Source organism: Halomonas sp. ANAO-440, assembly GCF_019915905.1.
In the GTDB taxonomy this organism is placed as follows: domain Bacteria; phylum Pseudomonadota; class Gammaproteobacteria; order Pseudomonadales; family Halomonadaceae; genus Halomonas; species Halomonas chromatireducens.
Genome location: NZ_JAHXBV010000003.1, coordinates 1 through 42,832, shown reverse-complemented (window position 1 = coordinate 42,832; position 42,832 = coordinate 1). Strand labels below are relative to the sequence as shown.

At 62.4% G+C, this 42,832-nt stretch carries 43 protein-coding genes and 2 riboswitches; of the genes, 22 read left to right on the top strand and 21 right to left on the bottom strand.

The genetic code is table 11. From position 1 onward, the window contains the following. On the top strand, nucleotides 1-1,386 hold a 1,386-nt coding region (ltrA, locus tag KZO25_RS03315), incomplete at its 5' end, for a group II intron reverse transcriptase/maturase (protein WP_316935425.1). Between the two features lie 169 nt (nucleotides 1,387-1,555). Here the strand turns inward: ltrA and KZO25_RS03310 are convergent. From KZO25_RS03310 to KZO25_RS03285, 6 genes are all read right to left on the bottom strand, one after another. After that, nucleotides 1,556-2,806, bottom strand: coding sequence for a Card1-like endonuclease domain-containing protein (locus tag KZO25_RS03310; protein ID WP_223135863.1), 1,251 nt, complete (start codon nucleotides 2,804-2,806; stop codon nucleotides 1,556-1,558). Nucleotides 2,807-2,989: 183 nt separating this feature from the next. Further along, the gene (thiC, locus tag KZO25_RS03305; protein ID WP_316935424.1) at nucleotides 2,990-4,879 is read right to left on the bottom strand and encodes a phosphomethylpyrimidine synthase ThiC; all 1,890 of its coding nucleotides are present in this window, start codon (nucleotides 4,877-4,879) and stop codon (nucleotides 2,990-2,992) included. An 84-nt stretch (nucleotides 4,880-4,963) separates the two neighbouring features. Beyond that, nucleotides 4,964-5,086: riboswitch (TPP riboswitch) on the bottom strand. 208 nt (nucleotides 5,087-5,294) lie between these two features. Then, entirely contained in the window at nucleotides 5,295-5,963 is a 669-nt protein-coding gene (gene tenA, locus KZO25_RS03300; RefSeq protein WP_223135862.1) for a thiaminase II, read from the bottom strand. Between the two features lie 89 nt (nucleotides 5,964-6,052). Continuing rightward, nucleotides 6,053-6,201, bottom strand: a riboswitch (TPP riboswitch). A gap of 87 nt (nucleotides 6,202-6,288) precedes the next feature. After that, a complete protein-coding gene (locus KZO25_RS03295) occupies nucleotides 6,289-7,218 on the bottom strand; it encodes a lysophospholipid acyltransferase family protein (RefSeq protein ID WP_223135861.1) in 930 nt (309 codons plus the stop codon). Nucleotides 7,219-7,223: 5 nt separating this feature from the next. Then, nucleotides 7,224-7,613: a DUF4870 family protein gene (locus KZO25_RS03290; RefSeq protein WP_223135860.1), complete on the bottom strand. Its 390-nt coding sequence runs from the start codon at nucleotides 7,611-7,613 to the stop codon at nucleotides 7,224-7,226. A gap of 92 nt (nucleotides 7,614-7,705) precedes the next feature. Further along, nucleotides 7,706-8,098, bottom strand: coding sequence for a VOC family protein (locus KZO25_RS03285; protein WP_043510182.1), 393 nt, complete (start codon nucleotides 8,096-8,098; stop codon nucleotides 7,706-7,708). A gap of 63 nt (nucleotides 8,099-8,161) precedes the next feature. Here KZO25_RS03285 and KZO25_RS03280 point away from each other — a divergent pair, with 63 nt between their 5' ends. From KZO25_RS03280 to KZO25_RS03255, 6 genes are all read left to right on the top strand, one after another. Further along, complete coding sequence (locus KZO25_RS03280; protein WP_223135859.1) at nucleotides 8,162-8,806, top strand: class I SAM-dependent methyltransferase; 645 nt, start codon at nucleotides 8,162-8,164, stop codon at nucleotides 8,804-8,806. A gap of 256 nt (nucleotides 8,807-9,062) precedes the next feature. After that, the gene (locus KZO25_RS03275) at nucleotides 9,063-10,484 is read left to right on the top strand and encodes an MFS transporter (protein WP_066449749.1); all 1,422 of its coding nucleotides are present in this window, start codon (nucleotides 9,063-9,065) and stop codon (nucleotides 10,482-10,484) included. 174 nt (nucleotides 10,485-10,658) lie between these two features. Beyond that, nucleotides 10,659-12,449, top strand: a complete 1,791-nt coding sequence (locus KZO25_RS03270; RefSeq protein WP_223135858.1) for an acyl-CoA dehydrogenase — start codon at nucleotides 10,659-10,661, stop codon at nucleotides 12,447-12,449. Between the two features lie 77 nt (nucleotides 12,450-12,526). Continuing rightward, nucleotides 12,527-14,158, top strand: a complete 1,632-nt coding sequence (locus KZO25_RS03265; protein ID WP_223135857.1) for an acyl-CoA synthetase — start codon at nucleotides 12,527-12,529, stop codon at nucleotides 14,156-14,158. A gap of 21 nt (nucleotides 14,159-14,179) precedes the next feature. Continuing rightward, entirely contained in the window at nucleotides 14,180-15,028 is an 849-nt protein-coding gene (locus KZO25_RS03260; RefSeq protein ID WP_066449739.1) for a 3-hydroxybutyryl-CoA dehydrogenase, read from the top strand. Nucleotides 15,029-15,318: 290 nt separating this feature from the next. Continuing rightward, nucleotides 15,319-16,092: an enoyl-CoA hydratase-related protein gene (locus tag KZO25_RS03255; RefSeq protein ID WP_066449738.1), complete on the top strand. Its 774-nt coding sequence runs from the start codon at nucleotides 15,319-15,321 to the stop codon at nucleotides 16,090-16,092. Between the two features lie 102 nt (nucleotides 16,093-16,194). On the opposite strand, the gene KZO25_RS03250 is transcribed toward KZO25_RS03255, so the two are convergent. The 4 genes from KZO25_RS03250 to KZO25_RS03235 form a co-directional block, all read right to left on the bottom strand. Continuing rightward, nucleotides 16,195-16,824, bottom strand: a complete 630-nt coding sequence (locus tag KZO25_RS03250) for a hypothetical protein (RefSeq protein WP_201025320.1) — start codon at nucleotides 16,822-16,824, stop codon at nucleotides 16,195-16,197. Nucleotides 16,825-17,021: 197 nt separating this feature from the next. After that, entirely contained in the window at nucleotides 17,022-17,903 is an 882-nt protein-coding gene (locus KZO25_RS03245) for a DMT family transporter (protein ID WP_066449728.1), read from the bottom strand. Between the two features lie 124 nt (nucleotides 17,904-18,027). After that, complete coding sequence (locus KZO25_RS03240; protein WP_066449727.1) at nucleotides 18,028-18,408, bottom strand: Rieske (2Fe-2S) protein; 381 nt, start codon at nucleotides 18,406-18,408, stop codon at nucleotides 18,028-18,030. A gap of 56 nt (nucleotides 18,409-18,464) precedes the next feature. Further along, nucleotides 18,465-19,829 carry a sialidase family protein gene (locus KZO25_RS03235; protein WP_223135856.1) on the bottom strand — a complete coding sequence of 455 codons (1,365 nt, stop codon included), beginning with the start codon at nucleotides 19,827-19,829 and terminating at the stop codon, nucleotides 18,465-18,467. Between the two features lie 172 nt (nucleotides 19,830-20,001). Here KZO25_RS03235 and KZO25_RS03230 point away from each other — a divergent pair, with 172 nt between their 5' ends. From KZO25_RS03230 to KZO25_RS03220, 3 genes are all read left to right on the top strand, one after another. Next, complete coding sequence (locus tag KZO25_RS03230) at nucleotides 20,002-20,835, top strand: MOSC domain-containing protein (RefSeq protein ID WP_223135855.1); 834 nt, start codon at nucleotides 20,002-20,004, stop codon at nucleotides 20,833-20,835. Nucleotides 20,836-21,083: 248 nt separating this feature from the next. Then, nucleotides 21,084-21,524 carry a YtoQ family protein gene (locus KZO25_RS03225; protein WP_066449721.1) on the top strand — a complete coding sequence of 147 codons (441 nt, stop codon included), beginning with the start codon at nucleotides 21,084-21,086 and terminating at the stop codon, nucleotides 21,522-21,524. A 258-nt stretch (nucleotides 21,525-21,782) separates the two neighbouring features. Further along, a complete protein-coding gene (locus KZO25_RS03220) occupies nucleotides 21,783-23,537 on the top strand; it encodes a sensor domain-containing phosphodiesterase (protein ID WP_223135854.1) in 1,755 nt (584 codons plus the stop codon). Between the two features lie 49 nt (nucleotides 23,538-23,586). On the opposite strand, the gene KZO25_RS03215 is transcribed toward KZO25_RS03220, so the two are convergent. From KZO25_RS03215 to KZO25_RS03185, 7 genes are all read right to left on the bottom strand, one after another. Continuing rightward, nucleotides 23,587-24,030 carry a DUF411 domain-containing protein gene (locus tag KZO25_RS03215; RefSeq protein ID WP_066450670.1) on the bottom strand — a complete coding sequence of 148 codons (444 nt, stop codon included), beginning with the start codon at nucleotides 24,028-24,030 and terminating at the stop codon, nucleotides 23,587-23,589. Continuing rightward, nucleotides 24,027-24,176, bottom strand: coding sequence for a hypothetical protein (locus tag KZO25_RS03210; RefSeq protein WP_201025328.1), 150 nt, complete (start codon nucleotides 24,174-24,176; stop codon nucleotides 24,027-24,029). Before KZO25_RS03210 ends, KZO25_RS03215 begins: the two co-directional genes overlap by 4 nt. 12 nt (nucleotides 24,177-24,188) lie before the next feature. Further along, on the bottom strand, nucleotides 24,189-25,301 hold the full coding sequence (locus KZO25_RS03205; RefSeq protein ID WP_223135853.1) for a cytochrome D1 domain-containing protein: 1,113 nt from the start codon (nucleotides 25,299-25,301) through the stop codon (nucleotides 24,189-24,191). 78 nt (nucleotides 25,302-25,379) lie between these two features. Beyond that, nucleotides 25,380-25,697, bottom strand: a complete 318-nt coding sequence (locus KZO25_RS03200) for a hypothetical protein (protein ID WP_223135852.1) — start codon at nucleotides 25,695-25,697, stop codon at nucleotides 25,380-25,382. Nucleotides 25,698-25,782: 85 nt separating this feature from the next. Then, the gene (locus KZO25_RS03195; RefSeq protein WP_223135851.1) at nucleotides 25,783-26,073 is read right to left on the bottom strand and encodes a hypothetical protein; all 291 of its coding nucleotides are present in this window, start codon (nucleotides 26,071-26,073) and stop codon (nucleotides 25,783-25,785) included. Continuing rightward, the gene (locus KZO25_RS03190; protein WP_262488822.1) at nucleotides 26,070-28,565 is read right to left on the bottom strand and encodes a heavy metal translocating P-type ATPase; all 2,496 of its coding nucleotides are present in this window, start codon (nucleotides 28,563-28,565) and stop codon (nucleotides 26,070-26,072) included. Before KZO25_RS03190 ends, KZO25_RS03195 begins: the two co-directional genes overlap by 4 nt. 93 nt (nucleotides 28,566-28,658) lie before the next feature. Then, nucleotides 28,659-29,333, bottom strand: a complete 675-nt coding sequence (locus tag KZO25_RS03185; protein ID WP_223135849.1) for a Spy/CpxP family protein refolding chaperone — start codon at nucleotides 29,331-29,333, stop codon at nucleotides 28,659-28,661. 179 nt (nucleotides 29,334-29,512) lie between these two features. Between KZO25_RS03185 and KZO25_RS03180 the strand changes: the two genes are divergently transcribed. From KZO25_RS03180 to KZO25_RS03150, 7 genes are all read left to right on the top strand, one after another. After that, nucleotides 29,513-29,851, top strand: coding sequence for a hypothetical protein (locus KZO25_RS03180; protein WP_223135848.1), 339 nt, complete (start codon nucleotides 29,513-29,515; stop codon nucleotides 29,849-29,851). A 201-nt stretch (nucleotides 29,852-30,052) separates the two neighbouring features. Next, complete coding sequence (locus KZO25_RS03175; protein WP_223135847.1) at nucleotides 30,053-30,385, top strand: hypothetical protein; 333 nt, start codon at nucleotides 30,053-30,055, stop codon at nucleotides 30,383-30,385. A 74-nt stretch (nucleotides 30,386-30,459) separates the two neighbouring features. Further along, a complete protein-coding gene (locus KZO25_RS03170; RefSeq protein WP_223135846.1) occupies nucleotides 30,460-30,621 on the top strand; it encodes a hypothetical protein in 162 nt (53 codons plus the stop codon). A gap of 65 nt (nucleotides 30,622-30,686) precedes the next feature. After that, nucleotides 30,687-31,547, top strand: coding sequence for a WD40/YVTN/BNR-like repeat-containing protein (locus KZO25_RS03165; RefSeq protein WP_223135845.1), 861 nt, complete (start codon nucleotides 30,687-30,689; stop codon nucleotides 31,545-31,547). A 40-nt stretch (nucleotides 31,548-31,587) separates the two neighbouring features. After that, nucleotides 31,588-32,400 carry a prolipoprotein diacylglyceryl transferase gene (gene lgt / locus KZO25_RS03160; RefSeq protein WP_223135844.1) on the top strand — a complete coding sequence of 271 codons (813 nt, stop codon included), beginning with the start codon at nucleotides 31,588-31,590 and terminating at the stop codon, nucleotides 32,398-32,400. 184 nt (nucleotides 32,401-32,584) lie between these two features. Beyond that, nucleotides 32,585-33,982 carry a cardiolipin synthase gene (gene cls / locus KZO25_RS03155; RefSeq protein WP_223135865.1) on the top strand — a complete coding sequence of 466 codons (1,398 nt, stop codon included), beginning with the start codon at nucleotides 32,585-32,587 and terminating at the stop codon, nucleotides 33,980-33,982. 239 nt (nucleotides 33,983-34,221) lie between these two features. Beyond that, a complete protein-coding gene (locus KZO25_RS03150; RefSeq protein WP_223135864.1) occupies nucleotides 34,222-35,205 on the top strand; it encodes a L,D-transpeptidase family protein in 984 nt (327 codons plus the stop codon). A gap of 112 nt (nucleotides 35,206-35,317) precedes the next feature. Here KZO25_RS03150 and KZO25_RS03145 read toward each other — a convergent pair whose 3' ends face one another. From KZO25_RS03145 to KZO25_RS03135, 3 genes are all read right to left on the bottom strand, one after another. After that, on the bottom strand, nucleotides 35,318-36,232 hold the full coding sequence (locus KZO25_RS03145) for a c-type cytochrome (RefSeq protein WP_223135843.1): 915 nt from the start codon (nucleotides 36,230-36,232) through the stop codon (nucleotides 35,318-35,320). A gap of 65 nt (nucleotides 36,233-36,297) precedes the next feature. Continuing rightward, a complete protein-coding gene (locus KZO25_RS03140; protein ID WP_223135842.1) occupies nucleotides 36,298-36,624 on the bottom strand; it encodes a hypothetical protein in 327 nt (108 codons plus the stop codon). Nucleotides 36,625-36,855: 231 nt separating this feature from the next. Beyond that, nucleotides 36,856-37,344 (bottom strand): FixH family protein, encoded by a 489-nt coding sequence (locus KZO25_RS03135; RefSeq protein ID WP_223135841.1) that lies wholly within the window; start codon nucleotides 37,342-37,344, stop codon nucleotides 36,856-36,858. A 775-nt stretch (nucleotides 37,345-38,119) separates the two neighbouring features. Here KZO25_RS03135 and KZO25_RS03130 point away from each other — a divergent pair. From KZO25_RS03130 to KZO25_RS03110, 5 genes are all read left to right on the top strand, one after another. Continuing rightward, nucleotides 38,120-39,715: a multicopper oxidase family protein gene (locus KZO25_RS03130; RefSeq protein ID WP_223135840.1), complete on the top strand. Its 1,596-nt coding sequence runs from the start codon at nucleotides 38,120-38,122 to the stop codon at nucleotides 39,713-39,715. 141 nt (nucleotides 39,716-39,856) lie between these two features. Next, nucleotides 39,857-40,249: a hypothetical protein gene (locus KZO25_RS03125; protein ID WP_223135839.1), complete on the top strand. Its 393-nt coding sequence runs from the start codon at nucleotides 39,857-39,859 to the stop codon at nucleotides 40,247-40,249. Between the two features lie 331 nt (nucleotides 40,250-40,580). Next, nucleotides 40,581-40,946 (top strand): cation transporter, encoded by a 366-nt coding sequence (locus tag KZO25_RS03120; protein WP_223135838.1) that lies wholly within the window; start codon nucleotides 40,581-40,583, stop codon nucleotides 40,944-40,946. 98 nt (nucleotides 40,947-41,044) lie between these two features. Beyond that, nucleotides 41,045-41,494: a hypothetical protein gene (locus tag KZO25_RS03115; protein ID WP_223135837.1), complete on the top strand. Its 450-nt coding sequence runs from the start codon at nucleotides 41,045-41,047 to the stop codon at nucleotides 41,492-41,494. A 125-nt stretch (nucleotides 41,495-41,619) separates the two neighbouring features. Beyond that, entirely contained in the window at nucleotides 41,620-42,417 is a 798-nt protein-coding gene (locus KZO25_RS03110; RefSeq protein ID WP_223135836.1) for a ferric reductase-like transmembrane domain-containing protein, read from the top strand. 8 nt (nucleotides 42,418-42,425) lie between these two features. Here KZO25_RS03110 and KZO25_RS03105 read toward each other — a convergent pair whose 3' ends face one another. Next, nucleotides 42,426-42,779 (bottom strand): AI-2E family transporter, encoded by a 354-nt coding sequence (locus KZO25_RS03105; RefSeq protein WP_262488823.1) that lies wholly within the window; start codon nucleotides 42,777-42,779, stop codon nucleotides 42,426-42,428. Nucleotides 42,780-42,832 lie beyond the last annotated feature (53 nt).

The following is a 42,832-nucleotide window of genomic DNA, read 5'->3' as shown; positions in this document are numbered from 1 at the left end:
AAGACAGCAATGGGCGCTAACACCGTCACCCACCCAAAGGGGCAGGGGCAGTACCCCGCGTCCCGGCCGGTGGGCGTCGAGACGGTCCCGGCGTCGTCATCGTGGACGAAAGCGGAGCCTGCCCCGCTCATGGAGGCCGTGATTGACAAAGCCAACATGGCGCGGGCATACCGTAGGGTGGTCGCCAACAAAGGCGCGCCGGGTGCCGACGGCATGACGGTGCACCAACTGGCGGACCACCTGAAACAGCACTGGCCGACGCTGCGCGAGCGGCTGTTGGCCGGTGAGTACCACCCCAGCCCAATCCGAGGCGTTGAGATCCCCAAGCCCAAGGGTGGGACGCGACAGCTCGGCATCCCCACGGTCACCGACCGGCTGATCCAGCAGGCGCTGCTGCAGGTACTGACGCCGATCTTCGATCCGGGCTTTTCCGAATCGAGTTACGGCTATCGCCCGAAGCGCAACGCCCAGCAGGCCGTCTCGGCCATGAAGACCCATGTTGGCGCCGGCCACCGTTGGGTGGTCGACCTCGACCTGGAAGCCTTCTTCGACCGGGTGAACCACGACCTGCTGATGGCGCGGGTCGCGCGTCGCGTTCGCGACAAGCGGATGTTGCGCTTGATCCGCCGCTACCTGGAAGCGGGGATGTTCCAGCACGGCCTGACCACCCCACGCCGGCAGGGGACGCCCCAGGGCGGGCCGCTAAGCCCGTTGATGGCGAATATCCTGCTGGACGACGTGGACAAGGAACTGGAACGCCGGGGCCACCGCTTCTGCCGCTACGCCGACGACATGCAGATCTACGTACGCAGTCGACGGGCGGGCGAGCGGGTCATGGCCAGCCTGAGTGATTTTCTCGAGAGCTCGCTCAGGCTTAAGGTCAATCGTGCCAAGAGCGCGGTGGACCGGCCCTGGCACCGTGGGTACTTGGGCTACACGCTGACCCGGCACAAGCTGCCACGACTGACGTTGGCCAAGGCCAGTCTGCAACGTCTGCTGCAGCGTGTCTGCGAGATCCTCCGGCGTGGAAGAGGGCGCCACATACGGCGAGTGATCGACGAGCTGACCCCAGTCCTTCGGGGCTGGGCCAGCTATTTCGCCCTCGTCGATGTGAAACGCCCGCTGGAAGCGCTGGATCAGTGGATACGTCGCCGACTGCGCTGTGTGATCTGGCGGCAGTGGAAGCGCCCGAGAACTCGGCGCCGCAAACTCCTGGCGCTGGGTCTGGACGATCGACGTGCCTGGAAATCAGCGGGGAACGGACGAGGTGCCTGGTGGAATGCGGGTGCCTCGCACATGAATCAGGCCCTGCCGCGGAAGTGGTTCGACGGGCTGGGTCTGATCTCGGTACTTGATACGGTAAGAAGGCTTACCCGTTCTTCATGAACCGCCGTGGTACGGAACCGTTTGCCCGGTGGTGTGAGAGGACGGGGGAGGCGACTCCCCCTCCTACTCGATAATGGGCTCCGTGTGTTCCACAAGCTCATGGCTGTTTACAAGCTCATGGCTGTTTACAAGCTCAGGGCTGTCTGCAAGCTCAGGGCTGTTTACAAGCTCAGGGCTGTGGCCAGCGGCCGGTCTCCATCCAGTGTCGAAGATAGTCGGGCAGCAGCTTCAGCTCGCTGCACTCAATGACAGCCACCTCGAGCCCCTGGCTGCGCTGCAGGTCGGTCAGGTGCTGGCGGGCGCGGTCGAATTCGCCGCAGGCCAGCAGTAGGCGGGTGCTGACCAGTCCGGCCGAGTGGTCGAGCATGGCGTGGAGCCGCTTGAGTCCCTGCTCAAGACAGGCATCGGGGCCGGGTCCTGTGGTCAGGCACTCGATGAACAGCAGCTGGTTGTGGTGCGCGGCGAGGCAGTCGGAGACCACGGGCTCGCCGTTGTGCTGCCCGCTGAGATCGAGTATATGGGCCCCACAGCAGGCCTGGTGAAGCCCGACTTCCTGGGTGCAGAGCCAGGTAAATTCGGTTAGCCATCCGCCGCCGAGGTAGAGTGCCCCCGCCAGGGAGGAAAAGCTCACCCGCTGAGGGTCGGCACTCGACCACTCGAGCAAGCCGGCAGCATTCAACTCGCTTAGCGCGTCGGTGCAAGGGAAGTGCGGTGCGCGACTCAGCCGCTGATGGCGGGCGGATGGGTCGAGGCGTAGGCCTTCGCGTGCGTCCGTCGTAACCAGTACGCCCTGGGAACCGTGAACCCGCTCATGGAACTCGCTCAAGAGCCATGCCAGCTTGTCGGCCTGGTGGCCCAGGTAGTGGGTCAAAGCCTTGTGGCGTTCGGCGGCGCTGCGCCAGGCCGGGTTGTCGGACAGCGCCTTGATGCGCTTGCGGCCGTTGGCCTGCAGGAAGGTATCGACATCAAGCACGGACTCGATGGCCACGGCTTCCAGCGTCGAGGGATTCAGTCCCGGCCCCAAGCGATAGAGCGCGCCGGCACGGGTGTCGACATACAGCCAGTCGGCCTTGCAGTGCCTCATGGCCTGCTGGAATAGCAGGGCGGTGAGCTTGTCACTGTCGGCCAGGTCATAGGTGACCGTAAGCCCTGGGGCGTCCTGCTGTTGCTGAGATAGCCATTGGGCCAGGCGAGTGGCGAACTCACTGATGTGTTTCGGATCTCGCTCCGGCATCTCGTCCCACCGATGGAACTCGGTATGGGAGGACAGCTCGTGCTGTAGCAGGATCTGCAGCCGCTCGGCGGTCTGTTGCTGCTGCCGTCCGGCAACCAGCACGACCCGCTGGGGTCGCAGCTGCAGCAGGGGGATCAGGCTGGCTTCGGGGCGCTCTGTCACTAGCGCTACATGCAGGTGGGGCATGGTTTTGTCCTTCTGCACTATATCCTTGCACAAGGGGTGGCATAAGCAGGTACCGGCCACCGTCATGGCTACAGGCTACATCCGCACCTTCTTCGCTGTCGCCATGGGATGAAAAAAAACACGCCGACCAGTGGCCGGCGTGCAGAGTTTTCCAAGCATCGGGAAAGAAAGCATCGGGAAAGATCAGACTTCCTTGTAGAGCTCGGCACCCTCCTTCCTGAATTTTTCCGCCTGCTCCTCCATGCCTTTCATCACCGCTTCCTGATCGCCATCGAGGCCGTTGTCCCGAGCGTAGTCGCGCACTTCCTGGCTGATCTTCATGGAGCAGAACTTCGGCCCGCACATGGAGCAGAAGTGCGCCACCTTGGCGGAGTCCTTGGGCAGGGTCTCGTCGTGGTACTCCCGGGCGGTGTCGGGATCCAGGCCGAGATTGAACTGGTCCTCCCAGCGGAACTCGAATCGCGCCTTGGAGAGGGCGTTGTCGCGGCGCTGGGCGGCCGGGTGACCTTTTGCAAGGTCTGCAGCATGGGCGGCGATTTTGTAGGTGATGATGCCGGTCTTGACGTCGTCCTTGTTGGGCAGGCCGAGGTGCTCCTTGGGCGTGACGTAGCAGAGCATGGCGCAGCCGAACCAGCCGATCATCGCCGCGCCGATGCCGGAGGTGATGTGGTCGTAGCCCGGGGCGATGTCGGTGACCAGCGGGCCGAGGGTGTAGAAGGGCGCTTCGTCGCAGTACTCCAGCTGCTTGTCCATGTTCTCCTTCACGAGATGCATTGGCACGTGGCCGGGGCCCTCGATCATTACCTGGACGTCGTGCTTCCAGGCGATATGGGTCAGCTCGCCGAGGGTCTTGAGTTCGGCCATCTGCGCCTCGTCGTTGGCGTCGGCAACCGACCCCGGGCGCAGGCCGTCACCCAGGGAGAAGGCCACGTCGTACTGCTTGCAGATCTCGCAGATCTCCTCGAAGTGGGTGTAGAGGAAGCTCTCCCGGTGATGGAACAGGCACCACTTGGCCATGATGGAGCCGCCGCGGGAGACGATGCCGGTGACACGCTTGGCGGTCAGCGGCACGTAGCGCAGCAAGACGCCGGCGTGGATGGTGAAGTAGTCCACGCCCTGCTCGGCCTGCTCGATCAAGGTGTCGCGGAAGACTTCCCAGGTGAGGTCCTCGGCCACGCCATTGACCTTCTCCAGCGCCTGGTAGATCGGCACCGTGCCGATGGGCACCGGGGCGTTGCGGATGATCCACTCGCGGGTCTCGTGGATGTTCTGGCCGGTGGAGAGATCCATGATGGTATCCGAGCCCCAGCGGATGCCCCAGGTCATCTTGTCGACTTCTTCCTCGATGGAGGAGGTGACCGCCGAGTTGCCCAGGTTGCCGTTGATCTTCACCAGGAAGTTGCGGCCGATGATCATCGGCTCGGACTCCGGGTGGTTGATATTGCAGGGGATGATCGCCCGCCCGGCGGCCACTTCGGCACGCACGAATTCCGGGGTGATCTCTTCCGGCAGGCGTGCGCCGAAGCCCTGGCCCGGGTGCTGATGGCCGAGAATCCGCTCGACTTCCTCGGTACCGAGCGCCTGGCGGCGCTGATTCTCGCGAATGGCGATGAACTCCATCTCCGGGGTGATGATGCCCTGGCGGGCATAGTGCAGCTGGGTGACGTTCTTCCCCGCCCTGGCGCGCCGTGGCGTGCGCTTCAGGTCGAAGCGCAGCTGGGCGAGCATGGGGTCGTTGGCGCGGCGCTTGCCGTACTCGGAGGTGGGGCCATCGAGGAATTCGGTGTCGCCACGCTCCTCGATCCAGGCGCGGCGCAGCTCCGGCAGGCCACGGCGTAGATCGACGCTGATCTCGGGATCGGTATAGGGGCCAGAAGTATCGTAGACCAGCAGCGGCGGGTTCTCTTCGTCCTCGCCGGAGGTCTTGGTCGGTGACAGCGATATCTCGCGGAAGGGCACGCGAATGTCGGGGCGTGAGCCTTCGATATGGACCTTGCGTGAGCCGGGCAGCGGCTGGATGGCGGCCTCGTCGACCATGGCGGTATCGGCGAGGAAGTGCTGGGTTTTGCTCATGGAGTGTTCTCCCTAGGGTATTGCGGCTGTTGTGCGTTGTCAGGGAGGACAGCTGGGAGGACAGGGGCAGAGCGGCCATGGCCTCTCTGCGTGTCGCTTGATCCCTACGCTGGTCCTAGCCAGTTCAGGTTCAACGGGATCCATGCTCCAACGCCGGTTGGCGCTGCATGATCTCAGCCGTTTTCAACGGCACCCCGTCAAGCGTGGTGGTGCCCGCCATCATCGGCGGGCAGGTTCGTCGCCGCTACGTTTCTGCCTCAAGCCCGGGGCTGATCCGGTGACAGGTCGGCGAGGGGGCGCTGTGAACCCCTCCCTGGGCGCTACCGATTCCATCCCTGGAATAGGACCCCCTCTTAGACCTGTCTCCGGCGCCCCTCACGTCTTCGCAGCGGCAACGGTCTTGCATGGCTGTGGGCTAGTCCGCGCGGTCCAGGCCCATCTGCCAGAAATCGATCTCCAGTCGCGTGGCATCGCGGAATACCTCCGACAGCTCCTGGAAGCGCGCCGGGGTGACGTCGGCCAGGCGCGCATCGAGCCACTCCAGCTCCGCGCGCATGGCGCCCTGGAACTCCTCGCCTTCGTACATTGCGATCCAGGCGTCATAGGGGTTGGCCTCGCCGCGGACGGTGTCCTGCCGGCCATTCAGCCAGTTGGCAATCTCGCCGTAGCCGATAAGGCAGGGCGCCAGGGCCACATGAAGGTCGAGCAGGTCGCCGCGATTGCCGGTGTCCAGCACATAGCGGGTATAGGCCATGGTGGCCCGGGCTTCGGGCAGGCTGGCGAGCGCCTCCTCGCTGATACCCCACTCGCGGCAGTAGCCGACGTGCAGCGCGAGTTCGACGTCGACGATGGCCTTCAAGCCTTCATGGGCCTGACGCAGGTCGGCCAGGGTGCGGCTCTTGTAGGCGGCCAGGGCATAGGCCCGGGCGAAGTGGATCAGGAACAGGTAGTCCTGCTGCAGGTAGTGGCGGAAAGCGTCTTCGGCCAGTGTGCCGGCCCCGAGGCTGCGCACGAAGTCATGCTCGATATAGGCGCGCCAGTCGTCCTGGCAGGCGGCGGTGAGGTCGGTAAAGCGGTAGCCCATCTAGCCTCCGGGTGATCGAGGATCCGGAGCGAGGCTGAAGTCGGGCAGGGGGGATCGTGAGAGAAGGGGAGCGCAGAGAGACGTGTCATCAAACCCCTTCGCCTGATTCCCTACGCCGGTTCATGCGGGGCCAGCGGCCCTGCTCACCCGGATCAGGTTCCACGGGATCGGCGCTGAGGTCGCCCTTGGGCTCCCTGCGCCATCTCAGCCGGAATCACCGGCACCCCGTCAAGCGTTGCAGGCAGTCTAGCAGGCTGGCGCCGTGTTGCCAGCCATCGGGAAAGTAAGTTTTTGGAAATTGTTTCCAATTACTTCGTGGGGCGCTCTAGTAAAGCCGGAAGGAGCCATGGTCCGGATGCCCCTCCTGCTCCTCGATCACCTTGCGGTATCGCTTGTACTCCCACTGGTACTGGGCCGGGTCCAGGGCGATAGCATCCTCGACGCAGGCGTTCACACCGGTAGCCGATTGCTCTTCATCAGGAGAGTAGACCTGCTCGTCGGCGGCCAGGAAGTGGATGGCGAAGCCGCGGCCGGGAATGCGCCGCGCCACGCCGGTGACGACGCGCGCGTCGGTGCGAGCCACCAGCTTGGGCAGCAGGGTAGCGGTATAGGCCAGGCGGCCGTAGAAGGGGGCGAAGACGCCGCTGCCCCAGTTGGGCTCCTGGTCGGGCAGGATGCCGATGGCTTCGCAGCGCTTGAGCGCCTTGAGCAGTGCCGCCACGCCGCGTGGGTTGGTGGGTACCAGCTTGGCGCCCATGCGCTCGCGACCCTCTCGCGTCACGGGGTCGAGTCCCTCGACCTTGGGTGGCTCGTACATGGCAGTGAAGGGGAAGTGGCTGGAGAGCCAGAAGTTGAGCACCTCCCAGTTGCCGAAATGCGGCGCCAGCACGATGACGCCCCGCCCCTGGGCGCGGGCCTCGTCGAGCAGCTCCCGACCGTGGACTTCGACGATGGAGGTCTCGACCCGGTTCGGGTCGGCCATCCAGGCGAAGCCCAGCTCCAGCATGGTGGCGGTGGAGTGCGTCAGGCTGTCCCGGGCCAGGCCACGACGCGCTGCCGCGCTCTGGTCGGGATAGACCTGGGCGAGATTGATTTCGGTGACGTCGCGCTCGCGTCGGCTCAGGCGGTACACCAGCGGACCGATCAGCCGGGAAAGGCGCCACAGGCTGGCGAGACGACGGCCGGCGAGGGTGCGCCACAGCGTGGTGGCAAGACGCGCCTGGATGGCGCTGGAACGGGGTCGTGATGCGCTCATGAGCGTCAGAACAGCCAGGTATCCACATTATCGGGCGCGCGCTTCTCCTGCAGGCTCTTGAGCCCTTTCACGCAGCGAATCACCAGCCAGATCACCGCCAGTAGCCAGGTGATGAAGCCGATCATGATCAGCGTCAGCAGGCCGGAGACCGCAAAGTAGAGCATCGCCATCCAGAAGGTGCGGATATGGTAGCGATAATGCTCATCGAGCCAGTGAGGCCCCTTGCCGCGGTAGACATAGGCGATCACCACACCGACCAGCTGCGTCAGCCCGCCGCTGATGATGCCGGCAAGAAACAGCGCATAGATCACGATGGGTATGGTGGTGTCGGGCGACCCCGGATCGGTCACGGCCCGGTGGTCACGGTTATCATCAGGATGCAGGTTATCGGTCATGTCACGTCCAGCAAGTGAATGGCGAGGTGTGTTGCTGACTTGGCCAGTGACACCAATGATACCGGCCAGATGAGACAATGCCAGTGAAGCGGTTATTCGCTGGCGGTCTTCAGCGGACGGCTGATCTCCAGCAGGTTGCCGTCCGGGTCGCGCAGGTAGAGCGACTCGATGGGGCCGGTGGCGCCCTGACGGTCGACCGGGCCGAGCTCCACCTCGACATCCAGCGCCTCCAGGTGCCGCTGTACTTCGTCCAGCGGCAGCAGGCTGCGCAAGCAGAGGTCGAGGCTCCCCGGCGTTGGGGTGGCGGCCCGGGGTTCGATGTCGGTGGCGGTCCAGTGCAGGCGCAGGGCAACGTCGCCGAGCAGCAGGTCGACGCGCTCACGGTCGCGGTAGCGCACCTCCAGCCCCAAAACCCGGGAATAGAAGTCCACGGCGCGAGAAATATCGGTCACGGTGATGACCAGGTGGTCCAGACCTGACAGCATTGCCGGCCTCCTCGTTGTGATCGTTTTTTTATATGCTCAAGTCGTCAAGCTCAGAAGGATACGATGATGCTGACCTGCCCGCTATGTGCATCCGCCGAAACGCCATATTTTCATCGGGATGCACGGCGTGACTATCACCGTTGCACCAACTGTTGGCTGGTCTTCGTGCCTCCTGATCAGCGCCTTGCTCCTGAGGCAGAGAAAGCAGTCTATGACCAGCATCGCAACAGCCCCGACGACGCTGGTTACCGGCAGTTCCTGTCACGGCTTTACACGCCGCTGCGCGAACGGCTGGCACCGGCTGCCCAAGGCCTCGACTTCGGTGCCGGCCCTGGCCCGACGCTGTCGGTCATGTTCGAGGAGGCGGGGCATCCCATGGCGATCTACGATCCTTTCTATGCCGCTGACAGGGTGGTGCTCGAGCGGCAGTACGATTTTATTACCGCCACTGAAGTGGCGGAACATCTCTTCGAGCCGGGGCTTGAACTCGAACGGCTGGCTGGCATGTTGCGGCCCGCTGGCTGGCTGGGGCTGATGACCAAGCGGGTCACCAGGTGGGAGACCTTCCCCCGTTGGCACTATATTCTCGATCCCACCCATGTGATTTTCTTCAGCGACGCCACCTTTGAATGGCTGGCCCATCATCTCGATATGCGCCTCGAGCTGCCTGCTTCGGATGTAGCCCTGTTGCAGCGCAAGCCATGGTGAATGCACTCCCGACCCAACGATTCATGGAGGCTGTAGTCGCGTTTCGATAAGCCGCCGTTATACAGCCCTGCAGGGGCTATTTCGGCGTTGACTTATGGTGTCGGCGGCGTATGATTTGCGCCGCGTCATCCCGCCTCAGCGGTGCTTCTTTCTGTGTGGCACTCAGGCGTGGCGGGCAATCTCGGCAGGTCCTGCCACACTGTTTCCCATCGTTGCCTTAATTCCTGTTTCTTCCACCGCTGTCGAGAGGCCCTTCATGTCGCGGCAACTGCTGGCCATGGCCCTGGCGCCCCTGCTGGGGCTTTTCATTCTGGGGATCGGCAATGGCTTCCTGGCCACGCTGATCACCTTGCGCCTGGATGCCGCAGGCGAGTCGCCGGTGGTCATCGGCTGGGTCTCTTCGGCCTACTTCATCGGCCTGGCGCTGGGGGCGATGTTCAATGACCGGCTGCTGCTGCGCATTGGCCATATCCGCGCTTATGGCACCTTTGCTTCGCTGGTTGCGGTCACGGTGCTGCTGCAGGGGCTATGGCTCGACCCCATCTCCTGGTTCGGGCTGCGCCTGATCGGCGGCTGGGCCACCGTGGGGGTCTATCTGGTCATCGAGAGCTGGCTGCTCACGTCCGGTGACCAGAAGGTTCGTGGCCGGCTGCTGGCGCTCTACATGATCTCGCTGTATGCCGCCGGTGTCCTCGGCCAGTTGCTGCTGGGTGTAACCGATGCCATGGGTGTCACCGCACCCTTCATGGTGATCGGCATGCTGGCGTCGCTGTCGGTGCTGCCCATGGCGATGATCCCGCGGGTGTCCCCCCTGATCGAGCATGCCGAGCCGCTCTCGCCGATACGTCTGATCACCCTGACGCCTACCGGGGTCATGGGCAGCTTTGGCTCCGGGCTGGCGGTGGCCGCCGTCTATTCGCTGCTGCCGCTCTATCTGCAGCGTATCGGCCTGACGGTGAATCAGATCGGCCAGATGATGGCCGTGGTGATCCTGGGGGCGATGCTGCTGCAGTATCCCATCGGCCGCTGGTCCGATCGCCACGATCGCCAGATGGTGCTGATCCTGATCGGCACCTTCTGTACGCTGATATCGGCGGGCATGCTGCTGTTGCCGCCGAATATCTGGGTGATGGCGGGGCTGCTCTTCCTGCTCGGTGGCGGCGTCTTCGCGCTTTATCCGGTCGCGGTCGGCCATGCCGCGGACCGTGCCCCGGCAGGTGCCCTGGTGCGCATGAGCCAGGGCCTGCTGCTGATCAATGCCATCGGCTCCACCGTGAGTCCGCCGCTGATTTCGCCGGTCATGGCGGCGGTGGGCGATGCGGGCCTGTTCTGGGCCTTCGGAGCCATGAGCATCGGCATGGTGGCCTTCTTCGCCTGGCGGCGTAGCGTGCGTCCGGCGCCGTTGCCGGTGGCACCGTTCACGCCAACGACGCCAATGTCCTCGGCCGGCGCCGAGCTGGCGGTAACCGAGGAGCTGATGCAAGGCGCAACCGAGCATGAGCATGTCGAGGACCTGTCCGACGCAGTGCCGGATGTGGAGACGGTCGAGCCACTGGTTGGCCCGCCGCCTCCCGATGAGGCGCATATCGCTTACTATGAAGATGAGGAACCGCGTCACGCGGAAGCGCCCGATCATGAGCAGCTGGTTGACGAGACGACGAGCTCCTCCCGCGACTGAAGCGATTGAATAGTCCGCCCCGTCATTTTTCTGCGCCCGATACCTGTGTATCGGGCGCACTGCCTTTGTCGGGTGAGTTGCCTTTGACTGGTTAATTGCCTGCGACCTAGGGATAATGGTTAACGAAAAGTAGTGAATCTACTATTTCTGCTATCATTTTTTTGAGGTGTCGCCATGTTCCCCTTTGTTGCTCCTGTTCGCGATCTTCGCTTCGTGCTCGAGGAACTGCTCGAGCACCGTTCGCTCGCCCTGCCTGGTTTCGAAGAGGCCAGCCCCGACCTGGTTGAAGCGGTGCTGGAGGAGGCAGCCAGGCTGGCGGGCGAGGTATGGGGGCCGCTGAATGCCAGCGGCGACCAGCAGGGCTGCACCCGCCGTAGTGATGGCGGCGTGACACTGCCCGATGGCTTCATCGAGGCCTATCAGGCTTATGCCGAGGGCGGTTGGAACGGCATCGGCGTCTCCGAGGCGCTGGGCGGCCAGGGTCTGCCCGAAGTGGTGGCAAGTTCGGTACAGGAGATGCTTCACGGCGCGAACATGGCACTGGGACTCTGTCCAATGCTCACCGCCGGCGCCATCGAGGCACTGGCACACCATGGCAGCGACGCGCTCAAGGCGTCCTACCTGCCCAAGCTGGTGGAGGGGAGTTGGACCGGTACGATGAACCTCACCGAGCCCCAGGCCGGCTCCGATCTTTCCAAGGTGCGCACCCGGGCTGTTCCATGCCCTGATGAAGAGGGCGATCATTTCCGATTGTTCGGCCAGAAGATCTTCATTACCTGGGGCGAGCACGATGCCGCCGAGAACATCGTTCACCTGGTGCTGGCACGCAAACCGGATGCGCCGGAAGGCAACAAGGGCATTTCGCTGTTCCTGGTGCCCAAGTTCCTGGTCAATGCCGACGGCTCGTTGGGTGAGCGCAACGACGTGACCTGTGCCTCCATCGAGCACAAGCTCGGCATCCACGGCTCGCCCACCTGCACCCTGAGCTTCGGCGAAGGCGACGGTGCCATTGGCTACCTGGTGGGCGAGGAGGGGCGCGGCCTCAACCACATGTTCACCATGATGAACGAAGCGCGTCACAAGGTTGGCATTCAGGGTATCGGCGTGGCCGAGCGCGCCTGCCAGCATGCCTTCGCCTATGCGCTGGATCGGGTGCAGGGCAAGGTCCGCGGTAGGGAAGCCACCATCAGCGAGCACCTCGACGTGCGGCGCATGCTGCTTTCCATGCGCGCTCGCACCGACGCCCTGCGTGCCCTGGCGCTCTACTGTGCGGCCCAGCTCGACGTGGCGCGACATGGTGGCGATGGCGAGCGTGAGGTTGCCCAGGCCCGTGCCGACGTGTTGATTCCCGTAGTCAAGGCATTCTCCACTGACCAGGCCGTGGACATCGCCTCCATGGGCGTACAGGTTCATGGTGGCATGGGCTTCATTGAGGAGACCGGCGCCGCACAGCTGCTGCGCGATGCTCGCATTGCGCCCATCTACGAGGGCACTAACGGCATCCAGGCACTCGACCTGGCCGGCCGCAAGCTTCAGCGCGATGGTGGTGCCGCCCTGGCCGGGCTGATCGAGGAGGTCGAGGCCACCGCCAGCGAACTGCGTGAGGACGGCGAGCTCGCCGCCCTCGGCGAGAGCCTGGCCGCCGGGGCCGCCGATCTGGAGGCTGCCATGCAGCGCGTGCTCGAGCAGGGCTCTGATTCCGAGCTAGGGCCGGATGCCATTCAGGCCTACGCCACACCGTTCCTTAGCCTGGCAGGTCACGTGCTGTGCGCCTGGCAGATGGGGCGGGCCGCACTCAAGGCCCGTGCCGCTCAAGCGGCAGGCAGCAACGAGCCGTTCTACCAGGCCAAGCTGGCCGCGGCCGATTTCGCCCTGCGCCAGTGGCTGCCGGTCGGCCGAGCCAACCGCAGCGTGATCGAAGCAGGAATGGCATGCCTGGCCGACTACGAGGTCACGCTTCCCTGAGCAGCTTACCTCCGGTTGCCTTACCGGCAGCCGGTGAATTCAGCACCAATAAAAAAGATACTCACCCGGAGCCCACCATGAACAACAGCATCTTCGAACAGGGCCTGCCCAAGACGCAGGCCAACCACGTACCACTGTCGCCGCTGACCTTCATCGAGCGCAGCGCTTCCATCTACCCGGATTATCCGGCAGTAGTGCATGGTGACGTCCGCCGCAGTTGGAGCGAGACCTGGACGCGCTGTCGCCGGCTCGCCTCGGCGCTGGAAAAACGCGGCATCAAGCCAGGCGAGACGGTAGCCGCCATGCTGCCCAATGTGCCCGCCATGTTCGAGGCGCACTTCGGCGTGCCGCTGGCCGGCTGCGTGCTCAATACGCTGAACATCCGCCTCGATGCCGAGGCCATCGCCTACATGCTCGAGCACGGTGAGGCCCAGGTGGTGCTGGTGGACCCGGAGTTTGCCGACGTCGTCGAGGAAGCTGTCTCACAGCTGGCCATCAAGCCGCTGGTGATCGACGTCGACGATGCCCTCTTCGAGGGCGAAGTCCGCCATATCGGTGGGCTGGAGTACGAGGCGCTGCTGGCCGAGGGCGACCCGGACTACGCCTACCGGCTGCCCGAGGATGAGTGGCAGGCGATCTCGCTCAACTACACCTCCGGCACCACCGGCAAGCCCAAGGGGGTGGTCTACCATCACCGCGGCGCCTACCTGAATGCGGTAAGCAATATCCTCGAGTGGGCCATGCCACACCACCCGATCTATCTCTGGACGCTGCCGATGTTCCACTGCAACGGCTGGTGCTTCCCCTGGACCATCGCTGCCAATGCCGGTACCAGCGTGTGCCTGCGCAGGGTCGATCCCAGGAAGATCATGGCGCTTATCGCCGACGAGGGTGTGACTCATTTCAGCGGCGCGCCCATCGTGCTCAACGGCCTGGTCAATCTCCCCGATGAGGACAAGCGCGACTTCGACCATCCGGTGAAGGTCACCACCGCCGGTGCCGCGCCTCCCGCCTCGGTCATCTCCGGTGTGGAGAAGATGGGCATCGAGGTGACCCACGTCTACGGCCTCACCGAGGTCTATGGCCCGGTGACCGTCTGTGCCTGGCGCGAGGCGTGGGATGAACTGCCGGTGGAGGAGCGGGCGAAGATCAAGTCGCGCCAGGGCGTGCGCTACCACATGCTCGAAGCGCTTTGTGTCGCCGATCCCAATACCCTGGAGCCCGTACCCAAGGACGGCGAGACCGTTGGCGAGATCCTGATGCGTGGCAACAACGTGATGAAGGGCTACCTCAAGAATGAGGCGGCAACCGAGCAGGCTCTGGAGGGCGGCTGGTATCACACCGGCGACCTGGCGGTCTGGCATGCGGACGGCTACATCGAGATCAAGGACCGCTCCAAGGACATCATCATCTCCGGTGGCGAGAACATCTCCACCATCGAGGTGGAAAACGCCATCTATTCGCACCCGGCCGTGGAAGAGGCCGCGGTGGTGGCCAAGCCCGACGAGAAGTGGGGTGAGACCCCCTGCGCCTTCGTCAAGCTCAAGGTAGGCTACGGCGAGGTCACCGAAGCGGACATCATCGCGCACTGCCGGGAGCACCTGGCCCGCTTCAAGGTGCCCAAGACGGTGATCTTCAGCGAACTGCCCAAGACCTCCACCGGCAAGATCCAGAAGTTCGTGCTGCGTGAAGAAGCGCGCAAGTCATAACGCCTACAGGAGAGTGAATAGATGAACTCACAGCAGATTGGTGTGGTCGGCGCGGGGACTATGGGGCAGGGCATTGCACAGGTTCTGGCGACAAGCGGCTTCTCGGTTCAGCTCTATGACGTGGCCGACGAACAGCTTACCCGTGCCCAGGCGGCTATCGACAAGGGGCTGGGCAAGCTGGTGGCCAAGGAGAAGCTCTCCGAGGCCGACAAGGGGTCGGCTCTGGAGCGGTTGGCGGTGACCACGGCCCTGGACGCCCTGCGCGACTGTGCCGTGATCATCGAAGCAGCACCGGAGCAGCCGGCGCTGAAGGAAAAACTGTTCCGCGACCTCAGCCGCCTGAGCCATGAGGCAATCCTTGCCTCCAACACCTCATCGCTGTCGCTGACCCGGCTTGCCGCGGTGTGCGAGCGTCCCGAGCGTGTGGTGGGCATGCACTTCTTCAACCCGGTACCGGTACTCAAGCTGGTCGAGGTGATTCGCGCCGAGCAGACCTCTGATGCCACCGTGGCGCAGATCGAGGCGTTGGCCGAGGCCCTGGGCAAGACCGCAGTAGCCATCGCCGACTCGCCGGGCTTCGCCGTCAACCGCCTGCTGGTGCCCATGATCAACGAAGCCGCTTTCCTGCTGCAGGAAGGGGCTGCGACCGCCGAGGACATCGACCAGTCGATGAAGCTCGGTGCCGCCCACCCCATGGGGCCGCTGGCGCTGGGAGACCTGATCGGCCTGGATGTCTGCCTGGCGATCATGGAGGTGCTGCAGGAGGGCTTCGGCGATCCCAAGTACCGGCCCTGCCCGTTGCTCCGGCGCATGGTGGCCGCCGGCTACCTGGGGCGGAAGAGTGGGCGAGGCTTCCACGTATACAACTGAATTCGCTCTCGTCAAACAGAGTAAGGGTTACCAGGGCACCTCGAGGGGCGCCGTGGGCAGGTCGAAGCGGAGGTCTTTTTCCAGGGAAGGAAAAAGTAGCGCCCAGGGATGGGTTTACAGCGCCTCCGCGTAGGCCTGCCCGCGGATCAGCCCCGTTATTTGAGTGCCGTGACTCCAACTGCGATAGCGTTTCCCCGACGAAAGAAAGGATTGCCGACCTACCAAGCGTTCGCTAGGGTAGGTCGGTATCCCTTCAACACGAATGCGTTTGCATTGATCAGGAGCCCCACATGAGCGAGAAGCTGATCGAGATTGATGATCGCGATGGCATCGTACGCCTGACCATCACCCGGCCCAAGGCATTGAACGCGCTGAACAGTGCCGTGCTCGCCGAGCTGGAAGCGGTTTTGACGGACCTGGAGAAGCGCGACGACCTGCGCGGCGTGCTGATTACCGGCGCCGGCGAGAAGTCCTTCGTCGCCGGTGCCGATATCACCGAGATGCGCGAGAAGACGCCGGAGGAGGCGCGGGCCTTCGCCGGCCAGGCACTGCGTACCATCAAGCGACTGGAAACGCTCCCGGTGCCGGTGGTCGCCCTGGTGAATGGCTTTTGTCTTGGCGGCGGCTGCGAACTGGCGCTGGCCTGCGACTGGGCGGTAGCCAGCGATAATGCCGTCTTCGGTCAGCCGGAAGTGCTGCTGGGGGTCATTCCCGGCTTCGGCGGCACCCAGCGCCTGCCGCGCCGGGTCGGTCCGGCCATGGCGCTGGACCTGGTCACCACCGGCCGCAAGATCGATGCTCAGGAAGCCCTGCGCATCGGACTGGTCAACCGCGTCATGCCCCAGGCCGAGCTCGAAGCCTATGCCGATGAGCTGACCAAGCAGCTGTCCGGCAACGGCCCCCTGGCGGTGCGCGGTGCCAAGCAGGCGGTTCACGACGGCATGGACCAGGACCTGGACAGCGCCCTGGCCCTGGAAACGGCCCTGTTCGCCTGCTGCTTCGCCGGTGAGGAGCAGAGCGAAGGCATGAGCGCCTTCGTCGAGAAGCGCAAGCCTAACTTCTGAGGCTCTGCGGAGTGCGAAGAGGCGGCAGTGGCGAATTGGCCACTGCCGCCTTTTTTCGAGCTCTGGTGTTACCGCCGAGTGCTGCTACGGTAGCCTATCGCTTCACAGGGTGTGATGGGCGCAGCTCACCAGTGGGTTGAAGGGCTCGAGATGGGTGACAGCATTGTCCCGAAACCACACGTGCTGGTCGTAGTGAGGAGCGAAGCCGTGTGCTTCGTCGATGGCGGTCTCGGGATCGTTGGCCATGTAGTCCCAGGCGCGGCCAGCGAAGGTGGGCGGCTCGGTATTGCCCGCCTCCTCCCAGGCCTTCTGGAACACCAGGTTCTCGACTCCTACCAGCACCAGTGAGCCGTCTTGCTGCGGTTCGTAGAGCAGGATGGAGGGATTGAGAAAGTCGGTATGGGTTCCGGTGCCGTCGATCCGCGGCTCGGTTGCCGTTATTCCCAGCAGGTCGGGGCGCAGGTAATGGATACCCATGTCTCCGAGTTCGGCGGGCAACCCCTCTGCAGCCGCGCTGACGCACTGGCCGGTGGGGTCAGGAATGTAGCCCTCGGCCAAGGCCACGTCGACGTCCTCGAATCGCTGGGTGGCAATTCGAATCGACTCGACCAGTGCGGCGACATCTTCCCCCTTCAGGGCGTCAGACGAATGTGCCAGGGCAAGAGTGGAGGTCAGGCTGCCAGTGACCACCAGACCCGCCAATGCAATGCCCACTGCGTTTGTTTTTTTCATGGTTTTGTCCCCATGCAGAGTAGACCTGCCGGGTTCATGGACAAGCGTCATGGTCCATGGGGCTCGTCGTGGGTGAAACGCGGACGCGACTATGCCCGGCATCTTCCTGAGCATAGCAAGCGGGATGCCATCTGCTATGGGCTTTTTGCAGTCTGCAACGCTGGCTGACAGCGTGGTGAATAAGCCCCGGATGGTCGTCAGGTCAACGTCCGGCGACGCAGCCGCAGGATGCCAGTGGCGACGGCGGTACCTACCAGGGTAATCGCCATGCCGACCAGTATCTGCAGGCTGAGCACTTCCCCAAGCAGCAGGTAGCCCCAGAGCAGCGCGCTGACCGGTACCAGGAAGGTGACCGTCGAGGTGGCTGTCGCCCCGGCGCTGGAGATCAGCCCGAAATAGAGCAGGAATGCCACGGTGGTACTGAACACCGCAAGGCTCAGGCCGTTGGCCCAGGCCAGTCCGCTGATGGGTTCGGTCGGCCACAGCAGCAGGCCGGGGATGAGCAGGATCAGTGCCGACATCGCCGTGCTGCCCGCCGCCAGGACGCGAACCGGAAGATGCGAGAGATAGGTCTTGGAATAATTGCTGGCGACGCCATAGCAGAAGGTGGCCCCCAGCGCCGATAGAATGAACCAGCCGTCACCACCCAGCGCAAAATCCAGCCGGTTGGCAGAGAGCACATAGACCCCGGCGAAGGCGAGGGCGAGTCCCAGGTACTGCTGGCGTTGCACCGGTGTCGTGAAGAACAGAGCCCCCAGCAGCGCGGTGAAGATCGGGGTGGTGGCGTTGATCAGCGAGGTGAAGCCAGCCTCCAGGCGCACCGTGGCCAGTGCCAGCAGGACGAATGGCAGCACGTGATTGACCAGGCCGAGCAGCAGCAGCCCGCCCTTGTTTTCCCAGACCAGCTTCAGGTAGCGCAGGCTGAGCAGCAGCGGAATCAGCAGCAGGGCGCCCACGCCCATCCGCACCAGGATCAGCGGCACCGGGCCGAACTCGGGGACCGCCACCCGCATGAAGATGAATGACATGCCCCACAGCGACGAGAGCAGAATCAGGCGGAGCGTATCGGCCGGCGACATGCGTCATCCTTGGCAAGAAAAGGCTAAGCAGCAAAGGTTACGTATGAATTTGGCCTATGGGAAGTGGGAAGGCCCATCAAATTTTCTGATAGTTTTCATCAGGGCCTTGCAGGTGAGACCAGCGCTATTCAGCGTTGCCGATCACCAGCCAACCGTCGTCATCGACGCTCAGCGGTACCGGGTCCAGGGCGCAGCCCTCGCCGTGGCCGCTGAGCCCCTCACCGGTACGGGCGGAGAAAGTGGCGTCGTGATTGGTGCAGCGAAGTGCTTCACCATCCTGGCTGAGAACGCGCTTGCCTCGTTGGTCCAGGGGCAGGTACTGGTGAGGGCAGGCGTTGACGTAGGCGAGAGGGATCTCGTCCAGGCGCAAGAGCAGCAGCGGAAAGCTGCCATTCTCGCTCTGAAGGGTCAACGAGCGAGTATCTCCGGGCGGTAGCTCCTCGAATCGCATGAGGCGCGTTCCCGGCTGTGGAGCGCTACGATACTGCTTCCATGCCTGTGACATGCCGATTCTCCTATTGCCATCGGGGGGCCGCATTGTCGCGGATCCCGGCCCGCTTGTCAGCGCTCATACCGTCCCCGGATCAACCAGGCATGGCTGGCCTCGTCAGGTTGAAAGGTGCTGTTTACCACGGCGATGTCGCCGTTGTGGTTCACCGCGAGCTTGCGGGTCAACAGCCCCTGAAGGTTGCCGTTGAAGCCGATGTCCACCACGCTTTCCGGCACGATGCTGGGGGACGAAAATGTCTCGCCGCTATCCCATGAGTGCATGATGCCCAGCCCGCGAGGCCGCTGGCGTGGGTCGGGGAAGCGCTCCCAGGTCAGGTGGACATGACTTCCGGCCACTGCAATCGATGGATACCCATGCCCGGCAGCGTCTTCGCTCTGCTCCTCGACCAATGGCCGAGGGGTGGCAAAACGTTCGCCATGGTCGGCACGGGTATAGTAAAGGCGGGAAGGCTGGCCGGGGCCGTCGGCGGCCTCGGCATAGGCCAGGTGCAAGGTACCGTTTGCATCTACCGCCAGGGAGGGGGCGTCAGAGTGCCCCCGAGAGGTAGCGACGACGGCAGGCTCTGCCAGGATGGCCCCGCTGCTGTCTGACAGTGTGTAGTGAATGTTGGCGGCCGGGTCTTCGCCAACGCTCCAGGCCAGATGTACCCGTCCTTCGTCATCCACGGCAAGGCTGGGAGCTCGGGCGGGGCGGGCGTCGTCCCTGGCGACCGGCTGGGGTTGAGCGAAGGTGTTGCCGCCATCCTGCGAATGGCTGATGTACAGGTCGCCTTCATAGGCCGTCCAGGCGGCCCAGATGGTGCCATCCGGGCCTTCGGCCAGATCCAGGCTGCCATTGTCCCAGCGCTGCTCGGTCAGCCGCCCCTTGCCGGCGCCTTCCCGTGACCGGGAGAGGTTGAGTGGTTCGCTGAACGTCATGCCGCCATCCTGCGAACGGGCGAACAGGATGTCGCCGCCATGGCTTCCGCCGGAAAAGATAATCTCCTGCCAGAGTACGTAGAGGGTGTCGGGATCGTCGCCAGCGATCACCAACCGGGGCAGCCAGGAGAAGGTATCGCCGCTGCGTGATACGTTGGTGGGCTCGTCGTGCTGTGGTTCGCCGTTACGATCGATAGCCTGGAAGAAAACGTCCTGTTGCGCCTGGTCGACCCAGAGTACCGCTGCGGTGCCGTCCTGGTGCAGGGCAACCGTTGGGTCGTCCACGTAGCGAAAGTCCGACTCGTTCATGCGCCAGGGCCCCACATGGGCTTCACCGCTGGCGATCTGCAGGGCCGGCTGCCAGGTAATGGGGCCTTCATCGGCGATACTGGGGGCAGCTAGTGTCAGCAGCAGTGAAGCGGTCGCCAGCAGGGCCGTTTGTCGAAGAGAGGAGCACGACAGGTGCAGGGCCAGGCGGTGTTTCACGACATCGGACATGCTTGTCCCTCGCATGATTGAGGTTGTTACCAACGCAGTGTAGCAGCGAGGTGGAAGCCGCATTGAGGCATGGACAGGCGACAGCGAGTGGGCTCAACGACGGGCAGGTGTATGCTGTCGCCTAGCCGCTACGCTGGTAAACGACTGGGGTGAAGGACATGGGGAGGTCGACGTGAAGATTTCGGGAATCCATCTGTATCCGGTCAAGTCGCTGAGTGGAATTACCCTGGAGCGGGCGGAACTCGGTGAACGAGGTATCGCCCATGATCGAAACTGGATGGTGGTGGACGATGTGGGACGTTTCGTGACCCAGCGGCAGATGCCGGCCATGGCTCGGATCGCAGTCCGCCTGGAAAGCGACCGGCTGCTGCTGGAACATCCCGAGGTGGCGCCGCTGGCCATCGAGCTGGCACGCAGCGGCCAGCCGTCGCTGACGGCCTATGTCTGGGAAGATGCCTGCCGGGCGCTGGACGAAGGCCCCGAGGCGGCGCAGTGGTTGAAAACCGTGCTGGGCGACTGGAAAGGCAGCGGGCTGCGTCTGGTGCGCTTTGCACCGGACGAGCATCGTGCCGTCGAGCCCTTCTACCAGCAGGGCGAGAACGCCCACACCGCCTTCGCCGATGGCTACCCCTTCCTGATTGCCTCGGAGGCGTCGCTGGCAGCGCTCAACCAGACGCTGCAGCGCAAGGGGCTTTCGCCACTGCCGATGAACCGCTTTCGCCCCAATATCGTGGTGGAGGGAGCCGCCCCCTTTGCCGAGGACGGGTGGAGTGAGCTTGGTTCTCCCGAGGGCTACCGCTTCGGCATACGCAAGCCCTGCCAGCGCTGCAAGATCACCACGGTGGACCAGGCGACCGGAAACATCGCGATCCCCGGCGAGCCGCTCAAGACCCTGATGGAAATGAAGACCCAGCCGTTTCGCCCAGGGGCATACTTCGGCCAGAATGCCACCCTGCTCGAAGGCCGGGGCCAGTTCATCGCCGTCGGTGACAGCCTGCTTGATTGAAACGGTACAGTCCTGAATTCGAAAAAAAGCCCGCAGGGAGCGGGCCTAAATGCAAGGGAGCTCACGACTGCTGTGCAGGGGACTGTGAGTCGTGGCTAGTGTAGCTGGCTGTTTGCGGTTCGCCTGTCAGCCTACGGATTCTCTTTCTGTAGGCTATGGCTTACGCCTTGGGAATGCACCGACTGGAAGTCAAGAGCGGTTACCTAGGCTATGATGGGCGCCCAAAATTCAACTCTGCTGGAGGAATCATGAGCTTTTACGTCTATCTTTCGGGTGAAATTCACACCGACTGGCGCGACGAGATTCAGCGCGGCGCCGAGGCGGCCGGCCTGGACATTGTCTTCACCTCGGCGGTGACCGACCATGCGGCCAGCGATGCCGCCGGAGACCACCTCGGAGAGGAGAGCAATCCGTTCTGGCGCGATCACAAATCGTCCAAGGTCAATGCCATCCGCACCAAGACGCTGATCGAGCAGAGCGACCTGGTGGTGGTTCGTTTCGGTGACAAGTACAAGCAGTGGAACGCCGCTTTCGATGCCGGCTACTGTGCGGCACTGGGCAAGCCCTATGTCACCCTGCATGGCGAGGAGATCATCCATCCGCTCAAGGAAGTCGATGCCCAGGCCATGGCATGGGCGACCACTACCGACCAGGTCGTCGAGATTCTGCGCTACGTCACCAAGGCCTGACTCCTGGTCTAGCCTGACTCAGGCGCGAGCGGGCCATGTCACTTCGTGAGCGAATCGACTAGCACCAGGCCTTCTTCTATCTGCTGGCGGTGCTCGCCTTCAGCCGATACCTGGTCACCAATTGGTAATCAGCCGAAGGCAGGGCTAGGGTGGATGAGAGCCTAAATTTACTGGACTCCATAGAATTCATTCATTGGGGCTGGTTATTGCAGGCTGCTATTTTGCCCTCGTCTTTCATCACCGAGTCTGTTTCCAACGATGTCTACACAGGAACAGGAACGTCTGTACGCGCTTCATCAGCTCAACCTGCTGGATACACCACCCTGCGAGAGTTTCGATCGGCTTACTCGTATGGCAAGTCAGCTGTTCGACCTCCCGATTGCGGCCGTGTCGCTTACCGATGAGAACCGCCAATGGTTCAAGTCGAGGGTGGGTGTCGAACACCGCGAAATCCCGCGTCACAAGGCACCCTGCGCCGAAGTGTCGGACTCTTCGCAGGTTCTCGTCATCCCCGATCTTCTGAAATCCAGCTGCTACCGAGATAGCCCACTGGCTCAGTCGGGGATACGCTTTTACGCTGGTGCACCGCTGTTGACGCGTGATGGCCACACGCTGGGTGCCATGTGCGTGCTGGGTCATGAGCCGCGCGCGGTCACCGAGCAGGAACAGGCCACGCTGCGTGACCTTGCCGCCATGGTCATGGCCCAGATAGAGCTGCAGCATGCCTTTGGCAGAGTCGACCCGCTGACCGGTTTGTCGAACAGGCATCAGCTGGCTGAGGACTTGCTGGACCTTGAGCGGGATGATCCGGGCTCTCTTCGGGCTGTGCTATTTACGGAGGTCGTCGAGGCCGGCGAATTGAGTGCGCTGCACCGTACCATGGGTCCCGCCTTTCTGGATGAGCTGTGTCGGGTTTCTGCTCGCTGCCTGCAGGCCACGCTTGGTATGCAGAGCACCCTCTATCATCTTGGTGGATGCCAATTCGCCCATCTGACCGAGCTTGACGACGGGGCGAAGCTGCTGAAGGAAGCGCTGCGCCTGCGCCGTGCCCTGATAGGGCAGGAGTCGGCAGGGGCCGTGCCGGTTCTGGTGCATCCGGCTATTGGCATCGCTCCCTTTCGTCTGGGTGAGTCGACCATAGATGAAATCCTGCGTAGCGCCCATGGCGCCTGTCTCGATGCACGCCAGGCCGAATCAGGTGTCGGGCTGTTTTCGGAAGCCCTGGACGATAGCTTCCAGCGTCGCTTTACGCTGCTGACCGATACCAGGCAAGCCTTGAGCTCCAATGACCAGCTTCACCTGGTTTTCCAGCCCAGGGTTTCCCAGGCAAACGGTGCGTGCCTGGGAGCCGAGGCGCTGCTGCGCTGGCACCATCCGACGCTTGGCGATGTATCGCCTGCTGAATTCATCCCTCTAGTAGAAAATACACCCATGGTTCGGCCATTGACCGGTTGGGTCGTACGCCATGCGGTCCACCAGGCGGCTGCCTGGCAGCGGCAAGGGCTGGCCCTGCGTCTCTCGATCAACGTCTCGGCGACCAATCTGGAGGAGGATGACTTTGCCGAGCGTCTGCTCTCGGAGATGGCACATGCCAACCTGACGAGCGATGCCATTGAACTGGAGCTGACCGAAAGTGCATTGATCGGCCAGGGTAGGGCGGCTGCGTCTCAGCTTGAAACACTCATCGCGGCAGGCATCCGAATTGCCATCGATGACTTCGGTACCGGCTACAGCAGCCTCTCGTACCTGCATGAAATCCCGGCCCATGTGGTCAAGATCGACCGCTGTTTCATCAGTGAGCTAGGCGTGAATCCCCGCACCGAAACGTTGGTCAAGTCCATGATTACGATGGCGCACGACCTGGGCTACAGCGTCGTTGCTGAGGGCGTGGAGAATGCGCGTGCTCATCAGCTGCTTGGCTCAATGGCGTGCGATGAGATTCAGGGCTACTACATCGCCAGGCCGATGAGAGCGGATGCCTTCGAGACCTGGCTAAAGAACGATTGTCACTGAGGTAGATGGAACGCGCTCCCGTTTGTTGAACGGGAACGCGTGGTGTCGACTACAGGGTCATGAACGGCATGGGCTCCTGGTCGGTGAACTGGTAGACCTCCCAGTCGCCCTGCTTGGGCCCGGGCATGCCCGGTGTGCCGATAGGCATGCCGGCCAGGCCGATCCCGCCAACGTTCAGGCGCTGCTTGAACAGCGTCTCGATGGCCTCGAAGGGCACGTGGCCCTCAATGGCATAGTCACCCATCAGCGTGGTGTGGCAGGAGCCTTTGCCATAGGGCAGCCCGACCTGCTGCTTGATTTTGCCGACCTCCACATCGTCGATGACGGTGACCGCGACGCCGCGCTCCTCCAGCAGGCGGGCGTATTCGTGGCAGCAGCCGCACTCCGGATTCATGTAGAGCGTGGCTTCGTCAGGCATGGCAGCCTGCGCCGTGGCGGCACCACCCAGCAGCAGGGCGGAGGAGAGCATGAGTGAGGTGATTGAACGGTTCATGAGCTTGCTCCGGTCGTTGGAGTCGATTTGGTCGAGGTGAAGAGGTATTTGCCCAGGGCGGCAATGCCCAGTGTCAGCAGTAACAGCAGGGCCAAAGGCATTACGGTTCCGAGTATCCCGGCGGTCATGGCGCAGTCGGTCATCATCTTGGCTCTCCTTCAGTTCGTTACCCAGGTGACCCCATTGGGGCCTTGGCCAGTGGCATGGTTGGCAATGACTTCGCCGAGCGCCAGGTCGATGACGGACAGGCTGTCGTCATGGATATTGGTGATGAAGGCGAAGCGGCCGCTGTCGTCGACACTGACGCCATGGGCTCCCATGCCGACTTCGTAGGTGGCAACGACCTCGCGAGTGGCAATGTCGACGGCCGAGACACGGTTATCGGGCTCTGCCTCGCTGCCTTCATTGGCGACAAGCATCAGGCTGCCATCGGGGGTGGCGTGGACCTGAATCGGCAGGCGTCCGACGGCCACACTATCGATGACGCTGCGGCTGGCCGTATCGATCACGGCAACTCGGTTCTCGTCACGCAGCGAGACATAGACCTGCTCGCCGTTCGGGGTGAAGCCCACCTGTACCGGGGCGTCCCCCACCGGGATGCGTGCCACTTCTGCCTGCGCTGGGACATCGATCACAGAGACGCTGCCGTCCAGCACATTCGCCACATAGAGCTCCCCACCATCCGGGCTCAGGCGCAGGCCGTGGGGATAGTGCCCCGTCTCGACGGTAGCCACTGCCTGGTGTGTTGCCAGATCGACGATAGAGATGGTGTCGTCACCGGCATTGGTCACGAAGGCATATTGGCCGGCAAGGTCGCTGACCACATGGGCCGGGTGGCTGCCTACCGGGATGCTGGCCAAGGGGCCGGCGCCGAAGTCCCCGGTATTGAAGACCTGCAGTTCCCCGGGATCGTCGCCGTGGGCGTGACCACCGCCTCCATGGGCGTGGTCGTCATTGGCTGCATCGCCCACCGCCAACAGGTAACGGCCATCGGCACTGACTTCAACGTTATGGGGGGATATGGAAATGTCCTGAGTGGTGGTTACTCCACTTTCCAGTTGGATGCGGGTCAATGACGCTCCGTGTTCGTCGGCGGTAAAGACCTGTCCGGCAGGGGGCGTGCCAGCGAAGCCGGCTGAGCTCCCCAGCGCCAGGCTCGCGGCCAGGAGCCAGCCAAGCGGGCGGGTGTTGAGCGCGCTGGCATGAGTGATTGTGTCATTGCGGTGGTTTACGAGGCGTGCAGTGACGCCCTGAATAAAGCGAAATCCCATGGTCTTGCTCCTGATGAACGCAGGGTGCAGAAAAGAACGGAAGTTCTTGCAAGCGGCCAAGGCCGCTGGGGCGTTCATTCAGGTTCTTGGAGGGCGCCTAGGGGGCAGGGGGGTGCGATCCGCATATGTCACGGCAAGCACGGTGGACGGTATGGCCGGCTCGGCAGCCGACAGGGCGGGAAGGGGCATCAGCGCCGAGCAGGCGGAGCAGCGATGATCATCGGCGTCTACCGAGTCGAGCTGCATCATTGCTTGCGGTTGCAGACAGTCGGCTGAGTCGGCCTGGATTGCACCATGACCCGACAGGCTCGTCATCGCCAGCAGCAGCGCGAGCAGCAGGGCCAGGAACCGGCCTCCCGCTCTTGCGTGCTGTGATGTACCGATATGCCGTGTCATGGAAAACCCCTTTATGGTGTTGCCTCTACATTGAAACCGATCCGGAGCGACATTTCATTGACGCAGCGCAAAGAGCGCGTGGTGATCAGTCATCGCCATGCCGATGGCCATGGCGGTGCATCAGGAAATGCATGCCGATACACAACAACATCGGTGCAACCAGCAGCCAGGTGCCGCCTCCCAGGTTGCCCCTCCAGAGGACGAACAGCATGGCGCCCCCCATCGCCACCAGGCAGAAGAGCATCATCCAGCGGTGTACATTGCCGGTGGGTCCGTCTTGATTCGACGTTTCATCTGGCGCACCGGATGGCGGTGCGCCAGTGGTTTTTGCAGGATCTTCTTGCGTGCGTTGACTGGGAATGTGAGTTCGACTCATGAGTGGTCTCCTGAGGGTTGTTCACGCGCATAGCGCCGCTTGAGCAGCAGGGAGTTACCGATGACCGACAGTGAGCTGGCGGTCATGGCGATGACGCCGATCATGGGGTGCAGCAGGCCCGCGGCGGCGATGGGGATGGCGGCCAGGTTGTAGCCGCTGGCCCAGATCAGGTTCTGTACGATCTTTCCAAAGGTGGCCTTGGAGAGGTGCATGGCATCCACCACGGCCGTCAGTTCACCGCGCACCAGGGTCACATCCGCCGCCTCGATGGCGACATCGGCACCGGCGCCGATGGCAATGCCGACGTTAGCCTGCTTCAATGCGGGGGCGTCATTGATACCGTCGCCCACCATGGCAATATGGTTGCCATGCTTTTCCTGAAGCTTCTTGATGGCATCCACCTTGCCATCGGGCAGCACCTCTGCCTGCACCTCGTCGATACCCACTTCGTCGGCCACGGCCCGGGCGGCGCGCTCGTTGTCCCCGGTGATCATCACCACATGCAGGCCAAGGTCATGCATCCCGCGAATGGCGTCCTTGGACTTCTCCTTCAGCGTATCGGCCACGGCCACGAGGCCAACCGCCTGCCCATCGGCGGCCACGATGACTACGGTGCGCCCCTTCTTCTCGAGCTCCTGCTTGGCCTCTTCCAGCGCATCCAGGCCGCTGATGCCTTCTTCCTCGAGCAGACGACGATTGCCGATGAGTACTGTTTCTTCACCCACCTTGCCGGATACGCCCCGGGCGCCGGTGGACTTGAAATCGCTGACCCGCTCGAGTGTTACATCGCGCTCTTTGGCTCCGTCCACGATGGCTCTGGCAATGGGGTGCTCGGACGCGTCTTCGACGCTGGCGGCCAAGGTCAGGAGTCGCTTCTCCTCTACCCCTTCGACGGGAATGGCATCGGTGAGCTTCGGCTCGCCGCGGGTGATAGTGCCGGTCTTGTCGAGCACAATCACCTTGATGTCCTTGAAGGTCTGGATCGCCTCGCCTGAGCGGATCAGGATGCCGCGCTCCGCGCCGATACCGGAACCAACCATCAGTGCCGTAGGTGTGGCCAGACCCAGGGCGCAGGGGCAGGCGATGACCAGCACGGCAATGGCAGCCAGAATCGCGAGGATTGGTGTGGAGGCGGTGGGGTCGACCCAGGGCAGGACGTTGGCGCCCCATTCGAGGATCGGCCGCAGGGCATCGCCCGCGAGCAGCCATGCCAGGAAGCTGGCCAAGGCGATCACCAGGACTGCCGGTACGAAGCGGCCGGTCATGCGATCGGCGAACTCCTGGATCGGCACGCGCGAGCCCTGCGCCTCGTCGATCAGCTTGACCACCTGAGACAGGAAGGTATCGCCGCCCACCCGGGTGGCCTCGACTCGGAGCCGCCCCTCCTTGTTGATGGTGGCACCGATGACGCTGTCGCCCTCGCTCTTGTAGACCGGCACCGACTCACCGGTGGCGATGGATTCGTCGAGGTGACTCTCGCCTTCCACCACCTTGCCGTCGGTGGGTATCTTTTCGCCGGGCCTTACGATCATGATGTCGCCGGCTTCCAGCTCTTTTACCGGGACCTCTACCTCTTCACCATCACGATCGACTCGGGCGGTCTTGGCGCTCATGTCCATTAAGCGACGAATCGCTTCGGAAGCACGACCTTTTGCCATCGCCTCCAGGTAGCGTCCCAGGAGGTGGAAGGTCATGATGGTTGCGGCCATCTCGATGAACGATGTCATGGGAAAGAAGAAGCCGAGCAGCCCCAGCAGGTAGGGCGGCAGGCTGCCCATGGAAATCAGCACGTCCATGTTGAAGGTGCCGTTCTTCAGCGAACGCCACGACGCCTTGTGGGTCGCCGCCCCGCCGAAGAGGAATACCACCGGGAAGGCGAGAATGGCGACGATGGCGAGGTAGCCGGGAATCGGCTGCCAGAACATGTGCGGCATCATCAGGATCATGATCAGGGTGGTGGGCACCGCCGCGATGATCAGCCGCTTGCGTGCTTCCTGGAGATAGTCTTTCTCGATCTGGCTATCGTCATCGCCTTCTGCGTCACTTTCGTCATGAACGCCCTTGACGTCATACCCGGCTCCCTCGATGGCTTGCTTCAAGGCGTCGCCATCGGGGCCGTCCTTGCCCAGCGTGACAGTGACCCGGTGGCTGGCGATATTGGTCTGGACGTCTTCGACACCCTCCTGACGCTCCAGTGTCTTGCGTACGATGCCAGCGCAATGATCCGAGCCCATGCCCGGCACGTTGAGGCGGATCTTGCGCTGGGTGGCATCGCCGCGGACGGCCTTGACGTCGTAACCGGCGCCTTCGATGGCCTGTTTGAGTGCTTCCCCATCGGGGCCGTTGTCCTTGTTGACACCGACGCGAACCCGGTGGCTGGCAATATTGGTCTGGATCTCTTCCACGCCGTCCAGGCGCTGAAGTGTCTCGCGCACTATACCAGCGCAGTGATCGCTGCCCATGCCCGGCACAGTCAGGGTTATCTGTTTCATGCTCATATCCGTCATTGCATGGCCTCTAGCGGGGGGAGTCGGGCGGGCGGCCTCCTCTGGCCGCCTGCCATGGCGTCAACTCAGCAATACCGGTCAGTGGTGGGCGGCATGATCGTCCGGATCGTCGGCCTCGGGCGTGGTTTGCTGCAGCTGTTCCCGCTGTTCATCGGTCATGAGATCGTGCATGGCGTTACGCATACGCACCATCTCGGCCATCATTTCCCCATGCAGTTCGGCCATCCGCCCATGTAGAGCCTGAACTTCATCGGGGTCGGGGCGCTCCCCATGCATTTCTGCCATCAGGTCATCGCGCAGGTTCATCATTCGACCCATACGCTCGAACTGGGCGGGGCGGTGCTCCTGCATCAGCTCACGCATTTCGCTGCGTTGCTCGGCATCGAGCATTGTCATCATGCCCTTGCCGCCGCCCATCATGGGGCAGGGCATCATGCTGCCGCCCATCATTCCTGGGCCCATGCCGCCCTGGTCGCCGCCCATCATTCCTGGGCCCATGCCGCCCTGGTCGCCGCCCATCATCATGCCCGGGCCCATGCCGCCCTGGTCGCCGCCCATCATCATGCCCGGGCCCATGCCGCCCTGGCTGCCGCCCATCATCATGCCCGGACCCATGCCGCCTTGACCGCCCATCATGGAACCTTGGCCTTGATCCATACCCTGCCCCATGCCTTGGGCGAGGGCGAAGCCGGGCGCGGAAATACCGACAGCCAGGGCGAGGCCCATGGCAATGGTGTGCTTGCGAATTGTCATGGTAGTTCTCCTGAGGGCTCGATCGCCCTGTGGTGATTGCTTCAAGAGGCGACTGTCAAATAGACGTCACCGGAATCAATGGGAAAGGAGAAGGAGTGCGTACCTTCGAGCGGAAGTGCTCAGTGACGCAGGCGCTGCGTCAACAGGTAAGTCGGTGGGGCGCTGGAATCAGGCCGGCCATGGGGCGTACCCGAGACAACAAGGATAGGAGGAGGTGGGGCCAACTGAGCCACACTGCACAGCGCCACGCCATGTTCGGTTTCCTGGCGTTCGGTGCGCAGAAGCGGATGGGGCGCGAGGGGGACATGGCCGGGGTGGCAGTGCGGTCCCCGGTGGGGGGCGACGACGAAGGTGGCGGTCGGTGTCGTGTCATGAGCATGGCCGACAACGTCATGGTGTATCTCGGAAGAGGCAGTGGCATGCGCCGCCGCTCCATTGGCAACAAGCAGCAGAACCAGGCACAGGAGTGCGAACAGCCCATGGCGCAGCCATGCCGCCAAGGGCAGGGTCTGGCATGAAGTTGTCGCGTCCTGCCAAGCCATGGGTGAGGCTCCCGAGGTGTATCGTACCCACACCATAGAACAATAAGACGCTTGCGCAATTGACGCATGTCAAATGGGCTACATGGAGAAAATCTATTCAGCCTGGGTTGCCGGCTGCCTTGGCTGCGTGAAATACTCCGTCCCAGGTTTGATCCCTACGGTAATAAAGCGACGCTAATGACCCGTTCCATCGCGACATGGCTACTTTTCCTGCTGGCTATCACCCTGGTGATGCCCATGGGCGCCATGGCGAGTGCTTTTCATCATGGTCATGATGATACCTGTCCCGGCGTGACCGGGCTGGAGACGGCCCCGGCGAGCCATGCCGCCGAAGCAACGACGGAAGATCATGAGCGCCAGTCGCTGAGCTGTTCCTCGACCGGTTTCTGTGCCGCCCTGGTGCCCCAGGCCTCCGGCATGTCCGCTGCATCGGCACCACCGCGCCCGATGCCCGTCCAGGCGTGGCCCTGGTCACCCAGCGATCGCCTCGATCGTCCTCCTCGCGTTTGAACAGCATTTCTTGACGTCATCTCCCGCCTGAGACGGGGGGTGATCGCTGTTCGAATAACGAGGAAACCGATTCCATGAAGCATCGTCACTTTCTGCTCTATTCCACACTGGGCGGGCTGGCTCTTTCCACATCCGGCCTGCTCAGCAATGTCGTGGCCGGCCGCCATGGCGGGACCTCCCGGCGCTTCATCGAGCATGAAGAGCTGGGCATGATGGCCACGGTTCGGATTCGCTGATTTACCACCTTATTCGCCGGCGACCTGCTCCCCGCAGGCTGTCGGCCAGCAACGAGTCAATGCACATGACACGATACCGATTGCTTCTTCCCCTGCTACTGCTGGCGCTGCCACTTGCCGGTTGCTCAGGTGAGTCCGAAGGCATCAGCCTCGAGGAACTGCGCCAGAAGACGCACATTCATGGCGTGGCCTTCGACCGCGCCGACAGCCAACGAATCCAACTGGCGACTCACCACGGCTTTCATGTCATAGATGCCGACGGCAGGGCACGACAGGTCTCCAGCGAGACACACGACTTCATGGGCTTCTCGCCCCATCCGCAGGAGGCCGACACCCTCTTCGCCAGCGGCCACCCGGCGCGCGGTGGCAACCTCGGCGTCATGGTTTCCACCGATGGCGGCAGCACCTGGGAGCAGCGTTCCGCCGGCGTCGATGGGCCGGTCGACTTCCATCAGATGACGGTCAGCGAGGCCGACCCCGACGTACTCTATGGCGCCTATGCCGGCCGGCTGCAGGTTAGCCGTGACGGGGGGCATGAGTGGCAGGTGCAGGCCGCTGTACCAGAGGGGCTGATCGATTTGGCGGCATCCAGTCGAGACCCGGATCACCTCTATGCCGCCACCCAGTCGGGGCTATTGATGAGCCCCAATGGCGGGCAGCGCTGGCGGCAGGTTCATCCCCAGCGCAACCCGGCCAGTGTCGTGGTGGCGAGCGGTGGCGAACTGTATGCCTTCATGCTTGGAGTGGGGCTGATCAAGGCCGATGAGGCGACCCGGGAGTGGGAGCCGCTCAGCGGCGACTGGGGCGAGCGCTACTTTACCCACCTGGCGGTGGACCCCGCGGACCCGCAGCGCCTCGTGGCTGCCGACAACCAGGGCGTGCTGCTGCTCAGCGAAGACGGCGGCAGGGAGTGGTCAAGCCTGTGACCTCCGCTCCCTCATATACTGCAACCGACATGGATGAATCATGATGGACTATCCCCAGATCGACCCGGTGGCCATCGCCATCGGACCGCTGCAGATCCACTGGTATGGCCTGATGTACGTTGTCGGCTTCGTTGCCGCCTGGCTGCTGGGGCGCTATCGTGCCCACCGCCTGGGGCTGAGCCACGATGACATCGGCGACCTGCTCTTCTATGCGGCCATCGGCGTCGTTGCCGGTGGGCGCCTGGGTTACGTGCTCTTCTACGGCATGGATCAGTTCTTTGCCAACCCGCTGTGGCTGTTCAGCATCTGGGACGGGGGCATGAGTTTCCACGGTGGGCTGATCGGGGTTCTGCTCGCCGCGCTGCTGTTTGCGCGCAAGAAACGCCTGGCCTTCTTCCAGTTGACCGACTTCATCGCCCCGCTGGTGCCGATCGGCCTGGGGGCCGGGCGTATCGGCAACTTCATCAATCACGAGCTGCCGGGCCGGGTGAGCGAACTGCCCTGGGCCATGCCGTTTCCCCACATGGGGCCGGAGCCGCGTCATCCGTCGGCACTCTACGAGTTCGTGCTGGAGGGGGTCGTGCTGTTCGTGGTGCTGTGGTGGCTTTCGAGCCAGCCACGCCGCCGCGGCTTGATTTCCGGCATGTTCCTGCTGCTCTATGGTGTGTTCCGCTTTGCCGTCGAGTTCGTGCGCCTGCCCGATCCGCATATCGGCTTCATCGCGTTCGGCTGGGTGACCATGGGCATGCTGCTGACCCTGCCAATGATCATTGGCGGCGTGGCACTGATAGTATGGTCGCGTCAACAGGTCCAGGACACGAAAGCGGCACTGACGCCGAGCCGAGAGACCTGACGGCATGCAATAGGTCATGACTGACCCGACAAGCGATGCGATGGGAGGAGAGTTATCCATGCAAGGAAGCCGGAATGCTGCGCCTCAGTCCAGGGTCGGGCACGAGGAGGCACAAAGCTCGGAGGGCACGCCAGGTAGCGGCCCAGGCAAGCGTCGCAAGCGCTGGAGCAAGCTTGTTCTGTTCATGGTGCTGGCTCACCTGGTGGGACTGGCTTCCTCCGTCGAGGCCCTGATGTCGAGCCGAACGTCCGAAGGGGCCATCGCCTGGATCGTGTCCCTCAATACCGTGCCGTACGTGGCGGTGCCCACCTATTGGGTATTCGGGCGAAACAAGTTCGAAGGCTATGCGATGTCTCGTCGCGACGAGGACTCAGGGATCACTCGAGCACTGTCCGGAAAGCTCAATGAGTTGCGCTCGCATCGGGTCGAGTCGACGAGGAGCAGCCACTATCTGGATGGCGTGGAGCGCCTGGCCAAGTTGCCGCTGATGGGCGGCAACGAGACAACGCTGCTGATCGATGGTGAAGAGACGTTCGAGAGTCTGTTTGCAGGGATCGAGGCTGCCGAGCGCTATCTGCTGGTGCAGTTCTATATCGTCAGGGACGACGATATTGGCACCGAGTTTCAGCAGCGCTTGATCCAGAAGGCGAGGGAGGGGGTGGCGGTCTATTTCCTCTATGACGAGATTGGCAGCTACGCCTTGTCGAGTGACTATGTGAAGGAGCTGGAGGCGGCGGGTGTCAATGTCCATCGCTTTCACTCGACACGGGGGCCGGGAAACCGCTTCCAGCTCAACTTCCGCAACCACCGCAAGGTGATGGTGGCCGACGGAGCCACGGCGTGGCTCGGCGGGTTCAATATCGGAGACGAATATCTGCACGGGGAGGAAGGTATCGGGCCGTGGCGAGACACCCATCTCAAGATCGCAGGGCCGGCGGCGCTGGCCCTGCAACTGGTGTTTCTCGAGGATTGGCACTGGGCCACGGAAGAGCTGCCCGAGCTACCCTGGGAGCCGGTGGTGCGCTCCGAGCAGGATGCACCGGTACTGATCCTGCCCTCCGGCCCGGCGGATCGCTTTGAAACCGCCAGCCTGATGGTTCAGCAAGCCATCCACTCTGCCCGGGAGCGAATCTGGTTTTCGAGCCCCTACTTCGTGCCAGACGAGGGCGTGCAGTCGATGCTCAAGCTGGCCGCGATCAACGGGGTGGACGTAAGAATCCTGATCCCGGAGCAGCCTGACAATCTACTGCTCTACTACGCTGCATACGCTTTTCTGGGGCCGCTCTTGGATGCCGGCGTCGAGATCCATCGTTATGAAGCCGGCTTTTTGCACGGCAAGGCGTTCCTGGTAGACGATGTCAGCGCCGCGGTTGGAACGGTTAACCTGGACAATCGTTCGTTTCGATTGAATTTCGAGATTACCGCAATGGTGGTGGATCCGACGTTTGCGGCCGATGTCGAAGCGATGTTCGAGGCGGATTTTGCTCGCTCCCGTCGAATGGAGCTCGAGGAGATCGAGAATCAGCCGCTATGGCATCGCGTGGCTGCCCGGGGGGCTTACCTGTTTGCTCCCGTTCTCTAGATCTTTCCCAGACAATCGAAGCCAGGCCGATGACGTGTTTCCGGTATATCGCCGTAGAAGTGTAAGGAGGTCGATATGATGACGACTAACCTTTCAATGACCTTCCACCCCTGTGGTGAAGGTTGCGCAAGAGGCAATGAAGAATGAAACATAATGGCAGCAATAGCGCATGGCCATCGCCATTTCGCCCCCGTCCAGCGGTATGGGCTACTGTACTGAGCCTGGTGCTCACTGGTGCCATGCTGATGTCGGCCGCTGCGCTGGCCGACGAGCCCGACGAGGAAGCGGCATCCGAATGGCCGAAGGGGCACCATCCGTTACCGGAGGCAGGCGACGTCATCGGCGAGAACTATACCGTCGAGGCTCGGGAGGAGGAGACGCTGCTCGATATCGCTCGTGACCACAACGTGGGTTACGAGGAGATCCGCCTGGCCAACCCAGAGGTGAGCGTATGGCTGCCCGGCGAAGGTACCGAAGTGGTCATCCCAGGGCGACACATCCTGCCCGCCGTGGCTCGGGAAGGCATCGTGATCAACATTGCCGAGCTTCGGCTCTACTACTACCCGCCGGTCTCCGAGGGTGAGACGCCTCGGGTCGAGACCTACCCGATAGGCATTGGGCGCGAAGGGTATGACACCCCGCTGGGCAAGACCAAGACCACCATGAGGCTGAAGGACCCGGCCTGGTATCCGCCACGTTCCATGCGTGAAGAAGCGGCCGAGAGGGGCGAGCCGGCTCCCGCCGTGGTGCCGCCGGGTCCGGACAACCCCCTGGGCCGTCACGCTATCCTGCTGGACATCCCAGGCTACCTCATCCATGGAACCAATGATCCGGATGGCATCGGCATGCGTGCCAGCCGTGGCTGTATCCGGATGTTCCCCGAAGATATCGAGTCTATCTTCAACCGTGTACCCGTGGGTATGCAGGTCAATATCATCAACCAGCCGATCAAGGCTGGCTGGGATGGCGATATGCCCTATGTGCAGGTCTTCGAGACGCTCGAGGACCAGGAGTACGGTATGGCGGCACTGATGGAGACCCTGTCTTTGCTGGAGCGCAACAGCGACGAGCCTTCCGTGCCGTTGAACTATGAGCAGCTGCGCTACCTGCTGGAGAACCCCAACGGCGCGGTCGTGGCACTGGAGCAGGCGCCGGAGCCTGAACCGGCGCCTGAATCGGAGCCTGAAGCGGGAGGGCTGTATGACGAGCTCGCTACCCTATAGATGCCAGGGCGTGTAAGGCATGACCAGCAAGAGGACGGGCGCCCAAGGCGCCCGTTTTTTAATCCGCATTGGCTAGAAGCCTGTCGGACGATCGGTCAAGTCCGACAGGCTTCTAGTGCTGGTGGTCGCCGGACTGGCCATCCGCCAGGGTATAGCGGATATAGAGCACCACGGACCAGATGTCGTCTTCGTCCAGCTTCTCCTGGAAGCGGGGCATGGCGCTGGCCTTGTTGCCCTCCTTTATCAGCCAGGCGTATTCACCGGCCGCATGAGCGGCGCCATGCAGGGCCAGATTGGTCGGGCTGGGGTCGTAGTAGGCAGCGGCGGGTGCCAGCCCGTTTCCTTCTCCGCTAGGTCCGTGACAGGCCGAGCAATAGCGCTGATAGACCTGCATTCCCTGAGCCAGGGTCTCGGCATCGGGCTCCAGCGGGCTTTCGCGCTCAGCCCACTCCTGTGGTGCCGCCCATCCATGACCTCCATCCCCATGGGCGTGGTCATCGTCGCCGTGAGCGGCATGGTCATCGTTGCCATGGGCGTGGTCATCGTCGCCGTGAGCGGCATGGTCGTCGTTGCCATGGGCATGGCCATCATCACCATGTGCCGCATGGTCATCGTTCCCATGGGCATGGCCATCATCACCATGTGCCGCATGGTCATCGTTGCCATGGGCATGGCCATCATCACCATGTGCCGCATGGTCACCGTCGCCATGGGCGTGGTCATCGTCGCCGTGAGCGGCATGGTCGCCGTTGCCATGGGCATGGCCATCGTCGCCGTGAGCGGCATGGTCGTCGTTGCCATGGGCATGGCCATCGTCGCCGTGTACCGCGTGCTCTTCATTGCCATGGGCGGCATGAGCGTGGTTGTCCTCCGAGCTGTGTCCATGGCTCTCATCGGCATGGCCAGGGCTGGCCAGGGCGAGGGCGAGTGCCAGGCCGCCTGCAAGCACGATGGAAAAACGCAGCAGTCGGCCGCGATCCTGAGTGGCCACCTGAGTGGCAGAGTGGTATCGATTAGGGGTAGTCATGAGTTGCTCCTGAATACGGTCAAGCGTATGACGACGCGCTGGTCGCATCGTTTCGGTAACGGTATTCAGGCGAATCTGGGGGGGCGCTTGAGCAGATAAGCGGGTGATGGTGGAGAGTGCCCCGGCATGAACAGCGGCTGCTGCGTCATGGCATAGGCGGGAATAACGGCATTACCGGCGGTACCCATCATGCAGTGGCCGTTTCCGATGCAGGATGAGGTGCAGTCTGACGTTTCTGAGTGATTGTCCTGCGAACACTCGTCATGGCTGCTCTCCTGGCTCGCATGATGCGTGGCATCGGACATGGCATCGATACTGGCCGCGGCGACGCCTCCCGCCGAGAGGGCGAGAACGAGGAAGAGATAGGCGAGTTGGACCATGAATCGACGCATGCGGAGCGGAACCTCGAAAACGTCAGGCGATTGAACACTACCGATCATCGCTGCTATGCCGTGATCAGGCAATCGCCAGGTAGTCTTGGCAGGGCCTGATCAGCCGATTCCTGATCTCAGTCAGGAATCGGTCAACCGTATTGACGCGGATAACCGAAGGGTTGGTTGATGATACGCCGGGAGCGAAAACGAATGGCAATCCGAGGGGCAGGCGCATGGCCTCGCTCCGACTTATCCCCGGGTATCGAATGACAGCACGCCGTCCACATCGGAGAAGGTCATGCGCATCTGCCAGGCGCCGGCCATGGGCAGCGTTGATCTGGCGGCAAAGCTGTCGGGGCCGGTTTGCCGAGCGGTCACCGTCATCTCCATGTCATGACCGGGCATGGTGAATACGATGGGAACCTGCATGGCTTGCCTGGGAGGGCTGCCATCCGGGCCCCGCAGCCGGAAGGAGAGTCGCGCCTCCCTGTCGGCATCGATAGCCAGGCTGCCCGAAACGGCCCACTGATGCACGGTGCCGGAAAAATGTACCCCGCCCTGTTCGGTGCCGGGCTCTGCCGGCACATGGCCATCGACCTGAAGGGTGGTTTCGTTCCCCGCCATGAAGGGCATGGCGAACAATACGGCCAGCACCAGCAGGATAGGGATACCCAGTGCCAGCGCAATAAGGCGGGACGAACGAGCCGCTGGATCGGGGGCGGTGCGAGAGCCAGTCATGGGTGGACACTCCAGAGTGAGGTTGGGCAAGCGTACGGCTGACGGACCGGTTCATCATGCCATGTTGCCGCCGGCCTGGGGCAGGAGTCGCCACTCTCATGATGTCGGTCAAACTCTTGCCGGCCATGTCGCCCCCTCGTGCTGCAAGAGAGAGCGGCAGGCTGAAGCAGAGTGGCCTCAGCGTGGCCACTTGGGCAACGGAGTGACCAGCCCAAATGAGTTAAGCGCCCGGTCTACCCGGCCCATTACCTAGTGTCCACTGATTCAAATCAAAAGCTATCTGACGGAAAATCTGCGTGTAGGCCCAGGTTGCGGGTGTCCGTGAGGTTATGAAATACTCGCCATTCCACTGGCTCAGAAGTACGTCACTCCATGCCTCGATTCTCCTGTCACTGGCTCCCAAGCCTGCTGATGGCCCTGGTACTGGCCGTCGCGCCACCCGTGGCCGCGGGGGGGCATCACGGCGATGTCTCCTGCCTGGAGAGCCTGGCCGTTCTGGATCAGGCAATGGCGTGGGAGAAGGCCGATTCGGAAGAGCCGCTTTTCAACGTAGCATCTCCTTGCTGCATGCCCTGCCTCCAGTGCGGGACGCCTGTGATGGCTGCGGACAGCCGTGCTCTGGCATCTTTTCCCATCCTTTATGGTCCTGCCCAGGAAAATCCCCTCGGGCCACCGGACCCCATCGAGCGTCCTCCTCGCGCCTGAACGTCACCACCGAGTAATGCTGCGGGTCATCGATCCGCCGTGAAGATGTTTATGTGTCGAGGAAAATCTGATGAATCGTCGTGAATTCGTGGGCTACTCAGCGTTTGGGGCTCTCCTAGTGTCTACTGCCAGCTACATGGGCTACGCCATGTCGCGTCAGCATCCCCATGGTGAGGGCCCAGCCAGCCTGGCTGCATTGCCAAACGGTGGCCAGCCCCTTCAACCTCTGCCGCGTATCATCAACCTGAGCGATGCTGCCGGCCGCTTTCGCAGCGCGTTGACCCCAGGTCCCCATAACGTGCCTCTGAATGATGAGCTCGAGGCCAAGTTATGGCTTTACAACGGCAAGGTGACGCCGCTGATCGAGGTGCGTGAGGGGGATGAGCTGGACATCACCCTGATCAACGAGCTGGAGCAGGAGACCACCGTGCACTGGCATGGCGTGCCGGTTCCCCAGGCGCAGGATGGCACCCCCTGGGATGCCGTGGCGCCAGGCGAATCACGCCGCTACCAATACACCTTCCCGGAGGGCAGTGCCGGCCTGCACTGGTTCCATCCTCATCCCCACCAGGGTACCGCCCAACAGGTGGCCCATGGTCTGGCCGGCGCCCTACTGGTGCGTCCGTCCCAGGATTCGTTGCCGATGGAGGTGGAAGAGCACCTGCTGATGGTCAGCGACCTGCGCTTGAATGCGGATGGCGCGGTGGCCCCCCATACCGCTGAGGACTGGATGAACGGCCGAGAGGGCGAGCTACTGCTGGTCAATGGCCAGCGCGAACCGCGTCTGGATGTAGCACCGGGCACTACTCTGCGCCTGAGGCTGATCAATGCCTGCGCCGGCCGCTACCTGCGGCTGCGCCTGGATGAGCATGAACTGACCTTGATCGGCACCGATGGCGGGCTTATCGAGCGCCCCCAGCCGGTTGAGGAACTGCTGCTCACCCCGGGTGAGCGCGCCGATCTGCTGGTGCGGGTGAGTGAGCAGGCCGAAGGGCGCTTCTGGCTGGCCAGCCACCCCTATGAGCGTGGATGGATGGGCGATCGACCGCCTCATCTGGACCAGATCGCGCCGCTGCTGGCAATCCATACCCGCAACTCGGGCGTGCAGCCCGCCGTCACGCTGCCCACACCATTGGGGCGCGTCGAATCCCTGGGCGAGCCGGCGGTGCAGCGTCTAGTGGAACTGACCGAGGTAATGCCTGGCCATGAAGAGCACGGCGCCGGCCACGGAGACCCTCACGCGGGTCACGGCAGCGGCAGCCATCATGGCACCCATGGCCCGGGGCATGGGGCAGACCATGCGATGGATGAATTGGTATCCCTCCCCGAGGTGGACTTCCTGATAAACGGCCGCGCCTTCACCATGGATGAGATCCTGTTTGAGGGCCAGGCCGGTGAGGTGGAGGAGTGGGAGGTCTTCAATAACTCACATATGGACCACCCCTTCCATGTGCATGGCACCCACTTTCAGGTAATCGCCACCCGCGATGCCGACGGTGAGTGGCGGGAGGCGGCCTGGCTGGCCTGGAAGGACACTGTCAACCTGGCCCCCTACCAGCGCCTGAAGCTGCGCATGGTGTTCCGCGAGCCCGGCGACTGGCTGTTCCACTGCCATATCATCGAGCACGAGGAGCTGGGCATGATGGCGACAATCCGGGTGAGCTGATCGATTGGTCGCGTCGCCAGTCGGTGAAGGGGAGGCAGGTGGTGAAGGCCGAGAGTGAAGTCGGGTCTTGATCTTCATCAAAGCGACCGACGGTAGTCGTACCCATACTGAATCAATGGCACGTTATTCTCAGAGATCATCATGAGCCTGTACGGATTACGCAGATCACTGTTTTCTCGATGGCCGGGAATCCTGCTGCTCTGGCTGCTGGCCTGGACGGTGGGAGTGGCCTATGCCTGCTCGCCAACGCTGGAAGTAAACGCGCAGTCGACCCAAGTGACCGTAGCTGCAGCGTATGAAACTGCAGTTGTGGATGCCCAGACCTGCGACGGTCACGCTCCCGGTGTCACGGCCAGCCTTGGCAAGGTGCCAGCAGATGACCTTCGCAGCCTGACGGCTGTTGCGTGGTTACACCTCGATCTGCTGTCTTCTCCTCTCCTTCCTGCCTTGCGGGGCAAACCATCGCGCCTGTTTGGCCAATCACCGTACTCATCTCCCCCTGTATATCTCGCCACGGCACGGCTGCGTATCTGAGACCAACTCGCTTTCGAATGGGCCGAGCATAGGGTTCATTTTGTGCAATTTCAGCCCTTTCTCATCCTGCTGCAATGGCCCACGTTGTTGACCCTCATCATGTTCCCTCTTCTGGTTGTGGTCTCTGTGCGACTGGTTCGCCGCGAAGAAGAGATGGCCATGAAAGAGTTTGGTGAGGAGTACAGAGCATATAGGAAGCAAGTTGCGGGTTTTATACCCGAGTGCTTTGCAAAGCCCATGCTCATTCCCGGGGGAAATGAAGCATGCCGTCTGACCCCGATGGCTGGTCGAATCTGTGTACAGAAAACTTGGAAAAAGAGGTAAATATCCCATGAAAACTAAAGATCATCGTCTAGGCGTATCCGAAATCAACCTGGTGACTCGGCACCTGAAGCTTGAGCCCAGCGACGCGGAAGCGATTGATGCTGCTGTCTCCGATATAGACGAGCTATACGGACTGGATAGTGTTGCCTTCGACCCAAAAAAACGGAGGCTGGACCTGGAGTACGACGCATCGAGGCTGTGTCTCGACTGCGTCGAGGAAGTTCTGGAGAAGCACGCTGTGAAAATCAGCCAGGGTTGGTGGAATCGATTCAAGGAGGAACACTATCGGTTTGTTGATCAGAACGTGAAGGACAACGCTAGACAGGAGCCATGGAGCTGTCATAAGACGCCGCCGACTGATAACAGGAAGTGATAACGGTTTAAGAAAACACGAGGTGGGGTTTTTCCGGGGTGTCTGTTTCGCGACAAGCCGTAGGGCTAAAGTTCAACAAGGTAAGAGAGGGTAACACGATGAAAAGCATGAAAAATAAACTGATTCTTTTGGTGCTGCTGGCATTCTGGGTATCCGCGCCCCTGTTAGCTGAAGATGGCGACTATTTCCAGTCGGCGGATGGCATGAACGTCTATATCGGTATCCTGCCGGCGGAGATGGTCAAGGACCATCGCATCGTTCATCAGGGGCGTGAGGGTATTGGGACGCGTGAACAACACTTGGTCGTAACCTTGGTGGACCAGGCGAGCGGCCAGCGGATTGAGGATGCCAAGGTGGCAGGACGCCTGCGACATGAGGGACATGCAAGTGAGTTCCTCCCGCTGGAGCCGATGGAGATTGCCGACACGATTACCTATGGGAATTTTTTCAGCCTTCCGGAAGAGGGAGCCTACAGTCTTCAGCTGCGTATTGAACGAACCGGTGAGCCGACCACCGAGGTCGAGTTCCGTCACCGCCATGTGCAATGAGTGCCAAGGGGCGAATCGTCTGTGACTGATCTTATACGGTAATCAGCCGCGCTCGCCCCTGATCATTCTCATGAGTCGAAATGCGATGTCCTTGCGTACAAAAGCTGTCTAGAGAGGAGGAGGAGATGGGCCATCACGCAGCAGCCAGTAGAGCTAGTGGAAAGGAGGCGACGTCCTCAATAAAAGCTAATGCGCCGATCAGGAATCGTCGATTCGGACAGCATATCGTTGTTGCACTGATCGGCGCCATGGCGGCTTATCTTTTTTGGTTAAGCCGAATGGAGTGGGATGCCGAGATGCGTACCTGGCGAGCCATCGGTGACGCTGCTTTCATCCTGTTATTCGTTGCCATGACGATAGGTCCTGTGGCGAGAATATGGCCTAGGAGACTGAGCTTCCTTGTGAATTGGCGGCGAGCCTTCGGAATATGGTTTGCGATTTTTGCCTCTGTGCATGCTTTTCTGGTGTGGGATGGCTGGGCACGCTGGTCTATCCGCGGTTTTTTTGGCTATCAGGAGCTGCCGGTGGTGGGGCTTTCGGGCCCGGTACTTGTGGACCCGGGCTTCGGACTTGCCAACATGGTCGGTTTAGTCGCCCTCTTCTTTGGACTTTTCCTGTTTGCCATATCATCCGACAAGGCCATGCGCTTCCTGGGAAGCTCAACATGGAAGCATCTTCAGAACTACGCCTATGTGGTTTTCTACCTAGTGTCGCTTCATGGGATCTACTTTCTTTTCCTTCATTATGAGCCGAGTCTCAGGAATCTATTTTTTCAGCGTGGGGTGCCGGACCCTAATTGGTTTCGATTCTGGTTCATCGGCCTCGTCGGGACTGTCTTCTTGTTGCAGTCTACAGCCTTGGTAAAAGTCGTTTTACAGCGAAGAAGAAAGGGTGGTTCTGCGCATGATGGGCAAAACCAGTGAGAGTCGACTTATTCTCTGGCCTTAGGGGTCAGCAGTCGCGATATCCAGCAGGCATCATGGAAATGGTTGCATACCGTAGCAATGGCGATCGTCAAGGGAACGCCCATGAAGGCGCCGGGAATGCCCCATAGCATGCCCCAGAAGAAAATGGAAAAAACGACGACGAAGGGGGAGACGGCAAGGGCGCGCCCTTCGAGCCTGGGGTCAAGTAAGTTGCCGATCGAGAACTGGATGAGTGTCATGCCGAGGAGAACCAGTGCCGGGGTCTGCCATGACTCGAACTGGACAATGGAGAAAAGGACCGGAGGAAAGACCGCGAGAATGGAGCCGACAAAGGGTATGTAGTTCAGCGCGAAGGCCAGTATGCCCCCCCCACTGTCAAGCTAGATGGAGCCTCAGCGGCTGTTAGACTCTG

Excerpts from the sequence above, each read along its gene's own strand:
- lgt (WP_223135844.1), top strand. The coding sequence starts at position 31,588 with ATGATGGACTATCCCCAGATCGACCCGGTGGCCATCGCCATCGGACCG.
- KZO25_RS03170 (WP_223135846.1), top strand. The coding sequence starts at position 30,460 with ATGAAGCATCGTCACTTTCTGCTCTATTCCACACTGGGCGGGCTGGCT.
- KZO25_RS03280 (WP_223135859.1), top strand. The coding sequence starts at position 8,162 with ATGATGCTGACCTGCCCGCTATGTGCATCCGCCGAAACGCCATATTTT.
- KZO25_RS03285 (WP_043510182.1), bottom strand. The coding sequence starts at position 8,098 with ATGCTGTCAGGTCTGGACCACCTGGTCATCACCGTGACCGATATTTCT.
- KZO25_RS03145 (WP_223135843.1), bottom strand. The coding sequence starts at position 36,232 with ATGACTACCCCTAATCGATACCACTCTGCCACTCAGGTGGCCACTCAG.
- KZO25_RS03120 (WP_223135838.1), top strand. The coding sequence starts at position 40,581 with ATGAAAACTAAAGATCATCGTCTAGGCGTATCCGAAATCAACCTGGTG.
- KZO25_RS03190 (WP_262488822.1), bottom strand. The coding sequence starts at position 28,565 with ATGAAACAGATAACCCTGACTGTGCCGGGCATGGGCAGCGATCACTGC.
- KZO25_RS03135 (WP_223135841.1), bottom strand. The coding sequence starts at position 37,344 with ATGACTGGCTCTCGCACCGCCCCCGATCCAGCGGCTCGTTCGTCCCGC.
- KZO25_RS03210 (WP_201025328.1), bottom strand. The coding sequence starts at position 24,176 with ATGATGACCGACTGCGCCATGACCGCCGGGATACTCGGAACCGTAATG.
- KZO25_RS03260 (WP_066449739.1), top strand. The coding sequence starts at position 14,180 with ATGAACTCACAGCAGATTGGTGTGGTCGGCGCGGGGACTATGGGGCAG.
- KZO25_RS03265 (WP_223135857.1), top strand. The coding sequence starts at position 12,527 with ATGAACAACAGCATCTTCGAACAGGGCCTGCCCAAGACGCAGGCCAAC.
- KZO25_RS03175 (WP_223135847.1), top strand. The coding sequence starts at position 30,053 with ATGACCCGTTCCATCGCGACATGGCTACTTTTCCTGCTGGCTATCACC.
- KZO25_RS03195 (WP_223135851.1), bottom strand. The coding sequence starts at position 26,073 with ATGAGTCGAACTCACATTCCCAGTCAACGCACGCAAGAAGATCCTGCA.
- KZO25_RS03200 (WP_223135852.1), bottom strand. The coding sequence starts at position 25,697 with ATGACACGGCATATCGGTACATCACAGCACGCAAGAGCGGGAGGCCGG.
- KZO25_RS03295 (WP_223135861.1), bottom strand. The coding sequence starts at position 7,218 with ATGAGCGCATCACGACCCCGTTCCAGCGCCATCCAGGCGCGTCTTGCC.
- KZO25_RS03270 (WP_223135858.1), top strand. The coding sequence starts at position 10,659 with ATGTTCCCCTTTGTTGCTCCTGTTCGCGATCTTCGCTTCGTGCTCGAG.
- KZO25_RS03165 (WP_223135845.1), top strand. The coding sequence starts at position 30,687 with ATGACACGATACCGATTGCTTCTTCCCCTGCTACTGCTGGCGCTGCCA.
- KZO25_RS03215 (WP_066450670.1), bottom strand. The coding sequence starts at position 24,030 with ATGAACCGTTCAATCACCTCACTCATGCTCTCCTCCGCCCTGCTGCTG.
- KZO25_RS03225 (WP_066449721.1), top strand. The coding sequence starts at position 21,084 with ATGAGCTTTTACGTCTATCTTTCGGGTGAAATTCACACCGACTGGCGC.
- KZO25_RS03180 (WP_223135848.1), top strand. The coding sequence starts at position 29,513 with ATGGGGCGTACCCGAGACAACAAGGATAGGAGGAGGTGGGGCCAACTG.
- KZO25_RS03240 (WP_066449727.1), bottom strand. The coding sequence starts at position 18,408 with ATGTCACAGGCATGGAAGCAGTATCGTAGCGCTCCACAGCCGGGAACG.
- thiC (WP_316935424.1), bottom strand. The coding sequence starts at position 4,879 with ATGAGCAAAACCCAGCACTTCCTCGCCGATACCGCCATGGTCGACGAG.
- KZO25_RS03310 (WP_223135863.1), bottom strand. The coding sequence starts at position 2,806 with ATGCCCCACCTGCATGTAGCGCTAGTGACAGAGCGCCCCGAAGCCAGC.
- tenA (WP_223135862.1), bottom strand. The coding sequence starts at position 5,963 with ATGGGCTACCGCTTTACCGACCTCACCGCCGCCTGCCAGGACGACTGG.
- KZO25_RS03245 (WP_066449728.1), bottom strand. The coding sequence starts at position 17,903 with ATGTCGCCGGCCGATACGCTCCGCCTGATTCTGCTCTCGTCGCTGTGG.
- KZO25_RS03250 (WP_201025320.1), bottom strand. The coding sequence starts at position 16,824 with ATGAAAAAAACAAACGCAGTGGGCATTGCATTGGCGGGTCTGGTGGTC.
- KZO25_RS03275 (WP_066449749.1), top strand. The coding sequence starts at position 9,063 with ATGTCGCGGCAACTGCTGGCCATGGCCCTGGCGCCCCTGCTGGGGCTT.
- KZO25_RS03235 (WP_223135856.1), bottom strand. The coding sequence starts at position 19,829 with ATGTCCGATGTCGTGAAACACCGCCTGGCCCTGCACCTGTCGTGCTCC.
- KZO25_RS03255 (WP_066449738.1), top strand. The coding sequence starts at position 15,319 with ATGAGCGAGAAGCTGATCGAGATTGATGATCGCGATGGCATCGTACGC.
- KZO25_RS03185 (WP_223135849.1), bottom strand. The coding sequence starts at position 29,333 with ATGACAATTCGCAAGCACACCATTGCCATGGGCCTCGCCCTGGCTGTC.
- cls (WP_223135865.1), top strand. The coding sequence starts at position 32,585 with ATGGTGCTGGCTCACCTGGTGGGACTGGCTTCCTCCGTCGAGGCCCTG.
- KZO25_RS03125 (WP_223135839.1), top strand. The coding sequence starts at position 39,857 with ATGAGCCTGTACGGATTACGCAGATCACTGTTTTCTCGATGGCCGGGA.
- KZO25_RS03130 (WP_223135840.1), top strand. The coding sequence starts at position 38,120 with ATGAATCGTCGTGAATTCGTGGGCTACTCAGCGTTTGGGGCTCTCCTA.
- KZO25_RS03110 (WP_223135836.1), top strand. The coding sequence starts at position 41,620 with ATGGGCCATCACGCAGCAGCCAGTAGAGCTAGTGGAAAGGAGGCGACG.
- KZO25_RS03150 (WP_223135864.1), top strand. The coding sequence starts at position 34,222 with ATGCTGATGTCGGCCGCTGCGCTGGCCGACGAGCCCGACGAGGAAGCG.
- KZO25_RS03140 (WP_223135842.1), bottom strand. The coding sequence starts at position 36,624 with ATGCGTCGATTCATGGTCCAACTCGCCTATCTCTTCCTCGTTCTCGCC.
- KZO25_RS03220 (WP_223135854.1), top strand. The coding sequence starts at position 21,783 with ATGTCTACACAGGAACAGGAACGTCTGTACGCGCTTCATCAGCTCAAC.
- KZO25_RS03205 (WP_223135853.1), bottom strand. The coding sequence starts at position 25,301 with ATGGGATTTCGCTTTATTCAGGGCGTCACTGCACGCCTCGTAAACCAC.
- KZO25_RS03290 (WP_223135860.1), bottom strand. The coding sequence starts at position 7,613 with ATGACCGATAACCTGCATCCTGATGATAACCGTGACCACCGGGCCGTG.
- KZO25_RS03115 (WP_223135837.1), top strand. The coding sequence starts at position 41,045 with ATGAAAAGCATGAAAAATAAACTGATTCTTTTGGTGCTGCTGGCATTC.